Origin of the sequence: Neorhizobium alkalisoli, assembly GCF_002968635.1 — a bacterium.
Taxonomy (GTDB): Bacteria; Pseudomonadota; Alphaproteobacteria; order Rhizobiales; family Rhizobiaceae; genus Neorhizobium; species Neorhizobium alkalisoli.
Window position 1 is genome coordinate 55,164 of sequence record NZ_PVBN01000014.1, and the last position, 55,490, is coordinate 110,653.

At 62.0% G+C, this 55,490-nt stretch carries 57 protein-coding genes (2 of these 57 cut by a window edge); 21 read left to right on the plus strand and 36 right to left on the minus strand.

All coding sequences use genetic code 11. The features are described from left to right. Positions 1–868 carry the 5' portion of a hypothetical protein gene (locus tag C5L13_RS24555; RefSeq protein WP_105385901.1) on the minus strand. The gene continues 530 nt to the left of window position 1, outside the view, so only the first 868 of its 1,398 coding nucleotides appear in the window; the start codon lies at positions 866–868; the stop codon falls past the left edge of the window. Between the two features lie 257 nt (positions 869–1,125). On the opposite strand from C5L13_RS24555, the gene C5L13_RS24560 reads away from it, so the two are divergent. The 7 genes from C5L13_RS24560 (at position 1,126) to C5L13_RS24590 (ending at position 7,306) form a co-directional block, all read left to right on the plus strand. Next, the gene (locus tag C5L13_RS24560; RefSeq protein WP_105385902.1) at positions 1,126–2,013 is read left to right on the plus strand and encodes a metal ABC transporter substrate-binding protein; all 888 of its coding nucleotides are present in this window, start codon (positions 1,126–1,128) and stop codon (positions 2,011–2,013) included. Further along, on the plus strand, positions 2,010–2,903 hold the full coding sequence (locus C5L13_RS24565) for a manganese/iron ABC transporter ATP-binding protein (protein WP_407070466.1): 894 nt from the start codon (positions 2,010–2,012) through the stop codon (positions 2,901–2,903). Before C5L13_RS24560 ends, C5L13_RS24565 begins: the two co-directional genes overlap by 4 nt. After that, positions 2,884–3,744 carry a metal ABC transporter permease gene (locus C5L13_RS24570; RefSeq protein ID WP_105385903.1) on the plus strand — a complete coding sequence of 287 codons (861 nt, stop codon included), beginning with the start codon at positions 2,884–2,886 and terminating at the stop codon, positions 3,742–3,744. Before C5L13_RS24565 ends, C5L13_RS24570 begins: the two co-directional genes overlap by 20 nt. Further along, positions 3,741–4,574 (plus strand): metal ABC transporter permease, encoded by an 834-nt coding sequence (locus tag C5L13_RS24575; protein ID WP_105385904.1) that lies wholly within the window; start codon positions 3,741–3,743, stop codon positions 4,572–4,574. The genes C5L13_RS24570 and C5L13_RS24575 overlap by 4 nt, the downstream gene beginning before the upstream one ends. A gap of 45 nt (positions 4,575–4,619) precedes the next feature. Further along, entirely contained in the window at positions 4,620–5,021 is a 402-nt protein-coding gene (locus C5L13_RS24580) for a MarR family winged helix-turn-helix transcriptional regulator (protein ID WP_105385905.1), read from the plus strand. Positions 5,022–5,094: 73 nt separating this feature from the next. After that, a complete protein-coding gene (locus C5L13_RS24585) occupies positions 5,095–6,390 on the plus strand; it encodes an MFS transporter (RefSeq protein WP_105385906.1) in 1,296 nt (431 codons plus the stop codon). Positions 6,391–6,508: 118 nt separating this feature from the next. Beyond that, positions 6,509–7,306, plus strand: a complete 798-nt coding sequence (locus C5L13_RS24590) for a class I SAM-dependent methyltransferase (protein ID WP_105385907.1) — start codon at positions 6,509–6,511, stop codon at positions 7,304–7,306. 58 nt (positions 7,307–7,364) lie between these two features. On the opposite strand, the gene tal is transcribed toward C5L13_RS24590, so the two are convergent. After that, positions 7,365–8,330, minus strand: coding sequence for a transaldolase (tal, locus tag C5L13_RS24595; protein ID WP_105385908.1), 966 nt, complete (start codon positions 8,328–8,330; stop codon positions 7,365–7,367). A gap of 197 nt (positions 8,331–8,527) precedes the next feature. On the opposite strand from tal, the gene C5L13_RS24600 reads away from it, so the two are divergent. Together C5L13_RS24600 and C5L13_RS24605 are read left to right on the plus strand one after the other, a co-directional pair. Further along, positions 8,528–9,535 carry a sugar-binding transcriptional regulator gene (locus C5L13_RS24600; protein ID WP_105385909.1) on the plus strand — a complete coding sequence of 336 codons (1,008 nt, stop codon included), beginning with the start codon at positions 8,528–8,530 and terminating at the stop codon, positions 9,533–9,535. Between the two features lie 168 nt (positions 9,536–9,703). After that, a complete protein-coding gene (locus C5L13_RS24605; protein ID WP_105385910.1) occupies positions 9,704–10,075 on the plus strand; it encodes a tudor domain-containing protein in 372 nt (123 codons plus the stop codon). 392 nt (positions 10,076–10,467) lie between these two features. Here C5L13_RS24605 and C5L13_RS24615 read toward each other — a convergent pair whose 3' ends face one another. Beyond that, positions 10,468–11,349 carry a methylated-DNA--[protein]-cysteine S-methyltransferase gene (locus tag C5L13_RS24615; RefSeq protein ID WP_105385911.1) on the minus strand — a complete coding sequence of 294 codons (882 nt, stop codon included), beginning with the start codon at positions 11,347–11,349 and terminating at the stop codon, positions 10,468–10,470. A 122-nt stretch (positions 11,350–11,471) separates the two neighbouring features. After that, complete coding sequence (locus C5L13_RS24620) at positions 11,472–11,969, minus strand: DUF2244 domain-containing protein (RefSeq protein WP_170117319.1); 498 nt, start codon at positions 11,967–11,969, stop codon at positions 11,472–11,474. A gap of 21 nt (positions 11,970–11,990) precedes the next feature. On the opposite strand from C5L13_RS24620, the gene nth reads away from it, so the two are divergent. Continuing rightward, entirely contained in the window at positions 11,991–12,773 is a 783-nt protein-coding gene (gene nth / locus C5L13_RS24625; protein WP_105385912.1) for an endonuclease III, read from the plus strand. On the opposite strand, the gene C5L13_RS24630 is transcribed toward nth, so the two are convergent. After that, a complete protein-coding gene (locus C5L13_RS24630) occupies positions 12,735–13,298 on the minus strand; it encodes a TetR/AcrR family transcriptional regulator (RefSeq protein ID WP_105385913.1) in 564 nt (187 codons plus the stop codon). The two genes, nth and C5L13_RS24630, sit on opposite strands and share 39 nt — an antisense overlap. 92 nt (positions 13,299–13,390) lie before the next feature. Between C5L13_RS24630 and C5L13_RS24635 the strand changes: the two genes are divergently transcribed. After that, positions 13,391–13,819, plus strand: a complete 429-nt coding sequence (locus tag C5L13_RS24635) for a VOC family protein (protein ID WP_105385914.1) — start codon at positions 13,391–13,393, stop codon at positions 13,817–13,819. Here the strand turns inward: C5L13_RS24635 and C5L13_RS24640 are convergent. Then, entirely contained in the window at positions 13,809–14,522 is a 714-nt protein-coding gene (locus tag C5L13_RS24640) for a sulfate transporter family protein (protein ID WP_105386001.1), read from the minus strand. The genes C5L13_RS24635 and C5L13_RS24640 overlap by 11 nt on opposite strands. A 184-nt stretch (positions 14,523–14,706) precedes the next feature. Between C5L13_RS24640 and C5L13_RS24645 the strand changes: the two genes are divergently transcribed. The 4 genes from C5L13_RS24645 (at position 14,707) to C5L13_RS24660 (ending at position 17,110) form a co-directional block, all read left to right on the plus strand. After that, positions 14,707–15,039 (plus strand): ArsR/SmtB family transcription factor, encoded by a 333-nt coding sequence (locus C5L13_RS24645; RefSeq protein ID WP_407070467.1) that lies wholly within the window; start codon positions 14,707–14,709, stop codon positions 15,037–15,039. After that, positions 15,036–15,467 (plus strand): SRPBCC family protein, encoded by a 432-nt coding sequence (locus C5L13_RS24650; protein ID WP_105385915.1) that lies wholly within the window; start codon positions 15,036–15,038, stop codon positions 15,465–15,467. Before C5L13_RS24645 ends, C5L13_RS24650 begins: the two co-directional genes overlap by 4 nt. A gap of 84 nt (positions 15,468–15,551) precedes the next feature. Further along, positions 15,552–15,764, plus strand: coding sequence for a hypothetical protein (locus C5L13_RS24655; protein ID WP_105386003.1), 213 nt, complete (start codon positions 15,552–15,554; stop codon positions 15,762–15,764). A 197-nt stretch (positions 15,765–15,961) separates the two neighbouring features. Further along, positions 15,962–17,110 (plus strand): ankyrin repeat domain-containing protein, encoded by a 1,149-nt coding sequence (locus tag C5L13_RS24660; protein WP_105385916.1) that lies wholly within the window; start codon positions 15,962–15,964, stop codon positions 17,108–17,110. Positions 17,111–17,132: 22 nt separating this feature from the next. On the opposite strand, the gene C5L13_RS24665 is transcribed toward C5L13_RS24660, so the two are convergent. From C5L13_RS24665 to C5L13_RS24715, 11 genes are all read right to left on the minus strand, one after another. Further along, the gene (locus tag C5L13_RS24665; protein ID WP_105385917.1) at positions 17,133–18,713 is read right to left on the minus strand and encodes an FGGY-family carbohydrate kinase; all 1,581 of its coding nucleotides are present in this window, start codon (positions 18,711–18,713) and stop codon (positions 17,133–17,135) included. A gap of 46 nt (positions 18,714–18,759) precedes the next feature. Next, positions 18,760–19,467, minus strand: a complete 708-nt coding sequence (locus C5L13_RS24670; RefSeq protein ID WP_170117320.1) for an HAD family hydrolase — start codon at positions 19,465–19,467, stop codon at positions 18,760–18,762. 12 nt (positions 19,468–19,479) lie between these two features. Next, complete coding sequence (locus C5L13_RS24675; protein WP_105385919.1) at positions 19,480–20,961, minus strand: mannitol dehydrogenase family protein; 1,482 nt, start codon at positions 20,959–20,961, stop codon at positions 19,480–19,482. 22 nt (positions 20,962–20,983) lie between these two features. Beyond that, positions 20,984–21,988, minus strand: coding sequence for an ABC transporter ATP-binding protein (locus C5L13_RS24680; protein ID WP_105385920.1), 1,005 nt, complete (start codon positions 21,986–21,988; stop codon positions 20,984–20,986). A gap of 11 nt (positions 21,989–21,999) precedes the next feature. Continuing rightward, the gene (locus C5L13_RS24685) at positions 22,000–22,824 is read right to left on the minus strand and encodes a carbohydrate ABC transporter permease (RefSeq protein ID WP_105385921.1); all 825 of its coding nucleotides are present in this window, start codon (positions 22,822–22,824) and stop codon (positions 22,000–22,002) included. 9 nt (positions 22,825–22,833) lie between these two features. After that, positions 22,834–23,706 (minus strand): carbohydrate ABC transporter permease, encoded by an 873-nt coding sequence (locus C5L13_RS24690; protein WP_105385922.1) that lies wholly within the window; start codon positions 23,704–23,706, stop codon positions 22,834–22,836. 148 nt (positions 23,707–23,854) lie between these two features. Next, positions 23,855–25,180 carry an ABC transporter substrate-binding protein gene (locus C5L13_RS24695; RefSeq protein WP_105385923.1) on the minus strand — a complete coding sequence of 442 codons (1,326 nt, stop codon included), beginning with the start codon at positions 25,178–25,180 and terminating at the stop codon, positions 23,855–23,857. 145 nt (positions 25,181–25,325) lie between these two features. Further along, positions 25,326–26,279, minus strand: coding sequence for a sugar-binding transcriptional regulator (locus C5L13_RS24700; RefSeq protein WP_105385924.1), 954 nt, complete (start codon positions 26,277–26,279; stop codon positions 25,326–25,328). A gap of 74 nt (positions 26,280–26,353) precedes the next feature. Beyond that, on the minus strand, positions 26,354–27,082 hold the full coding sequence (locus tag C5L13_RS24705; protein ID WP_105385925.1) for a glyoxalase superfamily protein: 729 nt from the start codon (positions 27,080–27,082) through the stop codon (positions 26,354–26,356). A 184-nt stretch (positions 27,083–27,266) separates the two neighbouring features. Then, positions 27,267–29,114, minus strand: a complete 1,848-nt coding sequence (locus C5L13_RS24710; RefSeq protein WP_105385926.1) for an ABC transporter ATP-binding protein — start codon at positions 29,112–29,114, stop codon at positions 27,267–27,269. 26 nt (positions 29,115–29,140) lie between these two features. Continuing rightward, complete coding sequence (locus C5L13_RS24715) at positions 29,141–30,304, minus strand: M20 aminoacylase family protein (RefSeq protein WP_105386004.1); 1,164 nt, start codon at positions 30,302–30,304, stop codon at positions 29,141–29,143. Positions 30,305–30,630: 326 nt separating this feature from the next. Here C5L13_RS24715 and C5L13_RS24720 point away from each other — a divergent pair, with 326 nt between their 5' ends. From C5L13_RS24720 to C5L13_RS24735, 4 genes are all read left to right on the plus strand, one after another. Further along, the gene (locus tag C5L13_RS24720) at positions 30,631–32,340 is read left to right on the plus strand and encodes a peptide ABC transporter substrate-binding protein (protein WP_105385927.1); all 1,710 of its coding nucleotides are present in this window, start codon (positions 30,631–30,633) and stop codon (positions 32,338–32,340) included. A 77-nt stretch (positions 32,341–32,417) separates the two neighbouring features. Beyond that, complete coding sequence (locus tag C5L13_RS24725) at positions 32,418–33,428, plus strand: ABC transporter permease (protein ID WP_105385928.1); 1,011 nt, start codon at positions 32,418–32,420, stop codon at positions 33,426–33,428. Beyond that, the gene (locus tag C5L13_RS24730; protein WP_105385929.1) at positions 33,421–34,347 is read left to right on the plus strand and encodes an ABC transporter permease; all 927 of its coding nucleotides are present in this window, start codon (positions 33,421–33,423) and stop codon (positions 34,345–34,347) included. Before C5L13_RS24725 ends, C5L13_RS24730 begins: the two co-directional genes overlap by 8 nt. Positions 34,348–34,484: 137 nt before the next feature. Beyond that, positions 34,485–34,682, plus strand: coding sequence for a CsbD family protein (locus tag C5L13_RS24735; RefSeq protein WP_105385930.1), 198 nt, complete (start codon positions 34,485–34,487; stop codon positions 34,680–34,682). A gap of 257 nt (positions 34,683–34,939) precedes the next feature. Here the strand turns inward: C5L13_RS24735 and C5L13_RS24740 are convergent, their stop codons facing one another. Together C5L13_RS24740 and C5L13_RS24745 are read right to left on the minus strand one after the other, a co-directional pair. Further along, the gene (locus C5L13_RS24740) at positions 34,940–35,944 is read right to left on the minus strand and encodes a sensor histidine kinase (protein ID WP_245571459.1); all 1,005 of its coding nucleotides are present in this window, start codon (positions 35,942–35,944) and stop codon (positions 34,940–34,942) included. Between the two features lie 201 nt (positions 35,945–36,145). Then, positions 36,146–36,940 (minus strand): response regulator, encoded by a 795-nt coding sequence (locus tag C5L13_RS24745; protein ID WP_105385931.1) that lies wholly within the window; start codon positions 36,938–36,940, stop codon positions 36,146–36,148. Between the two features lie 170 nt (positions 36,941–37,110). Between C5L13_RS24745 and C5L13_RS24750 the strand changes: the two genes are divergently transcribed. Then, positions 37,111–37,293: a NepR family anti-sigma factor gene (locus tag C5L13_RS24750; RefSeq protein ID WP_105386006.1), complete on the plus strand. Its 183-nt coding sequence runs from the start codon at positions 37,111–37,113 to the stop codon at positions 37,291–37,293. Then, a complete protein-coding gene (locus C5L13_RS24755; protein WP_105385932.1) occupies positions 37,290–37,856 on the plus strand; it encodes an RNA polymerase sigma factor in 567 nt (188 codons plus the stop codon). Before C5L13_RS24750 ends, C5L13_RS24755 begins: the two co-directional genes overlap by 4 nt. 64 nt (positions 37,857–37,920) lie before the next feature. On the opposite strand, the gene C5L13_RS24760 is transcribed toward C5L13_RS24755, so the two are convergent. The 17 genes from C5L13_RS24760 to C5L13_RS24840 form a co-directional block, all read right to left on the minus strand. Further along, on the minus strand, positions 37,921–38,376 hold the full coding sequence (locus tag C5L13_RS24760) for a hypothetical protein (protein ID WP_105385933.1): 456 nt from the start codon (positions 38,374–38,376) through the stop codon (positions 37,921–37,923). Beyond that, positions 38,376–38,723 carry a DUF883 family protein gene (locus C5L13_RS24765; RefSeq protein ID WP_105385934.1) on the minus strand — a complete coding sequence of 116 codons (348 nt, stop codon included), beginning with the start codon at positions 38,721–38,723 and terminating at the stop codon, positions 38,376–38,378. The genes C5L13_RS24760 and C5L13_RS24765 overlap by 1 nt, the downstream gene beginning before the upstream one ends. Before the next feature lie 272 nt (positions 38,724–38,995). After that, positions 38,996–40,393: an amidase gene (locus C5L13_RS24770; protein WP_105385935.1), complete on the minus strand. Its 1,398-nt coding sequence runs from the start codon at positions 40,391–40,393 to the stop codon at positions 38,996–38,998. 22 nt (positions 40,394–40,415) lie between these two features. Further along, positions 40,416–41,234, minus strand: coding sequence for an ABC transporter permease (locus C5L13_RS24775; RefSeq protein ID WP_105385936.1), 819 nt, complete (start codon positions 41,232–41,234; stop codon positions 40,416–40,418). After that, positions 41,231–42,181: an ABC transporter permease gene (locus C5L13_RS24780; RefSeq protein ID WP_105385937.1), complete on the minus strand. Its 951-nt coding sequence runs from the start codon at positions 42,179–42,181 to the stop codon at positions 41,231–41,233. Before C5L13_RS24780 ends, C5L13_RS24775 begins: the two co-directional genes overlap by 4 nt. A gap of 354 nt (positions 42,182–42,535) precedes the next feature. After that, entirely contained in the window at positions 42,536–44,047 is a 1,512-nt protein-coding gene (locus C5L13_RS24790) for an ABC transporter substrate-binding protein (protein WP_407070468.1), read from the minus strand. 160 nt (positions 44,048–44,207) lie between these two features. Beyond that, positions 44,208–45,137: a LysR family transcriptional regulator gene (locus tag C5L13_RS24795; RefSeq protein WP_105385939.1), complete on the minus strand. Its 930-nt coding sequence runs from the start codon at positions 45,135–45,137 to the stop codon at positions 44,208–44,210. A gap of 29 nt (positions 45,138–45,166) precedes the next feature. Beyond that, the gene (locus tag C5L13_RS24800; protein WP_105385940.1) at positions 45,167–45,916 is read right to left on the minus strand and encodes an ABC transporter ATP-binding protein; all 750 of its coding nucleotides are present in this window, start codon (positions 45,914–45,916) and stop codon (positions 45,167–45,169) included. Then, entirely contained in the window at positions 45,913–46,758 is an 846-nt protein-coding gene (locus C5L13_RS24805; RefSeq protein WP_105385941.1) for an ABC transporter ATP-binding protein, read from the minus strand. Before C5L13_RS24805 ends, C5L13_RS24800 begins: the two co-directional genes overlap by 4 nt. Beyond that, on the minus strand, positions 46,755–47,687 hold the full coding sequence (locus C5L13_RS24810) for an ABC transporter permease (RefSeq protein WP_105385942.1): 933 nt from the start codon (positions 47,685–47,687) through the stop codon (positions 46,755–46,757). The genes C5L13_RS24805 and C5L13_RS24810 overlap by 4 nt, the downstream gene beginning before the upstream one ends. Further along, on the minus strand, positions 47,684–48,730 hold the full coding sequence (locus C5L13_RS24815; protein WP_407070470.1) for an ABC transporter permease: 1,047 nt from the start codon (positions 48,728–48,730) through the stop codon (positions 47,684–47,686). The genes C5L13_RS24810 and C5L13_RS24815 overlap by 4 nt, the downstream gene beginning before the upstream one ends. A gap of 39 nt (positions 48,731–48,769) precedes the next feature. Further along, entirely contained in the window at positions 48,770–50,377 is a 1,608-nt protein-coding gene (locus C5L13_RS24820) for an ABC transporter substrate-binding protein (protein WP_105385944.1), read from the minus strand. 48 nt (positions 50,378–50,425) lie between these two features. Beyond that, on the minus strand, positions 50,426–51,475 hold the full coding sequence (locus C5L13_RS24825; protein ID WP_105385945.1) for a dipeptidase: 1,050 nt from the start codon (positions 51,473–51,475) through the stop codon (positions 50,426–50,428). Positions 51,476–51,564: 89 nt separating this feature from the next. Then, on the minus strand, positions 51,565–52,242 hold the full coding sequence (locus C5L13_RS29070; RefSeq protein ID WP_170117321.1) for a phosphoribosyltransferase: 678 nt from the start codon (positions 52,240–52,242) through the stop codon (positions 51,565–51,567). A 9-nt stretch (positions 52,243–52,251) separates the two neighbouring features. Further along, positions 52,252–54,039 (minus strand): adenine deaminase, encoded by a 1,788-nt coding sequence (locus C5L13_RS29075; RefSeq protein WP_407070469.1) that lies wholly within the window; start codon positions 54,037–54,039, stop codon positions 52,252–52,254. Continuing rightward, positions 54,036–54,959 carry a nucleoside hydrolase gene (locus tag C5L13_RS24835; RefSeq protein WP_105385946.1) on the minus strand — a complete coding sequence of 308 codons (924 nt, stop codon included), beginning with the start codon at positions 54,957–54,959 and terminating at the stop codon, positions 54,036–54,038. Before C5L13_RS24835 ends, C5L13_RS29075 begins: the two co-directional genes overlap by 4 nt. 12 nt (positions 54,960–54,971) lie before the next feature. Beyond that, positions 54,972–55,490, minus strand: the 3' portion of a protein-coding gene (locus C5L13_RS24840) for an ABC transporter ATP-binding protein (RefSeq protein WP_105385947.1). The gene runs 507 nt beyond the window's last position; only the last 519 of its 1,026 coding nucleotides appear in the window; its start codon lies beyond the right edge, outside the window; it ends in the stop codon at positions 54,972–54,974.

A 55,490-nucleotide genomic window follows, 5' to 3' on the forward strand; every position in this document is an offset into this window, starting at 1 on the left:
CGCCATGACCATCGGCCGGAGCCGGCGCATGGTCAGCGGCTTCCTTAGCATGCCCTTCCGCCGGCGGCGCCTTCTCGCCGGAACCGAAGAGCATGCCGGTTACGGAACCCAGCAAACCACCGCTTTCCTTGGCTGCGATCTCGTCGCCGTGCCCTTCGGCGGGCGCGTCGTGACCTCCGGCGGCCGGCTCTTCACCATGTCCGCCACTGCTTTCACCATGTCCGCCCGACGGCTCGCCGTGCCCACCGGCAGGTGCGCCGTGCCCATCAGCCGATGCGCCATGTGCTCCCTCCGGAACTGCAGCCGCCGGTTCGACGCAATCGGCATGATCGGTCAGCCGCGCCGTGACGGCCTCGACATCCTCGACCGGCAGGTCGATGCGCATGCCGTAATATTCGCCGCTCGCATTGGCGGTACCATCAAGATAATAGGCGGAATAGACTGAAGCGGCAGTCCCCTTCGGCATCTTGCCGGGATCGGGAATATAGATGACCTGCGCGCCGATCATCCGGCCGCGCATCAAGGCCCGGTCCGTCGGGCCGGCCTTGTCGATCATCGCCACCTGGACGAGATCGGCCTTCTCCTTTTCCTGCACCGCGCGGGCGACCCTCAGAGCCGTGCGGATGCGCGCCATGCCGTCGCCGGGTTCTTCGCTGGTTACGTATTTGCGGACCCAATAGCGCTGGTCGCGCTTGATCTTGATCGTCTCCAGAGAGGTGCACTCGAACCCGTTCATCTCCAGATAGGAGGGGCCGAGAAGCTTGTCCGCACCAACGAAGACCGCTGCCGCGCCGCTGCCGCCGCCCAGCACGACAATGCCGCTCATGATCAGGATGAGCTTTTTCGAGAACCGGAACGTCAGACCCATTACTTACCGAGCTCCGGCATGATCGACCCCATTTTACGCAAAACACACACATGGAATATCGGCGGCATATTCCTCCATTCTCCTTGAGGAAGGTTTAAGCAGCAGCGTCTCTTTTCGCCCTTTGCGCCCACTCGCGCTCGCCGGGCGTCCCGTTCCGGCACCCATCTAGTTGCGAATGATTTGCAATAGCATTGACAGACGCAAAATCCTGACTAGGTTAGATTGCGAATGAATTGCAACAAGAGGTCCAACACCGCATGCTTCTCCGCAAATTCGCATTCATCGCAGCCGTTCTGGCGGGCCTGCCCGCTTTTGCCCAGGCGCAGGAAAAGCCCAAGGTGGTCACCACCTTCACCATCATCGCCGACATGGCGAAGAACGTCGCGGGCGATGCAGCCGACGTGGAAAGCATCACCAAGGCGGGCGCCGAGATCCATAATTACCAGCCGACCCCGCGCGACATCCTGCGCGCCCGCGATGCGGATCTGGTGCTGCGCAACGGGCTGAACCTCGAGCAATGGTTCGAGAAATTCCTGACGAACCTTGGCGATGTGCCGAACGTCACCATCTCCGACGGCGTCGAGCCGATGGCGATCGCCGGCGGCGCCTACCAGGGCAAGCCGAACCCGCATGCCTGGATGTCGCCGGAAAACGCGGTGATCTACGTCGAGAATATCCGCAAGGGCCTGACGAAGATCGATCCGGCCCATGCCGATACCTATGCCGCCAACGCCAAGGCCTATACGGACAAGATCCGCGCCGCGGTCCAGCCGATCCGCGATGCGCTCGGCAAACTTCCGGAAGACCACCGCTGGCTGGTGACGAGCGAAGGCGCCTTCTCCTATCTAGCCCGCGATTTCGGCCTCAAGGAACTCTATCTCTGGCCGGTGAATGCCGACAGCCAGGGCACGCCGCAGCAGGTGCGCGAAGTCATCGACGCGATGCGCAAGCATCAGATCAAGGTCATCTTCAGCGAGAGCACGGTTTCCGACAAACCGGCGAAGCAGGTCGCCTCCGAAACCGGCGCGGCATATGCGGGCGTTCTCTATGTCGACTCGCTCAGCGAGGAAGGCGGACCGGTGCCGACCTATCTCGACCTGCTTCGGGTGACCACCGAAACAATCGCGAAAGGTCTTTCGCAATGATGATGGGCAAGACGACGCCGACAAGCGCCGGACTGAAACTGGATAACGTCACGGTCGCTTATCGCAACGGGCTGACGGCGCTCAGGCATGCGAGCTTCGTCGTGCCGAAGGGAACCATCACCGCCCTCGTCGGCGTCAATGGTGCCGGCAAGTCCACCCTCTTCAAGGCGATCATGGGCTTCGTCACGCTCACCGAAGGTTCCGTCGAAATTCTCGGAATGTCTGCCCGGGAAGCACTCCGCAAAAACCTCGTCGCCTATGTGCCGCAGGCGGAAGAGGTCGACTGGAACTTCCCCGTTCTGGTGGAGGACGTGGTGATGATGGGCCGCTACGGCCACATGAATTTTCTCAGGATCCCCTCGCGCCACGACCACGACATGGTCACCCGGGCGCTGCAGCGCGTGAACATGGTAGACTACCGCAAGCGCCAGATCGGTGAACTCTCGGGCGGCCAGAGAAAGCGCGTCTTCCTCGCCCGGGCGCTCGCCCAGGAAGGACAGGTGATCCTGCTCGACGAACCCTTTACCGGCGTCGACGTGACGACCGAAGAACAGATCGTCGAACTTCTGCGGGCGCTGCGCGACGAAGGCCGTGTCATGCTGGTTTCCACCCACAATCTCGGCAGCGTGCCGGATTTCTGCGACCGTACCGTTTTCGTGAAGGGCACCGTGCTCGCCTATGGCAAGACGGAGGACACGTTCACGGAGGCCAATCTGGAACTGGCCTTCGGCGGCGTGCTGCGCCACTTCATCCTCGGCGGCTCCGATCTTCACGACGATGCCGACGAACGCCGGGTCAAGGTCATCAGCGACGACGAACGGCCCTTCGTGACCTACGGCAATGGCAAGCAAAAGGCTCCGGTGAAGACAGATGCTCCAGACGCTCCTTGAGCCGTTCACCTACGGCTATATGCTGAACGCCATCTGGGTCAGCGCACTGGTCGGAGGCGTCTGCGGCTTCCTCTCCGCCTATCTGATGCTGAAAGGCTGGTCGCTGATCGGCGACGCACTCTCCCATTCGATCGTTCCCGGTGTGGCTGGCGCCTACATGCTCGGCCTGCCCTTCTCGATCGGTGCCTTCTTGTCAGGCGGACTGGCGGCCGGCGCCATGCTGTTCCTCAACCAGCGCACGCGGTTGAAGGAAGACGCGATCATCGGCCTGATCTTCACCTCCTTCTTCGGCCTCGGCCTATTCATGGTGTCGCTCTCGCCGACGTCGGTGAACATCCAGACGATCGTGCTCGGCAACATTCTCGCCATCACGACTGCGGATACGATCCAGCTTGTCATCATCGGCGGCGTCAGCCTCGCGATCCTGGCGTTGAAGTGGAAGGACCTGATGGTGACCTTCTTCGACGAGAACCACGCCCGCACCATCGGCCTGAAACCCGATCTCCTGAAAATTCTGTTCTTCACCCTCCTGTCGGCTTCCACGGTCGCCGCGCTGCAAACCGTCGGCGCCTTCCTTGTGATCGCCATGGTGGTGACGCCGGGCGCCACCGCCTATCTTCTCACCGACCGTTTCGAGCGGCTGATCCTGATGGGGCTCGTCATCGGCGCCGCCACCAGTTTCGTCGGCGCCTATCTGAGCTACTTCCTCGATGGCGCGACGGGGGGCATCATCGTCGTGCTGCAGACGGCGCTGTTCCTCGCCGCCTTCCTGTTCGCCCCGAAGCACGGCATGCTTGCGGCCCGCCGGCGGCTGCGCAAGACGCTGGAGGAAACCGCATGAACGAGACCCTAGAACTGGCCCTCCTGCCTTTCCAGCTTCCGTTCATGCAATCGGCCTTCGTGGTGACGCTGATGATCGCAGTGCCGATGGCGATCCTTTCCTGCTTCCTGGTGCTGAAGGGCTGGTCGCTGATGGGCGATGCGGTATCCCACGCGGTGCTGCCGGGCGTCGTCGTCGCCTATATTCTCGCGATCCCGCTCTCCATCGGCGCTTTCGTGGCCGGGATGATCTGCGCGCTCGCAACCGGCTTCCTGAAGGAAAACAGCCGCATCAAGGAGGATACGGTGCTCGGCATCGTCTTTTCCGGCATGTTCGGGCTGGGCCTCGTGCTCTATGTGAAAGTGCAGTCCGACGTGCATCTCGATCACATCCTGTTCGGCGACATGCTCGGCCTCCTCCCCTCGGACCTGATCGAGACCGGTTTGATCTCGCTCGCCGCGACCTTGTTCCTTGTGATCCTGCGCAAGGATCTGCTGGTCCATTCCTTCGACGAGCAGCATGCCAAGGCGATCGGCCTGCCGACGCGATTGCTGCACTACGGATTGCTGGCGGTGCTTTCCCTGACCGTGGTAGGCGCGCTGAAAGCGGTAGGCATCATCCTCTCCGTCGCCATGCTGGTCGCGCCGGGCGCCATTGCCTTCCTGCTCACCCGCCGCTTCACGGCCATGCTGGTGACGGCGGTAGCGATTGCGGTCGGCGCCTCGGTTTGCGGCATCTACCTGAGCTTCCTCATCGACAGCGCCCCCGCCCCGACCATTGTGCTCCTGATGACCGCGCTGTTCATCCTGGCCTTCCTCAAGACCACACTGACGCCGCGCGCCGCTATCTGAACTTTGGCCTTGCGCAACCATAGCTGCGGGTATATACCCGCAGCTATGCCAAACGACACTTGCCATTGCATCGTACTGCGCCAAGCCTCCCGAAAGGTCTCGTCCTATTACGACGAGGCACTGGCGCCGCTCGGCGTCAATATCGGTCAGTTCAGCCTGCTGCGTAACATCAACCGGCTGGAACCGGTCTCGCTGACCGAGCTTGCCGGCAAGGTGGATCTCGACCGATCGACGGTCGGCCGCAATACCAAGGTCTTGGAGCGCATGGGCCTCGTTGCGATCGGTCACGGTGAAGACCAGCGCGAAGCGATGCTGGCACTGACGGAGAAGGGCCGCGAGCTGCTGAAGGAAGGCGCGCCCCTTTGGGATGGCGTTCAGGAGGATATCGAAGGCCGGCTCGGGCCTGAGAAGACGAAGCAGCTTCTGCAGCTGCTCGCGGAGCTGTGATTTTTTATTCAAAAGCGGGCATATACCCATAAAATTCGCTGCAGGTGCGGCAATCGAGGAAAGGGAACAAGTCATGATCTCCACGAGCGCCGCCCGATGGATGGCCGGCAGAAATCTTCATTACGGATGGGTGGTCGCCGCCACCACCTTCCTCACCATGCTGGCGACCGCCGGCGCCATGGGCTCGGCCGGCGTGATGATCCAGCCGCTGCACCAGGAATTCGGCTGGGACATCGCCGACATCTCCTCGGCCATGGCCGTCCGCCTCGTCCTCTTCGGCCTGCTCGGCCCCTTCGCCGCCGCCTTCATGAACCATTTCGGCGTCCGGCAGGTCGTGTCCTTCGCACTCGCCTTGATCATGGGCGGCCTCGTCGTCTCGCTGTTCATGACCGAGGTCTGGCAGCTCGTGGTGTTATGGGGCGTGGTGATCGGCGTCGGAACCGGCATGACGGCGCTGGTGCTCGGCGCCACCGTCGCGACCCGCTGGTTCTCGCAGCGCCGCGGCCTCGTCGTCGGCCTGATGACGGCGAGCAACGCCACCGGTCAGCTCGTCTTCCTGCCGCTCCTTGCCGCCATGACCGAAGCCTATGGCTGGCGCACCGCGCTCATGCTCACTGTTGCTGTCATTGCTGCGGCGATGTTGCTGGTGCTTCTCCTGATGCGTGACTATCCCGCCGATGTCGGCCTGCCGGCTTTCGGCGACACTGCCGTGTCGAAGCCGCCGAAGCAGGACCATAAGCTTCTGGCGACGCTCGTCTCGCCGCTCGTGGCGCTCCGCGAGGCCGCCGGCAGCGCCACGTTCTGGGTTCTGTTCGGTACGTTCTTTGTCTGCGGGCTCTCAACCAACGGCCTCATCCAGACGCACTGGATCTCGATCTGCGGCGATTTCGGCATGGCTGCGGTGACGGCCGCGAGCACGCTTGCCGTAATCGGCATCTTCGATTTCTTCGGCACGATCTTTGCCGGCTGGCTCTCCGACCGCTACGACAATCGCTGGCTTCTCTTCTGGTTCTACGGCCTGCGCGGCCTGTCCTTGATCTACCTGTCGCTTTCGGGCTTCAGCTTCGTGGAGCTGTCGGTTTTTGCGATCTTCTACGGCCTCGACTGGGTGGCGACCGTGCCCCCGACCGTCAAGATCGCTGCCGAAAAGTTCGGCCGCGAAAAGGCCGGCCTCGTCTTCGGCTGGGTATTCGCCGGCCACCAGATCGGTGCCGCAACCGCGGCCTTTGGCGCCGGTTTCTTCAAGAGCGACTTCAACACCTACATGCCCGCGCTGCAGATCGCCGGCGTCATGTGCATGATCGCCGCCGTCTCGGTTCTCCTGCTGCGGAAGCCGGGTTCGGCGATGCCTGTGCCGCAGGCGGCTTGATCCGCGAAAACAGCGTCCCGGTGGCCGCGCCTGCGGCCGTCGGGAAACCGCGCTCCACAGCGGAATATGACATGGTATAAGGTTCCAGCCCATAGCACGCGCCGCACCGGGAGGAACCATGTCTTCGATCACTTCGGGCAATGCCGAACAATATGCCGATAGCCGCAAGCTGGCGGCCCGCGGGCGGCTCAACAGGGAATACACGATCGCCGAAACCGGCTGGTTTCCCTGGGTCGCAAGGCAACTTCCACTGAAGCCGGACGACAAGGTGCTCGACATCGGCTGCGGCCCGGGCTGGTTCTGGGCTTCGGTCATGCAGGATGTGCCCGAGAACCTGCATCTGACGCTTGCCGATCAGTCTTCCGGCATGGTCGCGGAAGCGGTGGAGCGCTGCAGCGCCCTGCCCTTCGGATCGGTCACCGGTCGCCAGGCCGATGCCGCCGCCTTGCCCTTCGAAGATGCATCCTTCGATGCCGTCATCGCCATGCACATGCTCTATCACCTGGCTGATCAGCTGGCCGCGATTGTCGAAATGTTCCGTGTCCTCAAGCCCGGCGGCGTGCTTGCGGTGACAACCAACGGCGTCGGCAACATGCGCGAAATCTACGCCCTGACGACCGTGCTCGGCAGCCCACCGGTCGATCCGGGCGGAGCGGCCTTCGGATACGACAAGGCTCAGGCGATCATGCATGCGCAATTCGGCAACGTCACCTTCATGCAGCATCCCGCGCGCATGCGGATCACCGAGCCGGAAGACGTGTTCCTGGCGCTGACATCCTACCCGCCGGGCGACGGCGCGAGCGAGACCCAGCTTGCCGCCTTCCGCGAAGTGATCGAAGGCGCTTTCCAGTGCGGCAACGGCGTGCTCGAAGTCGGCAAGGAAACCGGCCTCTTCCTCAGCACAAAACCGGTCTGAAAAGCAAAGGGCCCGTCGCGAGACGAGCCCTTCTTCTTTAGGTCGATGAAAAGACAGATCAGGCGGCAGCGAGCGTCAGTTCCTTGCGGACCATGGTCCGCAGCGCGACGAGATCCTTCGCAAAGGCGCGGATGCCTTCGGAGAGCTTTTCGGTCGCCATGGCATCCTCGTTCAGCATCCAGCGGAACTGCTTCTCGTTCAGCGACTGCAGCGGTTCGGCCTTGAAGGTCTCCGGCAAAAGCTTGCGCTCCAGCTTGCCGGTATCCTTGTCGAGCTCGTCGAGCAGCGCCGGGCTGATCGTCAGGCGGTCGCAGCCGGCAAGGGCTTCGATTTCGCCGGCATTGCGGAAAGAGGCGCCCATGACGATCGTCGAGATGCCGTTCGCCTTGTAGTAGTTGTAGATCTGGCGGACGGAAAGCACGCCCGGATCGGTCTCGGCGGTGTAGTCCTGGCCGGTCGACTTCTTGAACCAGTCGAGGATGCGGCCGACGAAGGGCGAGATCAGAAATACCTTGGCTTCAGCGCATGCGATTGCCTGGGCCTGGCTGAAGAGAAGCGTCAGGTTGCAGTCGATGCCTTCCGTCTGCAGCACTTCGGCGGCACGGATGCCTTCCCAGGTGGAAGCGAGTTTGATCAGGATGCGGTCGCGCTCGATGCCGCGCTCCTTGTAGGCGGCAATGATCGAATGGGCCTTGGCGATCGACGCTTCCGTATCGAAGGAGAGGTCGGCATCGACTTCGGTCGAGACGCGGCCCGGAACGAGTTCGGCAAGCGCCGCACCGACATCGATCGCCAGACGGTCGGCGACCGCAGACACGACCGCGTCGTCCTGGCCGCCCTGCTTGCGGCCCCAGGCGATTGCGTCCTTCACCTTGTCGGCGAAGATCGGCGTGCCGAGCGCCTTCAAGACGATCGTCGGGTTGGTGGTGCAATCCACGGGTTTCAGGCGGGCAACCGCCTCGATATCGCCGGTATCGGCAACGACCGTGGTCATGGAACGAAGCTGCTCTAGTTTCGACGTCATCCGAATATTCCTCGTTGGAAACTTAGGTCATCCACTCATAACCTGAACGCCTGTCGCGGGAATTTGCTCCTCCGGCGCGTAGAGAGACTATCGACCTTCCGTGGTTAAGAAGTCAAGACATTTGTCATTCCGAATTGACATATGTTTCATCTGAGCCAATTATCAAAGCACCTGTTCCCGATCTTTTCGGAGGCCCGTTGACCAAGCTCAGACGCGAGACCCATACCGCCTTTTCTGAAGCCGCGTCGCTGAGACTGCGGGCTGCGTGGCTCTATTATAACCAGGGATTGACGCAAAAAGATGTCGCCGAGCGTCTCGGCATCAGCCGCTCGACCGTGATCCGTATGCTTGACGAGGCGATGAAGCGCTCGGAAGTGCAGATCTGGATCAGCGAGGGGATCGATACCTGCGTCGAACTCGCGACCCGGCTGGAAAAGCTTTACGAACTGGACGAGGCCGTCGTGGTGCCGGCGCCGCGTGACGGTAGCGCAACCGCGATGGCGAGTGCGGTCGGCCTGGCGCTCGGGCAATTCCTCTCCGAAGTGGTGCAGAACGACATGACGATCGGGGTCGGCTGGGGTCGTACCATGACCGCCTCGCTGTCTAGTTTTCGTCCGCCGCGACGGGAAAATTGCAAGGTCGTCTCGCTGCTCGGCGGCATCGTCGCCGTCCACCAGACGAATCCGATCGACTATACATGGCGGTTCGCGGGCCAGCTCGGCGCCGAATGTTACATGTTTCTGGCCCCGCTGCTGGTCGACTCGGTCAAGACGAAGCGGGCGCTGATCGAGCAGTGCGGGCTGAAGACGATCTACGATCTTGCCGAAAACCTCGATCTTGCGATCGTTAGCTGCGGCGACATCGGCCCGCATTCGACATCGCTTTCGGAAGGCTTCATCTCCAAGGCCGAGCTGGACCGGTTGATCGCCGCCGGCTGTGTCTGCGACACCATGTTCAATTTCCTCGATGAGGACGGCCGCTCGGTCGATCATGCGCTGAACGAGCGGGTGATGTCGATCGATCTCGATACGCTGAAGAAGGCCAGGCACATCGTGCTTTCCTCAGGCGGCGCCCATCGCGCCGTTGCGATCCGCGCCACGATCCGCCGCATCGGCTGCAACACGCTGATCACCGACGAAACGGCGGCAAGGGAGCTGTTGAGGCTGGAGCAGGTAGAAGACAGCACTGGAAAACAATCCGGTTGATCTATGGGATCGCGAAAGCCTCAAGCTGTTTTCCAGTGGTAATACTTTAACGCCAGATAAATTTCTCCGCTCATTCAGCAATAATTCATGCACCCCAAGCATATATAGCGCTGTCGTTGTAAACCACAGCGCGTGGGCAATCGGGAAGTGTTTCCCTGGGGGTATGAATTGAAAAGATATACTAAGGTTTTGGCCGCAGGTTTTCTGCTGGCAAGCGCTTTCACGGCCAGCGCACAGACCGTTGGCGATTGGGTTCTCGGCAACTATAAGGGAGCCGGCTACTGGTTCCCCGGGGTCATCGAGAAGCTGCAGGGCGGCAAGATCACCATTCGTTATGACGACGGCGACCGGGAAACCGTCGCGCTGGCCGATGTCCGTCCCTACAACTGGGCGATCGGCATGAAGGTCGAGTGCAATTTCCAGGGCCAGGGCAAATGGTATCCGGGGAAAATTGCGTCCCTGGCCGGCGAAAAGATCGGCATCGCCTACGATGACGGCGACAGGGAAACGACCAAGACCGGCCGTTGCCGTTCGCGATAATCAGGCACCGGGCAAGCACCCGTCACCCTGTCTTCGGTATCACATGCCCGCCCCGCGAAAGCGGGGCGCAGCCTTTTCAGGCATTCCCCTCTTCCCAGAATCTCCCGCTTGCGGGCCAGTCCTCTATATAACCCGGAGTATTCCACCCCCTCTGCCCTGCCGGGCATCTCCCCCACGGGTGGGGAGATCACACGTGGCACGGCCGTCGTTCCCAATAAACCTGAACAGTCAGGCGGGGCGCAGAGGGAGGCGTGGAATTTTGAAGTGGTGAGCAAGCGCCCAGCCGATCTCCCCACCCGTGGGGGAGATGCCCGGCAGGGCAGAGGGGGGCGGGACGAGCACAACGTTACACGGGAAGCCGCCGGCCACGAAGTCGGCAGTTCATCACAAGCCTAGGCATCCCCCGATTCCCAGCCGAGGATCGCCCGCTTGCGGGTCAGTCCCCAGTGATAGCCGGTCAGCGCGCCGCTTTTGCCGAGCGCCCGGTGGCAAGGCACCACGAAGGAGATGGGGTTGCGGCCGATCGCGGCACCCACGGCGCGGCTGGCGGTCGGTTGGCCGATGTCGTTTGCCACATCCGAATAGGTAACGGCCTTGCCGAACGGGATCTTCAAGAGGCTCTGCCAGACGCGCACCTGGAAGTCCGAGCCGATCAGCACGACCTTGAGCGGCTGGTCGGACGACCATTTCGAGCGGTCGAAGATGCGCTTGATGTAAGGCGCGGTCGTTTCGGGGTCCTCGACATACTCGGCGTTCGGCCACCGGCAGGTCATGTCTTCGAGGCAGGTTTGCTCGCCGTTCTGATCGGCAAAGGCAAGGCCCGCCAGTCCGCGGTCCGTCGCCATGACGAGTGCGACGCCGAAAGGCGACGGATGGAAGCCGTAACGGATCGTCAGCCCGCCGCCGCGCGCCTTCCATTCGCCCGGAGACATGGCCTCGTGGGTGACGAAAAGGTCGTGCAGGCGGCCGGGGCCGGACAGGCCGAGCTCGTAGGAAGCTTCGAGCAGCGGCATTTCCTCCTTGCCGAGCAGTCGCTTGGCATGGTCGAGCGTCACCGCCTGCAGAAAGGCTTTGGGCGAGAGCCCCGCCCATCGGGTGAAAACCTTCTGCAACTGGGTCGGCGACTGGCCGAGTTCGGCGGAAATGGTTTCCAGCGACGGCTGGTCGCGATAGTCGAGCGTAATCATCTCGATGACGCGGCGCACGGTTTCATAATCGGAGCCATCCGGCGTCACGTCGGTGACCGGTTGGGCGATCTGAGCGAAAGCGTTCATGACATCTCTCCTTTCACCCATAGATGCTCCTTCGGCTCCGCCGAAACCACCCGTTTCTTGCGAGCTTCTGTGAATTGCATGCCGTTATCCCAAAACCGGTTCCCACCTTTGGGCGGCATGTCCTAGATCTTTTGTTTCACCGTCGCGAGCGCGCGTTTGAAGGCTTTCGCGAAACTCTCCCGGTCATCCGGATTGAGGAAGGAACCGATATCGGTAAACCGGCCCTCGCCCGCCACGAACATGCCGGTAATGCCGAATTCCTCGTGCCGGCTGACCCGGAAGCGCGCCCAGAACGGGTTGAAGCGGTGCTCCACCATCCGCCCGGCCGGCGAGAATTTCCGGATTAACAGATTAGTGCGCGAGACGGTGACTTCCTCCCGCGCCCTGCCGGAACGATAGCTCATCTTCAGCGCGATATAGAGGGCGAGAAAATCCAATCCAAAGAAGAGGCCAATCGGATAGGCGCCGGTCGCCAGGAAGAAGCCGCCATAGATCAGGCAGACCGCCCCGGACAACGCCAATACGACGCGGAACCCGGTCTTGCCGAGCGAACGGTGGGGCGTGAGTTCGGCCGCAAAAACTGGCCGATCTTCTGGCATGTCCACGTTGCATTCCTTCATGCAGGCTGGCTATAGACGCATATGGCGACTCCCAAGACCAAATCCAGCACCAGCACTTTGCAAAAGTCAAATCACGGCTCTGCGCGAAAGCCCAGGCGTTACAAATCCGCCTATACCAAAGCGGAGATGGAGGAGATTTTTCGCCGCTTCTCGGTCCAGCGGCCGGAGCCGAAGGGCGAGCTGGAGCACGTGAACCCCTTCACGCTGGTCGTCGCGGTGGCGCTTTCGGCCCAGGCGACGGATGCGGGCGTCAACAAGGCGACACGCGCCCTCTTCAAAGTCGCTGATACGCCGGAAAAGATGCTGGCGCTCGGCGAGGAAGGCGTCACCCAATATATCAGGACGATCGGCCTCTACCGCAACAAGGCGAAGAACGTCATCGCGCTGTCGCGGATGCTGATCGAGGAATTCGGCTCCGAAGTGCCAAGGACCCGTGAAGAGCTGATCCGACTGCCGGGCGTCGGCCGCAAGACGGCGAATGTCGTCATGTCCATGGCTTTCGGCATCCCGACGCTCGCCGTCGACACCCATGTCTTCCGCATCGGCAACCGCCTGCTGATGGCGCAGGGCAAGACGCCGGACGAGGTCGAGGAGCATTTCCTCAAGGTCATCCCCGAGCAATATCTTTTCCACGCGCATCACTGGCTGATCCTGCATGGCCGCTATACCTGCAAGGCCCGCAAGCCGGAATGCGAGCGCTGCGTGATCGCCGATCTCTGTCGCTCGCCGGAAAAGACCTGCGACGTACCGGCGCCGCTGATCGAGCTACCGCCTCAATTCATCGGGGCTGAGGCCGTCGATTAAAGCCGCAATCGCCGCTTCGTAATCCTTGCGATTACCGCCACTGTCGATGGCGATCGCCGCCCGCTCGAAAGCCGCCGCCACCAGAACCGTCAGCGGATCGAGAAGCGGAAGAAGTTTCGATCCGGCAAGCAGGTCCATGAGTCCGACCTTGAGGCTCGATTCCGCCGGATCGTCCGGCAGCAGGGCCGGCGCCTCACGCAACAACAGCTTGCTGCGCCCCGGCACGGCCATGGCGTCGAAATAGGCGGAGCCCCCCTGCAGCAGCGCCTCCCGCGCGGATGAGGCATCGGCGGATCGCGCCTCTATTTCCGCTGCCACGTCCGCCGCCTCCCGCTCGATCACGGCGACCAGCAGCGCCTTCTTGTCCTCGAAATGATGGTAGAGCGCACCGCGCGTGACACGGGCCTCCGCGACAATGTCGGGAGTTGCGGTCTCGGCATATCCCTTTTCCACGAAAAGAGCTCTGGCCGCGTCCAGAAGAGCATTTCGGGTGGCCTCCGTACGTTCGCGATTGCTGCGCGGCATTTCGTTCTCCAAACCATTTACATACAAACAGAATGTATCTACTATGAAACATACAGACTGAATGTATCTGAGAAGCTGTAGGAGCGAAAGTCATGAAGGTCACGAGCTACTACCCGGTCATCATGACCGACGACGTTCCCGGAACGGCTGCGTTCTATGTCGAACACTTTGGTTTTGAGCCGCTTTTCTCGACCGGCTGGTATGTCCATCTGCAGTCGAAGGAGCATGAGCATGTGACGCTCGCGATCCTCGACGGCAATCACGAGACCATCCCGGAAAGCGGTCGGGGCAAGGCTTCAGGCCTGCTCTTGAACTTCGAGTTGGAGGATGTCGATACGGTCTATGAGCGTCTCGAGGCGGCTGGCCTGCCGATCCATCTGAGTCTCCGCGACGAGGATTTCGGCCAGCGGCATTTTATCACTTCGGACCCCAACGGCGTGCTGATCGACGTGATCAAGCCGATCCCGCCGAGCGCCGAGTTCGCGGCCATCTACGAAGCGTCCGCCCGGTCTAACCCTTGAACGCCGGATCGCGCTTCGAGATCGCCTTGTGGAGATGCACCATCAGGCCGGCTGCGAAGAGCGGCGTCAGAAGGTTGACGATCGGGACCGCCAGGAAGCAGGCGATCAGGAGGCCCGCCATGAACACGGTCGAGGAATGTTTCGACCGGAAGGCGCGGGCTTCCGTCGGCGTGCGAAACCGCATCGCGGCGAACTCGAAGAATTCCCGTCCGAGCAGATAACCATTCACCAGAAAGAAGGCGATCAGGTTGATGCCGGGAATGAACAGCAGAAACAACGCGATGATGTTGCCGACGATAACGACGCCGAGGAACTTGATCGAGCCGATGATCGCCTGACCGAGCGGCAGGGCCTTGCCGGGCGGGTCGTTCGGATAATCGCGCTTCTCGACCACTTCGGCGACGTCGTCCAGAAACAGGCCGGCGATCAGCGCCGTGATCGGCGCGATCAGCAGCGCAAGTCCCAACGCCAGCCCAATGCTTGCGGCAATGGCGGCAATGAAGGTGAGCCAGCCGGTCCAATCCGGCAGATCCGGAAAAAATGCCGCCATCCACGGCCAGGCATAATAGGCGAACAGTTCCCGCAGCGAAAACCAGAGACCGACCAGAACCAGGATCGTGAGCCCCAGCGTCTTCCAGAAGACGTTGCGCGTTTCCGGCGCAAAGAGATTGGTGAGCGAAAGGCGTGCGGCGTCGAGGATCATCGGCGTCTCCAGTTGTGCCGAAGAGATGTAGGTTTGAGCGGTCGCCGTAGCAAGCATGAACACCTCTCTTCTCCCACTGAGGAGAAAGAGAAAATCAGCGCAGTCATGCGATGTCGATTTTGCCTTTCCTCGCTTGACTCATTCATAGCTCACCAGCTATACGCCAATTCATAGCCGACGAGGTATGAATGACGTGACGAACGCTCATGACGAAATCTTCAGAACGCTTGCCGATCCCACCCGGCGGGCGATCTTCGAACGCCTGTGCCGGGAAGGCGAAAAGACGGTGGCGGCCCTGACGGCAAAGGCCGGAGTTTCGCAGCCGGTCGTTTCGAAGCATCTTGCGGCCCTGAAGCGGGCCGGACTGGTGCGCGACCGCCACCAGGGGCGCCAGACCCACTACAGCGCAGAATTCGGAGCGCTCGCTCCCCTGGTCGACTGGGCCAACGAGATGACCAGCTTCTGGGAAAAGAAGTTCGATGCCCTCGAAGACCTGCTTAAAAGGATGGACCAATGAACGAAGTATCGACTGGGACCCGCACCGTCGTGGTCGAGCGGGAGATCCCCCACCCGCCGGAAAAGATCTGGCGCGCACTCACCCAGCCGCATTTGATCCAGGAATGGCTGATGAAGAGCGACTTTCAGCCGGTCGTCGGTCATCGTTTCAATCTTCGCGGAGAATGGGGCGGCGTGCTGGACTGTGAAGTCCTGATCGTCGAGCCGCACGAAAGGCTCTCCTACACTTGGAACTACCCCCATGAGGATGCGGCCTACAATCTGAAAAGCGTGGTGACCCTGACCCTCACCCCGACGAGCAAGGGCACTCATCTGCGCATGGAGCAGACGGGCTTCCGGCCGGAGCAGAACCAGGCATTCCACGGCGCCCGCCACGGCTGGCAGGGTTTCCTGGAGAAGCTCGACGCGATTCTGGCCGCGGAGGCCTGAAATCCACCGGTCAGGAAAACGGCATCCGACCGTTCGGTGGACGAGCGGCAATCGTCAACAGGATCGATTTCGAAAGAAAAGAACATGGCCTGGAACAAGTCTATCCGGCAGCTGCACCGCTGGCTGTCGATCATCTTCACGCTGACCGTGATCGCCAACTTCGCCGCCATGGCAATGGGCGAACCTCCCGCCTGGGTCGTCTACGCGCCACTGCCTCCGCTATTTCTGCTCCTGCTCAGCGGGCTCTATATGTTTGCGCTGCCTTATGCGAGACGCGGTGGGCGAAGCGCTGGCTAGAACAAAATGATCTTTGCCGCAGAACGAACTTCAGCCGCGAAAATCCGTCGCGCGGCAATCTTGCCGCGCCACCGAAGGCTCCTAATTTCGCCATAGGTAGATAGGGCGGGAAGCGCAAAGTCTCTGGGTCTCGCGCGAATCTTCCTCGCGTGCAGTTTCAAAGAATTCGATTTTATTGGCCGAAAGAGCAGATTTTCATGACGAGATGGATTTGGAGTGTCGTCTCTCCCGCTACGGCGGCGGGCTTTTTTCTCGTAGCCTCTTTGGCATGGGCGCCGGCAGCTTCGGCGGATATTTTCGAAGCTGCTGCGGAATGCGATCCGCAGGCGCTTCGCGCCGCGATCGCAGCCGGCGAAGATCCGAATGCTGCCGACGACGACGGAAAAACAGTTCTGCACTGGGCGGCGCAGAATTCCGGCGATGCCTGCGTGAAGATCCTGCTGGAACAGAAACCGGACCTGAATGCCCGGAATCACGACGGCGAGACACCCTTCATGAAAGCAGTCATCAGCAGCACCGATGAAGAAGGGGCGTTGCGCTCGGCGCAATTGCTGATCGATGCCGGCGCCGACATCTCCATTCCGAACCGGTTCGGCTATTCCCCGCTCTTCGCCCTCATCGTCTATGGCAACGGCATGACGCTGGTGCTGGACCCCGCCTTGATGACGCCTGCTCCAGACACCGGCATTCCGCCTTACAGGGGCAGCGAATACGAGATGGCAAAGCTGCTTCTGGAAAAGGGCGCCGACCCGAACGCGCTGGATGAAAGAGGCCAATCCGCCATGCAGTTCGCGGTTGAAATGAGGAGCCCGGCGCTGATCGACCTGCTTGTCGCCCATGGCGGCAACCTGCAATTCAGGGAGCCGAAGCGGAACCGATCACTGCTGCATATCGCGGCACAGGCCGACCGCGCCGTGAACATCCCATACCTTTTGAAGCACGGGCTGGATGTCAACGTGCAAGATCAACTGGGCGCGACCCCGCTGATGCTTGCCGTCGCCTACGAAAAGCCTGGGACCGTGAAGGCTCTTCTGAAGGCCGGCGCAAACGCCGAAATTCCAGATAGCGACGGCTTCCCTCCGCTCCTCCATGCGGTCAACAATCGCATGCTCGCCATGACCGAACTACTTTTGAATGGCGGCGCCAAGGCTGATGTACAGACCTCGAAAAGCCGCAATACGGGCCTGCAGATTGCCTCCCATCTCGGCTGGCTCGATGGAGTGAAACTGCTGCTCGACAAAGGCGCCGACCCGAAGATTACCGCGATCAACGGCATGACCGCGCTGGACTTCGCCAAACAGCAAGGCCACATGGACATTGTGGCTCTCCTGGAAAAGCGGCGGTAGCCGGATTCCGGCCCCTGGTCATTCAGCTTAGTTCCCGCAGCTCCTCCCGATGCCGGACCATCGCCAGGAACCGCCGGTAATCCCGGTCGTACTGGGCGGCGCGGGCGGGATCCGGCAGCCGTTCGGTGCCGCCGCTGTCCATCGCCTGTCCTGCTTCGCTAAGGCTGGCGAACAGGCCGCCGGCCACCGCCGCGGTCATGGCCGTGCCGAGCAGCACGGCGTCGCGGTTTTCGGGGATCACAACCCGGCAAGCGGTGACGTCGGCATAAAGCTCGACCAGCAGCGGGTTGTTCACATGGCCGCCGGTGACATGCAGCGTCTCGAAACGGTAACCGTAACCGGCGAGTGCTTCGAGGATATGGCGGATGCCGAGCGCGATCGCGACCGAAGCGCGCCAGTAGAGCCTGCAAAGCCCGTCAAAGGAGGTGTCGAGGGTGAGCCCGCTGATGACACCGGTCGCATGCGGATCGGCAAGCGGCGAGCGGTTGCCGTGGAAGTCCGGCAGGACATGCAGGTCGGGAGCCAGATCAGGCCCCTCCGTCCCGCGCAGTTCCCCGATGCGGGCGATGATGCGTCCGTGCAGGTCGGCCGTCGGCTCGCCTCCGGCCGCGTGCATGCGCACCACATGGTCGAGTAGCGCGCCGGCTGCCGACTGCCCGCCCTCGACCAGCCAGTAGTCCGGCAGGATCGCTTCGTAGTAAGGGCCCCAGAGGCTTCGGCCGGGCTTTGCGTGGCGCGAGAAGGCGACGATGCAGCTCGACGTGCCGCCGATCAGCGCCACGCTTGTCTCGAGCTTCGGACTGCCCGACGCGCCGCCGAGCACGCCGAAAGCGCCCGCGTAGGCATCGATCATGCCGGGCGCCACCTGGACGCCGGTATCGAGGCCGAGCTCTTCCGCCGCCTTCGCGCTAAGGCTGCCCATCGTGGCTCCGGCCGCGAATGTTTCGTCCGGCAGGCCGCCCTTTTCCTTGAGGTCCTCCAGCCCCGCGAGTGCCCAGAAGTCCGCACTCCAGCCGGGATTTTCATGGGCGAGGTAATTCCACTTGGCCGTCAGCGTGGAGCGGGAGCGGTGGGCCGAACCGGTCGCCTTCCAGGTGAGAAAGTCGGCAAGGTCGAAGAAGTAACCCGCCCTCGCCCAGCTTTCGGGCAGATGTTTCTTCAGCCACATCAGCTTCGGCATTTCCATCTCGGGCGACAGCGAGCCGCCGGAAAATTCCAGCACCTTGTGGCCGGTGGCCGAGAGCAGATCGGCTTCCCGGATTGCCCGGTGATCGAGCCAGACGATGGTGTCCTGTGCATCGCTGCCGGTGGTGGAGACGCTGAGCTGATTGCCGTCGCGATCACGGGCGACGAGCGAGCAGGTGGCGTCGAAGCCGATCGCCACGATGCGGTCCGCCGTTATGCCGGCTTCGGCCAGGGCTTCCTTCACGGCGCGGCAGGTGGCGGCCCAGATATCTTCGGAATCGTGTTCGGCGTGTTTTTCCTTCGGCCGGAACATCAAGATCGGATGCTTCGCCTTGGCGATCAGACGCCCGCTGCGGTCAAAGACGCCGGCACGGGCGCTACCCGTGCCGATATCGACCGCAACGAGGTGATCACGCATCCGGATTTGTTTCCTGTCCCTGTGCCTGTCCCATATGCCGCAAAGCCTAGGCCTGCTGCGAAACGGAGCCGTTGCGGCCCTCGACATATTTTCGGACAAGGTGGATCAAATCCGGCATCGCGTCAAACACGACTTCCGGGGAAAGTTCGTCGATCCTTTCCCGGTAGCCGGGAACCGAGGCATGCGAACCGCCGACGAAGGCAAAGACCGCCATCCCGGCACGGTGGCCCGCCTCGATGCCGGCGGGGCTGTCCTCGATGACGATGCAATTCTCCGGGTCCGCCCCCATCTGGCTCGCCGCATGCAGGAAGAGGTCCGGAGCCGGCTTGCCCCTGGCCACCATGGCGGCGGAGAAGATGTTCGGTTCCAGCTTGTCGATAAGGCCCGTCAGGGTCAGGGACAGACGGATGCGCTCCGGTTGGCTGGACGAGGCGACGCAACGGCGCAGGTCGAGGCCGTCGAGAGCATCGGCAATGCCGGCCATAGGCTGCAACTCCTTGCGGAAGCGGGTGTAGAGGTCGTGGCGCATGTCTTCGAGAAAGCTCTCGTCCGCCTCGATGGCGAATTCCTCGCGCATGGTCTTGGTGATGGTGGCGAGGCTGCGGCCGAGGAAGCGGCGGTAGGCTTCCGCCTCCTCCATATTCAGCCCCTTGCGGCGCAGCGCATCCACCAGCACGCGGACCGAAACGGGTTCGCTGTCGACGAGAACCCCGTCGCAATCGAAGATCACCAGTGGTCCCGCCGTTTGAAGCACTTTTCCCACCCGTTATTTGACAAGTTCGTCCCGAAGGTAAAGTTCGAGCGTTCTGGCCGTCCCCTCCGTCCAGAGCGTCGAAAGCGCATGCGCGAAGCGCTTCCGGAACAGCTCGGATTTCGAAACCTCGCCGAAGATCTCGTCGAACACAAGAAAGGCGTCCGGGTTATCCCTAGCTTTCAGTGCGGCCTCATGCAGGCGGTCGGCGCTGGCGTCGTTGAAGACGATTTCCCTGCCGCTGTCCGACGTACCGGCGAAATAGCGGCACCAGAGCGCCGAGACCAGCGAGAGGCCGATAATGTCCTTGCCCTGCGCAAGCCGGTCGCGGGTGGACGGCAGGATGAATTTCGGCTGACGGTTGGAACCGTCCTGCGCCAGGCGCGGAATGGTGTCGCCGATCTTCGGATTGAGGAAGCGCCGCTCGATCAGGCCGTAATAGTCGTTGAGGTCGGTATTGGGTACCGGCGGCACGATGGGGATGATCTCGTCCTTTTCCAGCTTGGCGAGGAAGGCGCGGATCAGCGGATGTTCCATCGCCTCGTGCACGAAATGGATGTCGAGAAGGGCTGCCGGATAGGCGATCGCCGCATGGCCGCCGTTGAGGATACGGATCTTCATCAGTTCGTAGGGCGCGACGTCAGGCACGAACTGCACGCCGACCTCTTCCAGCCGCGGGCGGCCGGAGGGGAAATTGTCCTCCATCACCCATTGCTTGAACTCTTCGCAGAAGACCGGCCAGTTGTCGTCGATATCGAAGTCGTTTCTCAGAATGTCGATCTCCCGTTGACCCGTCGCCGGCGTGATGCGGTCGACCATCGAGCTGGGGAACGCGACATTCTCGTGGATCCAGTGGGCGAAATCCGGATCGGTTAGTTTTGCGAGACCTATGACCGTGTTCTCCGTCACCTCGCCGTTTCCGGGAATGTTGTCGCAGGACATGATGGTGAAGGGGGGAATATCCCTCGTCTTCCGCTCCCTGAGGCCGGCAAGAATGAGACCGAAGACGGTTTTCGGGCTATCCGGGTTCTTGCTGTCCTCGACCATCGCCGGATGGGCCGGATTGAAGTGACCGGCGGCATCGATGAAATAGCCGCCTTCGGTAATCGTCATCGAGACGATGCGGATCGTCGGATCGGAGAGCTTTTCGATGAGCGCCGCGGTTTCGCCGGGCGCGATGATATCGATCATCGGCGCGGTGACCCGGGCGGCTGTCTTGTTGTTGTCCTGCTCGACCACGGTCGTCAGGAAATCCTGGGCGGCGAGCTTGTCGCGCATCGCCGCATCGGAAGGCATGACGCCCGCGCCGACGATCGCCCAGTCATGCGCCTTGCCGGTGTTGAACAGGTCGTCGAGATAGATCGCCTGGTGGGCACGGTGAAAATTGCCCACCCCGAAATGCAGGATGCCGGCAGTCAGGGCTTTCGGATCGTAAGCCGGCACGGCGGCGGTGGCCGCGGCGTCTTTCAAGCTCGCCAGCGAAAGCTTCACAGTCATTTCTTTTACTCCGGTTTGGCTGTCAGGCTCTCAGGGCGATGCCCTTGTCGTCGAAACGATGCAGCTTCGCCTCGTCCGGCGTCAGAAAAACCTTGTCGCCATGATGCGCGCCGAACTCGCCGTCGCAGCGCGCGGTGATCTGCCCGATGCCGTCGACATCGAGATGCAGGAAGGTATCGGCGCCGAGATGCTCGGCGACCTTCACGGTGCCGGTCCAAAGCCCGCTGTCCTTCGAAAGGTTCAAGTGTTCCGGACGGATGCCGGCGGTCTTGGCATTCTTCGACTGCGCATAGGCGCCGTCGACGAAGTTCATATGCGGCGAACCGATGAAGCCTGCGACGAAGAGGTTGCGCGGGCTCTTGTAAAGGTCGAGCGGCGAGCCGACCTGCTCGATATTGCCGCGGTTCAGGACGACGATCTTGTCGGCCATGGTCATGGCTTCCACCTGGTCGTGGGTGACGTAGACCATCGTCGTCTTGAGCTGATGATGCAGATCGCTGATCTCGAGCCGCATCGTGCCGCGCAGGGCCGCGTCGAGGTTCGACAAAGGCTCGTCGAACAGGAAGGCGGAGGGCTCGCGAACGATCGCTCGGCCGATCGCCACGCGCTGCCGCTGACCGCCGGAAAGCTGCGATGGACGGCGCTCGAGATAGTCGGTGAGGTTGAGCACCCGGGCGGCGTCCGTCACCTTCTTGTCGATCACCGCCTTGTCGAGCTTTGCCATCTTCAGCGGAAAGGCGATGTTGTTCCGCACACTCATATGCGGATAGAGCGCGTAGGACTGGAAGACCATGGCAAGGCCGCGCTCAGCCGGGGCCGACTGGGTAACATCCTTGCCGTCGATCAGGATCTGGCCGCCCGAAACGTCTTCGAGACCGGCGATCAGCCGTAAGAGCGTGGACTTGCCGCAGCCCGAGGGGCCGACGAAGACGACGAATTCGCCGTCGTTGATTTCGAGATCGATCGAAGGGATGACCTTCGCCTCGCCGAAGACCTTCGACACATTTTTGAGCGTGATGCTGCCCATGTCTTTCTTCCTTACTTAACCGCGCCAAAGGTCAGGCCGCGAACGAGTTGTTTCTGTGAGAACCAGCCGAGGATGAGGATCGGCGCGATCGCCATGGTCGAAGCGGCCGAAAGCTTCGCCCAGAACAGCCCTTGCGGACTGGAGAACGAGGCGATGAAGGCCGTCAGCGGCGCCGCATTGGTGGTGGTCAGCCGGATCGTCCAGAAGGCTTCGTTCCAGGCGAGAATGATGTTCAGGAGCAGTGTAGAGGCAATGCCGGGAACCGCCATCGGCGTCAGCACGTAGACGATCTCCTGCCAGAGGCCGGCGCCGTCCATGCGCGCTGCTTCCAGGATTTCGCCGGGGATTTCGCGGAAATAGGTGTAGAGCATCCAGACGACGATCGGCAGGTTGATCAGCGTCAGCATGACGGTCAGTCCGATGCGGGTGTCGAGCAGTCCGAAATCGCGGAACATCAGGTAGATCGGCACCAGCACCGCCACCGCCGGCATCATCTTGGTGGAAAGCATCCACATCAGGATGTCCTTCGTCCGCTTGGTCGGCGAGAACGCCATGGCCCAGGCCGATGGGATGGCGATGATCAGCGCCAGGATGGTGGAACCGACCGCCAGCACGACCGAATTCATGAACGGCTTGAAATAGTCGCGCTGCGTCTGCACCGTGACGTAGTTCTCGAACGTTCCGGAGGGAATGAGGCTGAAACCCGCGATCGCTTCCGGCTCCGTCTTTACGCTGGTGATCAGCGTATAGAGGATCGGGAAGAAGATGATGAGGGCGACGATCCAGGCCGCGACCGTGGCGGTGATCTTGTGTCTTGTCGTGACATTGCGAGCCATATTCGTCTCCTATCGGTCCAGGTTCTTGCCGACCGCGCGCATCAGGAAGAAGGCGACGATATTGGCGAGCACGACCGCGATGATGCCGCCTGCCGAGGCGCCGCCGACGTCGTAGCCGAGTAGCGCCGTGCGGTAGATCAGGAAGGCAAGGTTGGTGGAGGCATAACCGGGGCCGCCATTGGTGGTGACGAGGATTTCCGCATAGACGCCGAGCAGGAAGATCGTCTGGATCAGGATGACGACCGTGATCGCCCGGGCCAGATGCGGCAGCACCAGATAGATGAAGCGGTTGAAGAAATTGGCGCCGTCCATTTCCGCCGCTTCCTTCTGTTCGCCGTCGAGCGACTGCAGGGCGGTGAGCAGGATGAGGGTCGCGAACGGCAGCCACTGCCAGGCGACGATGATGACGATCGAGAAAAGCGGATATTGCGCGAACCAGTCGACGGGGCGGAGGCCGAAGAACTTGGCGATATCAGCCAGCACGCCGTAGCCCGGATGCATGATCATGTTCTTCCAGATCAGTGCCGCGACCGGCGGCATGACGAAGAAGGGCGAGATCACCAGAATGCGCACGACGCCCTGGCCGAAGATCGGCTGGTCGAGCAGCAGCGCGATCGCAATGCCGCCCACGACGGTGATCAACAGCACCCCGCCGACGATGACGAGCGTATTCCAGATCGACTGGAAGAAGGCCGGATCGGTGTAGAAATACTGGTAGTTGAAGAAACCGGCAAAGCTCACATTGCCGGGATTGAGCAGGTTGTAGTTCTGGAACGAGAACCACAACGTCATCGCCAGAGGAACGATCATCCAGACGAGAAGAAGCAAGACGGAGGGCGCCATCATCAGGCGCGCCAACGTTTTCGTGTTTTGCGTGGCCATATCGACGCCCTCCCTGAGTTGCCCCGCGCCTTTTTTCTTTGGGAAGGAGACCGGCGCAGGAACATCGCTGCTTTTTGTTATGTCAGTGATGGATTGGAGACTTGGCCGCCCGGTGTAGAAGAAGACCGGGCGGCCGGTGCTCGGGAGGTTACTTGATGTAGCCGGCGCGGGTCATTTCCCGCTTGGTGGCCGACTGGGCCTGCGCGAGCGCATCATCGACCGAGGACTGCCCGGCGATCACCGCCGAGAAGAGCTGGCCGACATTCGTGCCGATCGCCTGGAATTCAGGGATCGCGACGAACTGGCCGCCCGTATAGGGCACCGGCTTGACGGTCGGCTTGGTGATGTCGGCCGCGTCCATGGCCGCGAGCGTCGGAGCCGAGAAGGCTGCGGCCTTCTTGTATTCCGCGTTGTTGTAGAGCGAGGTGCGCGTGCCCGGAGGAACGTTCGCCCAGCCTTCCTTGGAGGCGACGAGCTGGGTATATTCCTTGCTGGTTGCCCAGGAGATGAACTTCTGCGCCGCATCGCCCTTCTTGGAGGAAGTCGGTACGGCAAGGTTCCAGGACCACAGCCAGTTGCCGTGATTGTTCACGCCTTCCTTGGAGGGGAAGATCGCATAACCGACCTTGTCGGCAACTGTCGATTCTTTCGGGTTGGAGACCATGGATGCTGCCACAGTGGCATCCATCCACATGCCGCACTTGCCCTGCTGGAAGAGCGTCAGGTTTTCGTTGAAGCCGTTCGAGGAAGCGCCGGATGGACCTGCATCCTTCATCAGGTCGACGTAGAACTGCAGCGCGCCCTTCCATTCCGGCTGATCGAACTGCGGGTTCCACTTCTCGTCAAACCAGCGACCGCCGAAGGAGTTGGCGAGCGCCGTGACGAAGGCCATGTTCTCGCCCCAGCCGGCCTTGCCGCGCAGGCAGATGCCGTTGATGTCGTTGGCGCGATCGGTGATCTTGCGGGCGGCATCGCCAATGAATTCCCAGGTCGGGCTTTCCGGCATCTTGAGCCCGGCCTTGTCGAACAGGTCCTTGCGATACATGATCATCGCGGACTCGCCGTAGAACGGCGCGGCATAGAGCTTGCCTTCGACCGTCAGGCCGCCTTTGATCGCCGGAAGAATGTCGTTGGCGTCGTATTTGTCGCCGAGCTTGTTGAGCTCCAGCAGCCAGCCCTGTTTCGCCCAGATCGGAACTTCGTAGTTGCCGATCGTCAGAATGTCGTACTGACCGCCCTTGGTGGCGATGTCGGTGGTGACGCGCTCGCGCAGCACGTTTTCTTCCAGCGTAACCCAGTTGATCTGGATATCCGGATTGGCCTTGGTGAACTCCGAGGTCAGGCCCTGCATGCGGACCATGTCGCTGTTATTGACCGTTGCGATGGTGAGGGTTTCGGCCGAGGCCGCGGTGGAAAAAATGCCGGCAAACGCCAGCGCCGAGCAGGCGCCCAGCAAAACCGTCTTCAATGTCATATCTTCCTCCCAGAAGATGAGTAACGAGCATTCGCTTTGCTCATGGGCAATTACTCACCAGAGGATGCGAAAAGTCAATCGCCTTTCGTCGCTGCACTGCAGCGGAGACAGGACATGCTATTGATTCAACAATGGATAATTTTGCTCAGCCGGAGAGCAATTGCTCCGCAGTGGCTTCATCCGTGATGATGCCGTTGATGATTTTGCCCTTCAGGGCGCCGGATATCGCGGCCAGCTTCTTCTTGCCCAGGGCGATTCCGATGACGGAAGACTTCTCGCGGGACGGGATCGGCACGCTGGCAACGCGATCGTTGATGGAATTGCCGAGCAGCTGTCCCTGGCGGTCGTAGACCCAGCCGCAGATCTCTCCGGCAGCGCCATTCTTGACCAAGGTCAGCATCTCTTCCCTGCCGAGAAACCCGTCGACGCAGAGAGGTCCGTCGACGCCGAGTTCGCCGATGCCGACGAATGTCACGTCCGCCTGGGCGCCGAGCTGAAGTGTCGAGCGGACCAGCGCCTGGTCATGTAGCGTTTCGCGCTCTTCGGCCGACGAACAGAGGACCGGCAGCGGCATGGGGAAATGCCTGGCCTTGATGGCATCCGCCATGGAGAAGATGACGTTGTAGAAAGCCGCCGAGCCGTCCGGGCCGATATTGCCGGTGAGCGAAACGATCCGGTGCTGCAGACATTCCATCGGCGGCAACTGGTCGACGGCGGCTTTCAGCGTACGGCCCGTGCCGATCGCGATGATGATCGGGTCCGGACGTTTTAGCCAACGCTCGATCTCGGCAGCGGCCGCCTCGGCGATGCCGACGGTGCTGGACGAACCGGCGGGATCGCTCGGCACGACCTCGGCGTGGCGCAGGCCGTATTTCTTCCGCAGTGCTTCAGCGAGTTCCAGGCAGGCCGCGATCGGATGATCGAGACGCACCTTGATGAGACGCTCGGCAACGGCGAGCGACACCAGCCGCTGCGCCGATTGCCTGGAAATGCTCATGGCCGCAGCGATCTCGTCCTGGGTGCGCCCCGCGACATAATAGAGCCACCCGGCCCGCGCCGCATCATCGAGCCGTCCTTGCGTATCAGACCGTTTTGCCATGGCAGAAAATCTCCTCCACGTGTTGCTGCCACGTTTTGCGAGTTTCTGTCAAATGGCCGAAAACAAAACCATGATCAGGTGGACAAGCCCATGAAATCGAGATTGGACGGCTCTTTTAGGAAAATTCGCCGCTCCGGCGTTTTCGGAGTCATGTTCGTTGTTTCTGTACCGTCTGGAGCGATTTTCAGCCGGAAGTTCCGCGCCCAGACTTTACCATATCCTTTCATGAAGAAGCCGTAGTGTATGCTTTGAGCTTCATCAGGAACGTCCAGAACAATCATTCGCTCGATCCATCCGGAAGTACCGTAGATAGCGCCATCGATTTCCCGCTGGAGCATATTGTCAAAACGAAGAACCGATCCTGGCTGCCCATCCACGCGCAGCCAGATTGTGCCGACATTGGCGTTCTCGGCACGCAGGTTTGCGGTGAGTCTGAGTTTTCGGCCTCGATATTCCTCAGCGTCTATACTTTGCCCGAGACCTGCAAAACGCTCGTTGCCCAGTTCCACATCGCGACCAACGGTACACTCGACCATAGCCGTGCCGGGTGAGGATGGGTCCAGCCCGCTCCTATACCTCTGGGTATCGACAAAACCGATGTGAAGCCACCCCGGCGGCAGAGGCAGAGGCTCCACTTTCGCTTTGGCCGATTCAATCTGTGCCGACAGCACGTTCCAGTCGGCAAACCCGAATTGCTTTGCCACCAGTTCCAGGCACTCGCCGTGGGAAATTTCGATATTTCGTTCCGCCAGCGATTGGCGCAACGCCTTCGCCATGGCTTTCGATTCGAGAAAGCTCTTCATCGGTCAATCCTCACCCGGGCGACTCGCAAAGAGGTCAGTGCTCGCATTGCTGATGAATCGCCGGGGCGGATCAGACCTTGAATTCGATTATGCGTTCACCATTCCACGAGGGAGCGAGCGGCAGGCCGCACAAGCCTGATTCGAAGATTATCAGGCCAGCGCGACCGGTCAAGCGACGGCTACATCACCCCACCTGCACCAGATGCCCCTCGCTCACCTCGCGATATTCCCGTCTTGGCGGCACGTAGCCGACGGGGCGGATCGGGCTCTTGATCTCGTCCGTCGACATGTTCCGCTTGACCCGGCGGCGCGACGGATCGGGTATCGGCACGGCCGACATCAGCTTGCGAGTATAGGGATGCTGGGGATTTTCGAACACCGCCGCCCGCGGACCGATCTCGACGATTTCGCCGAGATACATGACCGCGACGCGGTGGCTGACCCGCTCCACCACCGCCATGTCGTGGGAAATGAACAGGAAAGCGAGGTTCAGGCTCTGCTGCAGGTCTAGAAGCAGGTTGCAGACCTGCGCCTTGATCGACACGTCGAGTGCGGAGACCGCCTCGTCCGCCACGATCACCTTCGGGTCCAGCATGAGTGCGCGGGCGATCGCGATGCGCTGGCGTTGCCCGCCGGAAAATTCGTGCGGAAAACGTTTCATCATGTCGGCTGAAAGGCCGACCTTGTCCATCAGGCTCGCCGCCTTGTCGCGCGCCTGGTTCTTGGTTCCGAGATTGTGCTCGATGAAAGGCTCCATCACCGCCGAGCCGATGCTCATGCGCGGGTTGAGCGAAGCGAAGGGATCCTGGAAGACCATCTGGATCGAGCGCCGCATCTTGCGCAGTGTCGGCTGGTCGAGCTTCATCACCTCGTAGCCGTCGAGCATCACTTCACCGCTGGTGGGCGTAATGAGGCGCGTGACAGAACGGCCGGTCGTCGACTTGCCGCAGCCCGATTCGCCGACCAGCGACAGCGTTTCGCCCTCGAAAAGGTTGAAGGAAACCTTCTCGACCGCGTGTACGGCACCGCTCTTGCGGCCGAACAGCCCGGAATGGATATCAAAGCGGGTGGTCAGGTCCTTAACGTCGAGAATCGGCGTCTTTCCCTTGGCGACGGTGTCCGAGACATCCGCAAGCGGCTGCTGTTCGCCGGTTTTCACGTCGATGATCGGGAAACGCAAGGGAAGCGCCCGCTCACCCATTGAGCCGAGACGCGGCACGGCGGACAGCAGTGCCCTGGTATAGGGGTGATTGCCGCGGTGGAAGATGTCGTCGGTTGCCCCCGTCTCGACCGCGTCGCCGCGATACATGACGATGGTGCGGTCGGCGACTTCAGCGACGACCCCCATGTCGTGGGTGATGAAGAGAACGGACATGCCCTCCTCTTCCTGCAGCACCTTGATGAGGTCGAGGATCTGCCCCTGGATCGTCACGTCGAGTGCCGTCGTCGGCTCGTCGGCGATCAGAAGCTTCGGCCTGGAGGCGAGCGCCATGGCGATCATCACGCGCTGGCGCATGCCGCCCGAGAACTGGTGCGGATATTCGTCGAAACGGCTTTTGGCGTTCGGAATCCGCACCTTTTCGAGCAGGCGCACGACCTCCGCCTTGGCTTCCGCCTTGGAAATCTCCTTGTGGACGGTGAGAGCTTCGGCGATCTGCTTGCCGATCGGGAAGATCGGGTTGAGCGAGGTCATCGGCTCCTGGAATATCATCGAGATGTCATTGCCGCGCACCTGGCGCATCTGTTCTTCCTGCAGGGTCAGAAGCTCCCGCCCGTTGAGGAAGACCTGGCCCTCGATCCGGCTCGAATTCTTCGGCAGGAGCCGCATGATCGAAAGCGACGTGACGCTTTTTCCCGAGCCGGATTCGCCGACGATCGCCACCGTTTCGCGCGGCGCCACGTCGAACGAGATGTTGCGGACCACCGTCCGCCACTCGTCGTTCACCCGAAACGATGTCGAAAGATTGCGCACCGAAAGGACCGGGGTCACCGAACCGCCGCCCTGTTCCATCGCAGTTCCCGAAAGCAGCATGGAAAATCCTCCTTAGGGTTCGGAAATCAGGCGGCGAGCGCGGTTTCGGCGAGCGTCACCCAATAGCTGACGCCGTAGGGGATGGCCTCGTCGTTGAAGTCGTATGCGGCGTTGTGGAGACTTGCGGTTTCGCCGTTGCCGATGAAGATGAAGGCGCCGGGACGGCTTTCCAGCATGTAGGAAAAGTCTTCCGCCCCCATATGCGGGGGAACATTGGTATGCACGGCCCTGGAGCCTGCCACCTTGCTGGCAATCTCCACCGCGAAATCTGTTTCCTCGTCATGGTTGAAGGTGACCGGGTAGCCGCGGCGGTAGACGATTTCCGCCGAGGCGCCATGGGCGATGGCGGTAGACTGGGCCACTTCCGTCAGACGTTTTTCGGCAAAATCGCGGGTTTCCGGCAAAAGCGTGCGCACCGTGCCGCCCAGTTTGACATAAGCCGGGATGACGTTGTTCGCCTCGCCGCCGTGGATCGACGCGACCGTCACCACGAGAGATTTCAACGGATCGGTTTCGCGCGAGACGATCGACTGCAGCGCAACGACGATATGCGAGGCCGCGAGAACCGGATCGATGGAAAGATGCGGCTGCGCGGCATGGCTGCCGCGCCCGTGAACGGTGATCTCGAAGGTGTCGGCAGCGGCCATCGTCGAACCCTTGCGGATCGCGAAACTGCCGACCGGCAGGCGTGGTTCGTTGTGCATGCCGAAGACTTGCGCGATGCCGAACCTTTCCATCAGGCCATCGTTGATCATCGCCAGCGCACCGGCTCCGCCCTCCTCCGCCGGCTGGAAGATTACCGCCACGGAGCCCTTGAAATTGCGGGTTTCGGCGAGATATTGGGCAGCACCGAGCAGCATCGCCGTATGGCCGTCATGACCGCAGGAATGTGCCTTGCCGGGTGTCTTCGAGGCCCAGGGTTTGCCGCTCGTTTCCAGGATCGGCAGCGCGTCCATGTCGGCGCGAAAGCCGACGACAGGCCCTTCGCCCTGGTTGCCCTTGATGACCGCGACGACGCCAGTCTGGCCGATGCCCGTCTCGACGATGTCGCAGCCGAAGGATCTCAGCTTCTCGGCGACGAATTTGGAGGTCTCGTGAACGTCGTAGAGCAGCTCCGGATTCTGGTGCAAATGGCGCCTCCACTCGGCGACCTGATCCTGCATTTCCGCGACGCGATTGATGACTGGCATGATCGAGACCTCGTTGTCTTTCTCTGTTTCCCACTCTGGCCGGGGCGGATATTGCGACGCATAAAGCAGGTTTTGCAAGCTTCAATTTTCCCGCTTGAACGCAAAATAGGCCTATGCTTAGATGGCTCAAAATTTGATCATGCTCGCTTTTGGCGACACGGTTTAACTTGTTCTGAACCCGGTTTTCGAGGAGGACGCAGAGAGAAATCATTCTGCGAAGTCAACAAGTTATAAAACGCGCTTCGCAGACCCTTCGGCCCTGAAATCCGGCATGACCGGAAGGCCCTAAACACAACTCATAAGAGAACGACAAGGGGAATAGCAGCATGAAAAACCTCAAACTTCTTCTGGCTGGCACCGTCGCCGCGCTTGCCGCCACCGGTACCGCCGCCTATGCCGAACGAGGCACCGACGGCGACCTGAAGATCCTCTTCTGGCAGGCCGTCTCGACGCTCAATCCGTACCTGTCCGGCGGCACCAAGGAAGTCTATTCGTCCTCCATGGTGATCGAGCCGCTCGCCCGTTACGACGAGAAGGGCGAACTGGTGCCGATGCTGGTCACCGAAATTCCGACGATCGAGAACGGTGGCGTCGCCAAGGACCTGCTCAGCATGACCTGGAAGCTGAAGCCCGGCGTCAAGTGGTCGGACGGCACGCCTTTCACGGCCGATGATGTCATCTTTACCTGGAAATATTGCGTCGCGCCGGATGGCGGCTGCGCGCAAAAGGCCCAGTATGAAGGTGTCACGAGCGTCGAAGCTCCGGACCCGATGACCGTCAAGATCACTTTTTCCGAACCGAAGCCCTATCCTTACAGCGCCTTCGTCGGCGCCCAGTCTCCGGTCATCCAGAAGAAGCAGTTCGAAAACTGCGTCGGCGCCAAGGCTCCGGGCTGCACCTCCGCCAACTTCGGCCCGATCGGCACAGGCCCGTTCACCGTCAAGGAATTCAAGCCGAACGACGTCATCACCTTCGAAGCCAACAAGAACTACCGCGATCCGGCGAAGCCCGCCTTCGCAACCGCGACCCTCAAGGGCGGCGGCGATGCCGCTTCGGCTGCCCGCGCCGTTCTGGAGACCGGCGAGTTCGACTATGCCTGGAACATGCAGGTCGAGCCGGAAGTGCTGGCCACCATGCTGAAAGCCGGCAAGGGTCAGCTCGTGACCTCCTTCGGTACCCAGGTCGAACGTATCAACCTCAATTGGTATAACCCCGATCCGAAGCTCGGCGACAAGCGCTCCACCAAGGAAGCCGGCCCGCATCCGGCGCTTTCCGATCCGGCAGTCCGCCGCGCGCTTTCGCTTGCGATCGACCGCAGCATCATCGACGAAGCCGGTTACGGCGAAGCCGGCAAGCCGACCTGCAACATCGTTCCCGCTCCGGAAGCCTATGCATCGACCAAGAACGATAGCTGGTGCCTGAAGCAGGACGTCGATGCGGCCAACAAGCTGCTCGACGATGCCGGTTGGAAAAAGGGTGGCGACGGCATTCGCGCCAAGAACGGCGCGCGCCTTTCCTTCCTCTACCAGACCTCGACCAACTCCGTCCGTCAGGCCACCCAGGAGCTGGTGAAGGACATGTGGTCGCAGATCGGCGTCGATGCTGAACTCCGCAACGTCAGCGCCTCGGTCTTCTTCGGCGGCGACCCGGCAAGCCCGGACACCTTCCAGAAGTTCTATGCCGACGTCGAAATGTACACCAACAACTTCGATGGTACCGACCCGGAAAAATACCTGGCGGAATGGCTGTGCGACAAGGTTCCGAACCCGGAAAACGGCTGGCAGGGCCAGAATATCCCGCGCTACTGCAACCCGGCCTTCGACAAGCTGGTCGGCGAACTTTCCAAGACCGCCGATATTTCCAAGCGTGAAGAGCTTGCCAAGCAGCTCAACGACATGCTGACCGAAGAGGGTGCGCATATCCCGCTCATCCACCGCGGTAGCGTCTCCTCGCATTCCGTGAAGCTCGATGGCGTTCGCATGAACGCCTGGGACTCCGAACTTTGGAACGTCGCCGACTGGTCGCGCAAGAAGTAACGACGATCGCCGGGCCTCGCTTTTGAGCGCAGGCCCGGCGGACGCCCATTCTTCCGCGCCCGTTCGGAGAGTTCTCGATGTTCACATACACTTTGCGGCGATTGCTTTTTGCAATCCCGACGCTGCTGGTCATCAGCTTCGTCATCTTCGCGCTGCTGGATCTTGCGCCCAGCGATCCGACCGGCGACCTGCCGTTGACGATCCCCCCGGAGGTCCGCGAACAGATCCGCGCTTCTCTCGGCCTCGATCAGCCTTTCCTCATCCGCTATCTGAAATGGCTGCAGCAATTCTTCATCAATGAACCGCTCAACATTTTCGAAAGCCTCACCGGCTGGCAGATCGGCGATGGGGACCGCATGCGGGTGCTCTCATGGGCCACCCGAAGCCCGGTGGTCGACCTGATCGTCCAGCGCCTGCCACAGACCCTCTGGGTGGTCGGCCTCGCCTACCTCTTCGGCGTCATGATCGCCATTCCGATCGGAGTGATTTCGGCCTACAAGCAGTATTCGATCTTCGACCAGATCGGCACCTTCCTGGCGATGGTCGGCTATTCGGTTCCGACCTTCTTCACCGGTGTCCTGCTGATCGTCATCTTCTCCTCCTATCTGCAATGGTTCCCGTCCGTCTACGACACCAATCTGAGGGTCACGGATTTCCAGAGCTTCGTCTTGCAGGTGAAGCAGATGGCTTTGCCGGTCACGGTGCTGGCGCTCTTCAACGCGTCCCAGATTACCCGTTTCGTGCGGGCATCGATGCTGGACAACCTGCATCAGGACTATGTGCGCACCGCCCGCGCCAAGGGGGTCAAGGAAAAATCCGTCCTGCTCATTCACGTGCTGCGCAACAGCCTGATTCCGGTCGTGACGGTCATTGCCCTCGGCGTTCCCACGATCTTCTCGGGAGCCATCATCACGGAGCAGATCTTTCGCGTAAATGGCCTCGGCCAATTGCTGATCACCGCCGTGCAAGGTGCCGACATCCCGCTCGTGCAGACGCTCACCTTCATCTTCGCGGTCCTGATCGTGCTCTTCAACCTCATCGCCGACGTACTCTACGGCATTCTTGACCCGAGGATCCGTTATGACTGATGCGACCATTGTAACCGCGCCGCCCGCCAAGGCCTCCTCGCCCACTCGTTCCGCGCTTGCCGACATATGGCGCCAGTTCCGTGCCCATCGGGGCGGTGTCGTCGGGCTCATCGTCTTCACGTTCATCGTGACGGCGGTTTTCGTCGGCCCGTATATCCACCGGGTGGCCCCCAATGCCATCAACATCCGCGACAAGAACCAATGGCCGTCGATGGCCCATCCGTTCGGCACCGACAATCTCGGCAAGGACATGCTTGCCCAGGTGCTCGCCGGCGGACGCATCTCGCTCGCCGTCGGCATCACCGCCATGCTGCTGGCGCTCTTCCTTGGAACGCTGGTCGGAGTGGTCTCCGGCTATATCCGAAGGCTCGACGGGCCGCTGATGCGCATCACCGACCTGTTCCTGGCGCTGCCGCTCCTGCCGTTGCTGCTCGTCATCATCATGCTGTTCCGCGACACGCTCCGGGCGGCCTTCGGACCGGAAACCGGCATCTTCATCCTGATCGTCTTCGTGATCGGGATCACCAGCTGGATGCATACCGCCCGCATCGTCCGCGGCGACGTGCTGGCGGTGAAAAGCCAGGAATTTATCCTGGCGGCGAAATCGAGCGGCATGCGGGAGCATCGGATCATCCTCCGGCATATCCTGCCGAACGTGCTGAGTTCGATCATGGTCTCGGCCACGCTCGGCATCGCTTCGGCAATCATCACCGAGTCCGCCCTGAGCTTCCTGGGACTCGGTTTCCCTTCGGACTTCCCGACATGGGGACGCCTCCTGTTCGACGGTGCCAACTTCCTGCAGCTCACGCCATCGCGCGTGCTCTGGCCGGGACTGGCGATCTCGCTCACGGTGCTCAGCGTCAACTACATGGGCGATGCAATCCGCGACGCGCTCGATCCGAGAGCGCTGAAACACTGACCGGCCCGCAGCTCGAAAAAAAATGGCGGCCTCGGCCGCCATTTTTGTTTGGCACCCTCCAGGAACCGCCGCCCCGCCCAACTCGTTTTATTCTCAGAGCGGAATGCACCGCTTCGAATCCGGGAAGGAGAAAAACAATGAATTGGAATCAAGTCGAGGGTAACTGGGAACAGTTCAAGGGCAAGGTCCAGACCCAGTGGGGCAAGCTCACCGGCGACGATCTGGACGTGATTGCCGGCGACCGCAAGCAGCTCGCCGGGAAGATCCAGGAACGCTACGGCAAGGCTGAGGACGAGGCCGATCGCGAAGTCGACGACTGGCTCAGCAGGCACTGAATTTTTTTTAAAAACTCTCGGAACCTAATTCAGGGCCACTCGTTATAGCAGTGTTCGAAGGCGACCCCCCGTCCCCCGCCCTACAAAAGCCTTCGGACATACTCTTCAATCCCCCTCGAAGAGACGAACTGGCTCGGCTCCGTCAATCGGAACCGAGCCAGCTCAGTTTTGTGGGCTATGAAACTAGCCGGTAGCTTCCAGCGCGATGATGCGGGTTCCGTCAAACGCCTTCCTCGTGACGAGGCTTCGCCAACTTCTCAGTCGTTGGCGCCTTCCAGAGGGAAAACCAGCCTGTAGCTGATACGGTCATAGGAAATGACGTATTGCGCCTTGCCGTTGACGGCGGCTGGCACGACGCGCTCCAGCACCGTGCTGCCGAAATGCGCCTTCAGCGCCTCTTCATGCTCTTCCGAATTGGGGGTTGTTTCCAGAGTTTCATCCCAGACGATCTCCAGCACATCGTGGCCGTTGAGCTGCATGCGCCCGCAGGTGACGTCGATGGCGCGGCCGCTGCGCAGAAGCGAACCGTGGCTGACCGCATTGACGATCAGTTCGTGCAACGCGAGCCCCAGATGCAGCGAGGCGTTCGGCGTCAAGAGCACGTTGTCGCCCTGGACACGCACCAGGTGCTTGTTCTCCGGCAGGTATTTTTCCGTCTGCTGCTGCACCAGTTCGAAAAAATAGGCGCCGCGCCAGCTTGAATCGGTGATCAGGTCCTGGGATTGCGAAAGCGAATAGAGACGTCCCCGGAACTTGTGCAGGAAAAGTTCGAGCGAGCCGGAATAACGGGCGGTCTGCAGCGCAATGCTCTGGATAATCGCCAGCAGGTTCTTCGAACGGTGGCTGACCTCTCTCAATAGCGCCCTCAGGAGCCGCTCGCGATGGCGCTCCTCCGACCGGTCGACGATGGTGGTGACGAGATGGATGCCGCGCTTTGAAAACTCCACCGCCTGCACGCGAAATTCGTAGACCTGTTCCGTGCCGACCGTGATTTCGATATGGCCCTTGTTGCCCGGTTCGGTGATGGCGCCCTTGAGAGCCTGGAGCTTGGCCGCGACCTCTTCCCCGAAGAGGCTGAGATCGCTCGGCGTCGCCACATGCTCGATCGCCCAGACCTCCGGAAGATTTGTAACGAAGAGATAGTTGAGCCGGGCATCCTGGATGATGATGCTCGCACCGAGATCGACGAGCGCCGGCATAAAGAATTCGCGCAACTTGTCATCACTCTGACCAGCCTGCTGCCATGTCAGGGGATGCGACAAATTCCTCACTCCGTTTGCGGACTTTCCGGGGAAACCGGGGTGCCCGCTGGAGAGACCCCGGATTTACAAGCTTGTCATTTATAGGACGTCACACGTACGGGAACAAGCCGACAACGCGCAATATCGGCCGTCGCGAAAGGAGTGGGCAGGGCCAAGCCGAACCGGCATTTGCCACTGCACCTGCTCCCTGCGCTCCGTGGATCACGCCGCCGCCTTTACCGCCTCATTGAAGAAGAGCGCCTGGCTGATCAGAGCCTTCACCATGTCTGGATTGAACGGCTTGGTGACGAGGAAGGCAGGCTCGGGGCGTTCGCCGGTCAACAGCCGCTCCGGAAAAGCGGTGATGAAGATTACCGGGACGCTGGACGACTTCAGGATTTCGTTGACGGCGTCGATGCCAGAACTGCCGTCGGCAAGCTGGATATCGGCAAGTACCATCTTCGGATGGGTCGTATTGAAGAGCGAGATCGCTTCCTTGTGGGTGCGCGCGATGCCCGTGACGCGATGTCCGAGATCCTGCACCATCTGCTCGATGTCGAGCGCGATCAGCGGTTCGTCTTCGATGATCATGATCTCCGTTGCAACCTGGCGCGAGATTTCGCGGGTCGCTTCGTCGAGCAGGCGGGTGACTTCGCTTATGCTGACATCCAGCACCTCAGCAGTCTCCTCGACGGTGAAACCTTCGACCGATATCAGCAGAAAAGCATGCCGAGCCTGGGAAGGCAGCGTCGACAGGTTGGATGCCGCGCGTTGCTCCCATGCGAAGGGCGACTCGATCGGCCGGATTTCGATGTTGGTGGAACCAAAAATCGTGACGAATAGTTTATAAAGTGAAACACGGTCCTTGGACGTTTCCGGGAATATCGAAACGTCTGCGATCAGAGCTTCCAGGACCGCAGCGACATAGGCGTCTCCCGAGGTCTGAGATCCGGTGACTGCCCGAGCATATCGACGCAGATAAGGAAGGTGAGACGCAACGCGTGTGGTAAGTGACATACAAAATCTCCCCTGGTGCCCAGACGGGCAATTGACCCATTATGAACGTGGGCGCGCAAAAAAAGTTCCGGAAAGCGGAACTTATTTTCCTCCCACGAATTCTCATGCCCGAGATATCGCAACAGGCTGCCTGCGTGATGAGTGACGACGAAAATAGAAAAAAAGATGACATGACGACAGTTCAATCCCACGAAGTCAGACCTGGAGCGGTACAGCCGAACGCCTCCATTTCTCGTAAATTGCGCGAATTCTACGACGCCGTGCAAGAGGAAGGAATTCCGGATCGTTTTCTTGACCTTCTTGAGCGTCTGGAACAGGCCGAGAAGAACGCAAAGCCGGTGAAAGTAAAATGAGCAAAGAAGACGAGATCGACGATCGCGGCTTCAAGCGCGACCTTCTTGCGTCGCTGCCCAATCTGCGCGCTTTTGCTGTATCCCTGACCGGCCGGCACGACAAGGCCGACGACCTGGTGCAGGACACGATCATGAAGGCCTGGGCCAACCAGTCCAGCTTCACCGCCGGGACCAATATGAGAGCCTGGCTCTTTACGATCCTTCGCAACGAATTCTACAGCCAGATGCGCAAACGCGGCCGCGAGGTGCAGGACAGCGATGGTCTGTTCAGCGAGCGTTTTTCGGTGCATCCGGAGCAGTATGGCCGGCTGGACCTTCAGGACTTCCGCAAGGCTCTCGACAAGCTGCCGGACGACCAGCGTGAAGCGATCATTCTGGTGGGGGCTGCCGGTTTTGCCTATGAAGAAGCCGCCACGATCTGCGGCTGCGCCGTCGGCACGATCAAGAGCCGTGTCAGCCGGGCCCGCACCCGCCTTCAGGAACTGCTCGGCGTCTCCGGCGAGGGCGATTTCGGCCCCGACCCCGACCACGCGGCAATCACCGCCCGCGCCTTCGGCGGCTAGAACTCCAGCTGAAATCGATTAGGAAAAGCGGCCTCCCGGAAAACCCGGGAGGCCGCTGATCAGGTTATTCGGCCGGTTCGTCCGTATGGCGTCTGGCCGAACCCGCTCTTCTCGTCAGCAGAAAGCCGAGGCCGGCTGCCACCGAGACAAACAGGAGCGGTCGCGACTTGATCACCAACGGCAGTGCCGACAGGGCCGCCGTCGCCATCAGCGCCTTGCTGCTGTTGGCCGCCGCGACTTCGCGTTTGCGCCGCGCCTCTGCGCGATTTGCCGTCACGACCGCGACATACATGAAGAGGGCGAGGACGAGCGCGCCGCCTGCGACGACCAGCAGGGCCGTCGGCAGGCCCCACAGGCCGCCGAGATAGACGGCAAGCGCCGCGATTGCGAGGGCATAGGCCGTCAGCAGGAATAGGAGCGCGAAACCGTACAGAATTGCGTTTCGCCTGAACCGGCTCATGAACGCCGCGATATCGATCGCGGCGAGCGAAGCCAGGAGAGGCCCGAGTCCCGTCAGCATCAGCGGCGCGTCAACAGTGCGAACAGGAAACCAACGCCCGCGGCGATGGCGACGGACTGGATAGGGTTCGTGCGGATCTGACGTTCCAGATCACGCTCCAGACTCATCGCCTGTTCGCGAGCGGCTTCCACCATGTGCAGCGAGGCATCTGCAGCCTCGTTGGCGGCGCGGCGCGCCTTTCCGCGCACTTCGCTTGCCTTCTCGTTGCCGACGGCGGCAACAGAACGGGCGAGCGAAGCAATGTCCTCACGGAGCTGCTGCAGCTGCACCTCGATGTCCTTCGAGGTGGCAGAGTTCTGGCCGTTGCCACTGCGGGCGAATTCGCTGGTCGGATTGGCTGTGGGCATATTCGATCTCCTCGGTTTATCGGTTCTTTTGAAGCATTCAGGCCGCTGGCCGGCTTTGCGAAAAATCAAATGACGCGGAAGACGGTGAGGAGGACCGGAATTGGGACATGCAAGGCCACAGGAATATGCCTTTCATCGTCAACCTCCTCGATAAGCGCCTGGCGAGCGCGCGGCTTTGCAATCCCGTTTCGGACTGCCGGCGTTGAACGCAGCAGAAACGCGATTGTTCCCGACGGGACGGGGAGCAGAAGACTGGCCGATGGAATTGGGAATCAGTCCGCTGTCGGCGGCTCCGGCCACCGGGTGATCCCGCCGGTCCATTCTTCGAAAGCCCGGGAAAGCTTGAGGACGAGCATGTCGTCGAAACGCGGGCCGACGATCTGCAGTCCGATCGGCATGCCGGATCTGGAGAAGCCGCAGTTGATGGACGAAGCCGGTTGCTCCGACATGTTCCAGGGCACGGTAAAGCCGATATGTTCGAATGGCAGCGCCGGGTTGTTGGTCGGCGACGCCCATTCGGCCGGATAGGAAACGATCGGATTGGTGGGCGATATAACCGCATCGACTGTGGAAAACAGCTTGCCGGCCGACTTGCGCATCTCGATCGTCTGGTTGAAGCCGCGCACCGCCTCGACGCCGGAAATATAGGTGCCGCCTTCCGCCCACTGATAGATATAGGGCAGGATCAAGGCCCGGCGCTCCTCCGGCATCTTTTCGATATCGCTCCAGAAGCGGGCCCGCCAGAAGTTGTCGAGCCCATCGAGCATCGCCCGTGTGATGACCGGTTCGACCGGCATGACGATGGCACCCGCTTCCTCGAAGCGTTTGGCCGCAGCGACGACCGCATCGCGGACCTCTCCGTCGAGCGGCAAACCGACACCCGCGTCGAGCATCAGGCCGATCTTCATGCCCTTCACATCGATGTGGAGGTCGAGCCAGTCGAACGCGTTGGGCGGCAGGCTCGTGCCGTCACGCCAGTCCGGCCGCGAAAGCGTCGCCATCGACATGGCGGCGTCTTCGACCGTCCTGGTCATCGGGCCGGCGCAGCGGCCTACATAATAGGGATCGACCGGGATGCGCCCCTGGCTCGGCTTGAAACCGAAAAGGCCGGTCCAGCCGGCCGGCAGACGCACCGAGCCGCCGATATCCGTGCCGATATGCAGCGGCCCGAAGCCGGCCGCACCGGCAGCCGCCGCCCCGGCGCTCGACCCGCCCGGATTCTGCGTCAGATCCCAGGGATTGCGGCTCAGGTGATGGAAGCTCGAAAGGCCGGAGGAGAGCATGCCGTAGTCAGGACAGGTGGTCTTGGCAAAGATCACCGCGCCGTCCTCCCGGCACCGTGCGGCGATCGGCGCATCCTCGCCCGCCGGCACGAGCTCGACCGCCGCCGTACCGAGCGGCACGGGCTGCCCCTTGGTGGCGATCAGCTCCTTGAGCGTGACGGGCACGCCGTCGAGGGGACCGAGCGTCTCGCCTTTCATCCAGCGTTCGCCGGAGGCGGCGGCCTGCGTCCGTGCGCTGTCCGGATCGAAGAGATAAAGCGCCTGCACATGCGGCTCGAAGGCGGCGATGCGATCTTCGACGGCCAGCCAATATTCGGAAGGAGAGAGTTTCCTCGCCGCATAGAGGCCCTTCAGCTCACGGATGGTCAGTTTCAGGAGATCGTTCATCACAATATCTTCGTTCCGGAAATCAGGAATCGTCGCGTGGATCGAGAAGGTCCCGCAGGCCGTCGCCCAGCATGTTGAGACCAAGGACGGCGAGCGCGATGGCAAGGCCCGGCATCAGGGCGAGCCACGGCGCCTGGCCGAGAAAGGTCTGTGAGTCGGCAAGCATCCGCCCCCAGGTCGGTGCCGGCGGCGGCATGCCGAGCCCGAGAAACGAAAGCCCCGCTTCGGTCAGGATTGCAAGCCCGAGCTGGATCGTCACCTGCACGATGATCTGGTTGGAGATATTCGGCAGCACATGGACGCGCGTGATCGTGGCTTTTGATCTTCCCATACCCACAGCCGCGGCCACGTAGTCCCTCGTCCAGATCTGCAGCGCCGCGCTGAGCGTCAGCCGCGCGAAGACCGGCACCATGAAGACGGCTATCGCCACGATGGCGGTGAACCGGCCGGAGCCGATGAAGGCGCCGAGCATCATGGCCGACAGGATCGGCGGCACCGCAAAGATGATGTCGCAGCCGCGCATGACGATCAGCTCGAGCCAGCCGCGCCGCATGGCCACGACGACGCCGGCCATCGTGCCGATGCTGGCGCCGAGCGCCACCGCAAGAATGGAGGTGGACAGCGAGTTCCAGGCGCCGACCATCAGCGCGGACGCCACGTCGCGGCCGAACTGGTCGGTGCCGAGCAGGCCGAATTCGAGCGGCGCCTTGAGCTTCTGGACGATGTTCATCTTGGTGGGCGGGAACGGCGTCCAGACGAGCGAGAGGAGCGCGACGGAAAACAGCGCAAGCGAGATGAAAAGTCCGATGAGAAAGACGGGACGGCGAAACGCTTTCCTCATTGGGCACCGGCCCTCAGGCGCGGGTCGATCGCGAGATAGGCGAGATCGACCACGAAATTCATGAGGATCACCAGGCCTGAGAAGAACAGCACGACATCCTGCATCACCACGATATCGCGCTGGGAAAGCGCCTGGTAGGCAAGCCGCCCGAGCCCCGGCAGATTGAAGACGTTCTCCACCAGCACCGCACCGGCAATCAGGAAGGTGAACTGCAGGCCGAGCATGGTGACGACGGGCACCAGCGCGTTCGGAACCGCATGCCGCCAGATGGCGGTGCCGTCGCTCAGACCCTTGGCGCGGGCAGTGCGGACGAAATCCTCGTTCATCACTTCGAGCACCGCCGCCCGCGCCACCCGCGTCAGCACGCCGGCCTGCGGCAAGGCAAGCGCCACCGCCGGCAGGACGAGAGCCTCGAGGCCGGCGAACAACCCTGCATCCCAGCCCGGAAAGCCGCCCGCCGGCATCCAGCCGAGCATGCTGGAAAAGAGAATGATCAGGAGCAGCCCGACCCAGAAAGCTGGTACGGCGATGCCGATATAGGAAAACAGCCCGGCGACGAAATCGAAGGCGCCGTTGTGACTGCGCGCCGCCTGCACGCCGAGCGGCACGGCGACCAGCACGGAAATGACGATTGCGATCAGCGCAAGCGGGATGGTGACGGCGAGCCGCTCGGCAATCAGGCCTGCGACCGGCACCCCATAGGTGTAGGACTGGCCGAGATCGCCTCGGAAGACGCCGGCGAGCCAGGCGAGGTACCGTACCGGCAGCGGCTGGTCGAGACCGAGCTGCTTCTGGAGCGCGGCCAGCGTTTCCGGGCTTGCCGACGTCCCCAGCATGATCGCCGCCGGATCCCCAGGCAAAAGCCCCATCACGGTGAAGATCAGCAGAGAAACCACGAAAAGCGTGACGACGAGGCTAAGGATGCGCCGGACGAGGATGGAGATCATGAACGGCGCACTCCCTGCCGGTTCCCCCCTTGTGGGGGGTGGCGCAGCAGGTTCAATACCCGATAAGCGTGGGGAACCACCCCCCTCTGCCCTGCCGGGCATCTCCCCCTCAAGGGGGGAGATCGGTATGCCGTGCCGGTTTCCGCCCCATCCCAGCTTCCGCTGGATAAGTTCCCTCCCCCCGCCAGCGGCAGGGCGATCATACATGGGGACGAGAGGCGTCGCTTCTTGCCGATCTCCCCCCTTGAGGGGGAGATGCCCGGCAGGGCAGAGGGGGGTATCGCCACTGCGATTTCAGCCATCGCACGGAAAGAGGTTGCCGCTGCCACCCTACTCCAACTCATGATCCAGGCTTCACTCTTCCCAATGAACATCCGTGAGCACGTTCGACGGGATCGGCTCGTTTTCCCAGAGTCCCTTCACCTTGGCGTTCCAGACGCCGAGTTTGGGCATGACGAAGAGGTAGAGCGCCGGCACGTCATCGGCGAGAATGGTCTGCGCGTCGCCGTATAGCTTCTCCTGTTCGGCGGGATCCGAGGTCGCCTCCACCTTCTTCAGCACCTCATTGAAGGCCGGGTTCTTGTAGTTGAAGTAATAGGGATCGCGGGCATAGATATCGATGTCCATCGGCTCGGCATGGGCAACGATGGTCATGTCGTAGTCCGCGGCCTTCAACACGTCCGCCACCCATTTGGCCGGAAATTCGGTCGTCTCGATATTCATCGTCACGCCGATTTCCGCAAACATCGCCTGCAATATCTGCGAGGAGCGCTGCGCATAGGCCATCTGTGGCGCCTTGATTGTGAAGGTGAAGCCATCGGGATATCCGGCCTCGGCAAGCAAAGCCTTCGCCTTCTCGGCGTCATAGGGATAGACGCCGGTCAGGTCCTTGTAGCCGCGGTCGTTCGGCGTGTAGTGGCTGCCGATCGGCGTGCCGTAACCGGACCAGGCGCCTTCCACCACGGTCGCGCGGTCGACCGCCATCATCAGCGCCTGCCGAACCTTCTTGTCGCTGAACGGCTTGCGCGTATTGTTCATGCCGGCGACCACCTTGAGCTCGGTATTGCCGATCACGGTCGCAAGCTTCTTGTCGCCTTCGAAAGACTTGATGAGTTCCGGCGCGCCGAATTCCGGGAAGGCGTCGACATCCCCGGCTTTGAGCGCCGCCGCCTGAGCCTGCGGGTCGCTGATGAAGCGGAATGCGGCCGTGTCGAGCTTCAGCGACACGGCCTTGTTCCAGTAGTCGGGGTTCTTGGCGAGATCGACCTTCGATCCCTTGGCCCAGCTCACGAATTTGAGCGGTCCGGTACCGATCGGCGTCGTCTTGTTCTCTGCCGCCGATCTCGGTTCGACAATGCTGGAGGACGGCCAGCCGAGCCAGTAGAGCAGGCTGCCGGCGGGTTGCTTGAGCTTCAGGACGAGCGTCGACGCATCCGGCGCTTCGACTGTGTCGATCGACGCGAAATAGCGCTTCTGCGGATTGACGGAATCGGCGCCTCGAGCCCGGTCGATCGAAAATTTCGCCACGGAGGAATCGAAGGCGACGTCGTTGTGGAATTTGACGCCTTGGCGCAGCTTGAACGTATAGGTGAGACCGTCCGGGGAGATCTGCCAGCTTTCGGCGAGCTGCGGCTGAACCTTGCCGGCCTTGTCGATCGTCGTCAGGCCTTCGAAGATGTTCTGCCAGGTCACCTGGCCGATGGCGACCGGTGCGGCGATCGTCGGGTCGAGACCGGCAGGCTCGATCGCCATGCCGACGGTGATTGCCGTCCTCGGCGCGGCTTCGGCACCCGCACCCGTGAGAAAAAGGCCAGCCGCCAAGGCAAGCCCCAAGGTTGCCCCCTTCAGAATCGTCGCAGAGTTCAAGAACGTCATCCTGCCCATCAGTGGTCCCCTTGTGATCGGCGATCCAGCCCCGACGGCACCTGCAGGATCACCATTTAACCGGAGTGTGTCATTTCGCAGGTGCACACACAATGCAGATTTTTGTGTTCTCTGTGTAGCCGAAATCGATACACGAGTGCGTTTAGCTCGCCGCTTTCCGGGCCGCCGACTTGCGGTTGTCGGTCCCGCGCATGAAACCTTCGATGAAGTCGACGAGCTTGCCCGCAGCGAAGGAAAGCTGCCGGTCCGGCGCGACGCAGAGATCGATCGGGGTTCGCACGCCTTTGCTGGCTGCGATCGGCACGGCAACGAGCTGGCCGGCGTCGATCTCCCGCTGCACGGCAAGCGCCGGCAAGAGCGTTACCGCGGCGCGCCGCAGCACCAGTTCCTTGAGCATTTCCAGTGCGCCGGTGACGAAGACCGGATCGAGCTCCAGCCCCTCTTTGGAGAATATCTCCTCGAAGGCCTGCCTCGCGCCGAAACTCTTGTCCGGCAGCGCAAGCGGCATCTGCACGAGATCGCGCAACGTCAATTCCTTGGCACCAGCCGCGGGATGATCGGCCGCCATGATGACGTCATAGGTGATTTCGGAGCGCAGCCTCACCTTCACGCCGGATATCTTTGGGGCAAAAAGCGTCACGACCAGGTCGGCTTCGGCGGCAGCCAGTGCCTCCACCGCCTCCCGAGCGCTGGTGATCGCGACCTCGAACCTCAGCTTCGGATATTTCAGGCTGAATTCCGCCAGAACCGGCGCCAGGAGATTGGCGACCGTCGCTCCGTTGGCATAGATCACCACCCGTCCGCGCTGAAGGCCCTGCAGGTCGTCGATGAGCCGATGCACATGCTCCAGCTCCCGCAGCGTCCGCCCTGCCCTTGCAGCCAGGAGCTCGCCGGCGGCCGTCAGCTTGATGCCGCGATTGCTGCGCTCGACGAGCGGCGTCCCGAAATAGTGCTCCAGGTTCTCGATCTGCCGCGAAACTGCGGTGGCTGCGACGTTGAGGTTCTCCGCCGCCGCCCGCATGGAGTTCGTCCGCACCAGTTCATCGAAATACATAAGCGCGCGAAGCTGCATGCGATCCTTGTCCTACGAAACCTGCCTCTTCAGCCTCGGCGGAAACCTTCGCTGGCGACGAGCAGCTGGCGCGTATAATCGGCGGAAAACTCGCGCTTTTCCAGAGCCTCCGCCGGCATGGTCTCGACCACCTTGCCGGTCTTCATCACCGCCAGCCGTTCGCACATATGGCTGATGACGCCGAGATCGTGGCTGACCATGACGAAGGTCAGGTTGCGGTCGCGCCGCGCCTGTTCGAGAAGGTTCAGGATTTCCGCCTGGATCGAGGCGTCGAGCGCCGAGGTCGGCTCGTCGAGGAGCAGGATCTTCGGCTCCAGGATGAGCGCCCGGGCGATCGCGATGCGCTGCCGCTGGCCGCCGGAAAGCTGGTGCGAATAGCGGAACCGGAAACCCGATCCCAATCCGACCTCGTCGAGCGCGCGGGTAATCCTCGCCTCGATATTGTCGAAACCATGGATGACGAGCGGTTCCAGCAGCAGGCGGTCCACCGTCTGGCGCGGATGCAGCGAGCCGTAGGGATCCTGGAAGACCATCTGGACGGTCTGGTAGAATTCCTTGTCGCGCCGCCGCCCGGAATAGGACCGGCCGTTGACGGTCAGCGTGCCCTGAGAAAACGACGTCAGGCCGGAAACGGCGCGCAGCAGCGTCGATTTGCCGGAGCCGGATTCGCCGACGATCCCGAAGGACTCGCCCACACCGACATCGAGGCTGACACCGTCGAGCGCCGGAAAGCCCTCATAGCTGACGAGCATGTCGCGGATGGAAATCGCCGAGGTCATAGCGCCCACTCCCGCTTGCGGTCGAGCACCGGCAGCGGATGCCGGTCGGTGCCGATGGTCGGCAGGCAGTTCAAAAGCCCGCGCGTATAGGGATGCTGCGCCCCAGCAAGATCGGCCGAGGGCAGTTCCTCCACGATCTTGCCCGCATACATGACGATGACCCGGTCGCAGAAGGAGGAAACCAGCCTCAGATCGTGGGAGATGAAGATCAGCCCCATGCCGCGCTCGGCCACCAGCTTGTCGAGGATCGACAGGACTTCGAGCTGCACGGTAACGTCCAGCGCCGATGTCGGCTCGTCGGCGATCAGCAGCTCCGGGCCGCAGACCAGCATCATGGCGATCATCGCACGCTGACCCATGCCGCCGGAAACCTCGTGCGGATAAAGGTCGAACACCCGTTCCGGATCGCGGATCTGCACCGCCTCCAGCATGGCGAGCGCCCTGCTCTTGGCTTCCGCCGTGCTTATCTTCTCGTGGGTCTTCAGAGTTTCGACGATCTGCCGGCCGATCGTGGACACCGGGTTGAGCGAATATTTCGGATCCTGCAGGATCATCGCGATCCGCTTGCCCCGGAGCGCCCGGCGTTCGGACTTCGGCATGGCCAGAAGATCCCGATCCCCGAACGCGAGCTTCTTTGCGGTGATCTTTGCGTGGCCCGGCGTCAGCCCCATGATGGCGCGCCCGGTCTGCGATTTTCCGGAGCCGGATTCGCCGACGATGCCGAGCCTTTCCTTGCCGAGCGCGAAGGAAACCCCGCGCACCGCGTTCACTTCGCCGGTGCGGGTCGGGAAGGTGACGCGCAGATCCTCGACAGTCAGGAGCGGGCTGGTTGATACGGTCATTGGCCGGCCTCCTTCGGGTCGAGCGCGTCGCGCAAGCCGTCGCCCAAAAGGTTGAACCCGAGGCTGACGATCAGGATCGCGAAGCCCGGCATGGCCGCAACCCACCACTGGTCGAGGATGAAGCGGCGGCCGGAGGCGATCATCGCGCCCCATTCGGGAAGCGGCGGCTGCGCGCCGAGCCCGAGGAAGCCGAGGCCCGCGGCGATCAGGATGATGCCCGCCATGTCGAGCGTCACGCGCACGATCAACGACGAGACGCAGAGCGGCATGACGTGACGCAGAACGATGCGGAAAGGCGACGCACCCATCAGCTTCACCGCCGCGATGAACTCGGAATGGCGGAAGGTCAGCGTTTCGGCGCGGGCGATGCGGGCATAGGGCGGCCAGGAGGTGACGGCGATTGCGAGGATCGCGTTTTCGATGCCGGGGCCGAGGGCCGCCACCAGCGCAAGCGCCAGCACGAGTTTCGGGAATGCGAGGAAGATATCGGTGATGCGCATCAGCACCGCGTCGATCCAGCCGCCGGCGTAACCGGAAACCGTTCCGACGATCAGCCCGATCGGCGCCGCGATGACCGCCACCAGCACGACGACGAGCAATGTCAGCCGGGAGCCATAGATGAGACGCGAGAGGATGTCGCGGCCCTGGTCGTCCGTCCCGAGCAGATAACCTGCCGTTCCCGGCGGCAGCAGGCGTGCATTGCGCAGGTCCCCCTGAACCGGATTGTGGGGCGCCAGGACGTCGGCAAAGGCGGCGACTACCAGAAGCAGGATGAGGATGGCGAGACCGACGAGCGCCAGGCGGTTTTCCGCAAACCGACGCCAGACGATATAGGCACGCCCGAGCCGCGCCTGCCTGCGAGACGTCGGACGGTCGGACAGCAGCCATTCGCGGCTATAGGGTCTTGTTTCAGGTTCCGCGATGCTCATCGGTTGCGCGTCCTCGGGTCAAGCGTGCGATAGAGGAGATCGGAGAAGATGTTGATGCCGACGAAGACCGAACCGATGATCAGCGTGCCGCCGAGCACCGCGTTCATGTCTGCGTTCTGCAGCGAATTGGTGATGTAGAGCCCGAGCCCCGGCCAGGAGAAGATGGTCTCGGTCAGCACGGAGCCCTCCAGCAGGTTGGCGTAGGAAAGGGCGATCACCGTCACCAGCGGCACGGCCGCGTTTCGCAGCGCGTGGAACCAGATGATGCGGGCCTCCGAAAGCCCCTTCGCCCTCGCCGCCACGATATACTCCTGCGAAAGCTCGTTCAGCATGAAGGAACGGGTCATGCGGCTGATATAGGCGAGCGAGAAATAACCGAGCAGCGAACCGGGCAGCGCGATGTGGCGGAAGAGATCCCAGACCACGTCCCATTGGCCCTGCATCGCGGCGTCGAGCAGATAGAAATTGGTGACCGGCGTGAAGCTGTATTCATAGACGATGTCGACGCGGCCGGGATAGGCGGCCCAGCGCAACTGTGCGTAAAAGAGCACGAGCGACAGCAGCCCCAGCCAGAAGATCGGCACCGAGTATCCGATCAACCCGATCACCCGCACGACTTGGTCGGCAATGCTGCCGCGCTTGACGGCCGCGAGCACGCCGAGCGGAACCCCGATGAAGGCTCCGAGCAGCGTTCCGATCGTCGCAAGCTCAATCGTCGCGGGAAAGACGCGCTTGATATCCTCCAGCACCGGATTGGTGGTCAGGACGGAGGTGCCGAAATCGCCGGAGAGAGCCTGCTTCACATAGATGTAGAACTGCTCGTAGAGTGGCAGGTGAAGCCCGAGCTCCAGCCGCACGCGCTCGACCACATGGGCGGGCGCGCGATCACCGACGATCGCCAGCACCGGATCGATGGGCACGACGCGGCCGATGAAGAACGTAACCAAGAGGAGTCCGAAGACGGTGGTAACCACCGTCACCGCAAAACGCAGCACGGAGGCCAAGGCGGACGAAGCACGGCGCCGATTGCGCCGTGTCGCCACGCTTGTTTCTGGAAGGGTCAATGAACTGGCCTTCCGGGCTTAATCCTTGGACACCGTGAAGACGTAGTTCGTATCGAAGGTCGGGCCGAGCTTGAAGTCCTTCACGCCCTTGCCGACGCCCGCGACTTCCGTCTGCTGGTAGACCAGCACGAACGGACCACTGGCCAGCACCTTCTTCTGCAGGCTTTCATAGATCGCCGCGCGCTTGGCCGGATCCCGCTCCACGAAACCGCTCTTGGTTTCCTTGGTGAGCTCCGGAATATCCCAGGCATTGCGCCAGGCGAGCGTCTTCGTGGTGCCGTCGTCGGCATTGTTGGGGTTGGAGGTGAAGGTCTCCGCGTTCGAGTTCGGATCCCAGTAGTCGACGCCCCACAGGCCGATATAGATGTCGTGGGTGCGGGCCCGGTACTTGGTCAGCGTCTGCTTGCCGTCGCCGGGGATGAGTTCCATCTTGATGCCGGCCTGCGCAAAAGTCTGCTGCAGGGATTCCGCGATGCCGGTGGTCGGCTGGGTGTTGCGCACGTCCATGGTGACCGTAAAGCCATCCTTCAGGCCGGCCTTGGCGAGCAGTTCCTTCGCCTTCGCGACGTCGAACTTGTAGGGCTTTTCGTCGAGCGAACCGAGAATGCCCTTCGGCAGGAAGGTCTGGTGGATTTCGCCGACGCCCTTGATGAGGGTGGCGCCGATCGCGTCATAGTCGACGAGATATTTCATCGCCTCTACGACTTCCGGCTTCTTCAGGTTGGGGTTCTTCTGGTTGAGGCTGAAATAGAAGACCGAGCCTTTCGGCGTGCTGGTAACCGTCGTCCCCTTCTTGGCAACCGCGTCGATATCGTTCGGCTCGAGGTTGCGGGCAACGTCGATATCGCCGTTGTCGAGCGCCAGGCGCTGGCCGGCGCTTTCCTTCATGTGCCGGTAGATGACGCGGTTGAGCTTCGGCTTTTCGCCCCAGTAATTGTCGTTCCGTTCCAGGACGACCACTTCGTTGGCGCGCCATTCGCGGACCTTGTAAGGGCCGGAACCGGCGAAATTGGTCTTCAGCCAGGCATTGCCGTAGTCGTCATTTGTAACGTGCTGGGAAACGAGCTTCTTGTCGACGACAGCGGCGACGGTCGCCGTCAGGCAGTTCAGCACGAAGGATGGCGCATAGGACTGGTCGAGGGTCAGCACGAAGGTGTTGGCATCCTTGGCGACCGCCTTCTGGGTGATGTTGTCCTTCTTCAGGCCGAACTGGTTGAGGATGAATGCCGGCGGGCCATCGATCTTGACGGAGCGCTCGAAGGAATAGGCGACGTCGTCCGCCGTGATCGGATTGCCGGATGCGAATTTCAGGCCCTGCTTCAGCTTGAACGTATAGGTCAGGCCGTCGTCGGAAACGGTCCAGCTTTCTGCAAGGTCCGGCGTGACCTTCGATGTGTCGTTGATGTCGAGGCGCACGAGGCGGTCATAGCTGTTGCCGCCGATCTCGCCGGCGGAGAACTCGAAGGCCTGGCCCGGATCGAGCGTGATGATGTCGTCGAAGGCAAGCCCGATAACGAGCGTATCCTTCGGCGTTACCGCGAATGCCTGCGGCACGGCCAGCAGCATGAGCGACAGCGCCGCGCTGGTGGACAGCATGCGGAAACGCTTGTTGAGTTTGTGGATCATGGTCTTGGTTCCCCTGTTTTTTCCTTTTTGGACCTCTGGGGAAGCGGGCTATTCCTGCCAAGCCTTCCCCAAAACTCTCAGCCAGTTTTCCCGGCATAGCTTTATGAGTTCGTCGTCAGCGTATCCCTCAGTTTTGAGGGCCGCAACCAGATTCTGATTGCCTGCAGCATCCTGAATCTCTTCGGGAATCGACGCCCCGTCGAAGTCCGAGCCAAGTGCCACGTGATCGATCCCCATGCGGTCGACCAGGTGGTTCACATGGCGCACCATGTCGGAGAGCGGCGTCGACACGTTGTCGCGCCCGTCGGGGCGTAACATGGTGACCGCATAGTTGAGGCCGACGAGACCGCCGCTTTCCTTGATCGCGTCGAGTTGCTTGTCCGTCAGGTTGCGGGCGACCGGCGTCAGCGCATGAGCGTTGGAGTGGCTGGCGATCAGCGGCTGGTCGGTGGTCTTTGCCACATCCCAGAAGCCCTTTTCGGTGATATGCGCAAGATCGATGAGGATGCCGAGCCTGTTGCAGGCCCTGACGAGTTCGAAGCCGAGGTCGGTGAGCCCCGGGCCGGTGTCCGGCGACATCGGATAGGCAAAGGGTACGCCGTAGCCGAAGATGTTGTGCCGGCTCCAGACCGGTCCGAGCGAGCGCAGGCCCGCAGCGTGGAAGACTTCGAGATTGTCGAAATCTGGATCGATCGCCTCGCAGCCCTCCATGTGCATGACGGCGGCGAAGATGCCGTCCTGCATTGCCTGGCGGATCTCGGCCGTCGAACGGCAGAGACGCCAGGCGCCGGCCCTGTCGAGACGCAGGGCGATAGAGGCTTTCTCCAGCGCGATCGCCAGCGAGGGAAGATGATCGAGCGGTGCGGAAAGCGGCGTTTCATAGTGGCCGTTCGTGTCCGGCTCCTTGAGTACGAGGTCGCCGGACGGAATATAGATGGCGCAGAGCCCGCCTGCGAGGCCGCCGGCCTTGGCGCGCGGGCCGTCGATATGGCCGCTCGCAGTGCCGTTCATGAATTCGGAGATCGGGTCGCCGCCAGCCTTCATGGTCCGCCAGAGGCGTAGAAGCACGTCGTTATGGCCATCGAACACCAAGTCCATGAAGCTATTCCCGATTTTTGTGAGAGTCCCGCGGTGAGTGATCTTCCGATCCTAATGAGCCATCAGCCTTTCGCAAGGCACAAATCGCCTCAGGCGGTCCAGATCCCCTCGCCCGCCTTTTTCAGGATCGGCGTCCTGAACACCCCGACGACCCGCGTGCGCCATTGGCGGCCGAAGCCATCGAGCCTGTCGTGCCAGCGCTCCGATTGTAGCATGGCGGCGCCGATCACCACGGGTTCGATGCCGAGCGATGCCATCAGGGAAAGGCCGGAGACGATCGACGTGCCGCTGGAGATCACGTCGTCCACCAGGGCAACGCGCTTTCCCTCGATGAGCGGCAGCATGCGAGGATCGACGTAAAGCCGCTTCTGCTGTTCGGGTGTCGTGATCGAGGACAGCGGCACCGACAGGTTTTCGTCATACCAGAATTTCTTCGATGTCCCGAGCGGCACGTAGCGGGCAAAACCCAGCGACCGGGCGACGGCGGCGGCAAGCGTCAGCCCGAGCGTCGGCAGGCCGACGATCACTTCCGGCCGGTGCGCCGCGAGCTTCGGCGCGAGATCGGCTGCAAGCGCATCCTGCACGTCGAAGCCTGCCTGGTTGATGATCAGCGAGGCGAGCGCATGTTCTCCATCGGCCAGCGGACGGATCGGCAGCCTGATCTGGCGGCCGTCGTCGAGCGTCGCCGGGAAGAAGCCGGAAAACGGCCCGTCCGGCTCGAATGTGCCCGCCGGATGGACGTCCTGCCAGAAATCATGCGGCTGCATGCGCTTTTCCTATTCGAGCACTTCGAGGATCGGCGATTCCATGAGTGTGCCGGTGGCGACGTCGGCAATGCCGCGATCGGTCTGGTGCGGTCCGGCGTTGCAGGCAAGCGTCGCACCGAAGCAGGCCTTGAAGATCAGGTAAGGCGGCTGCCAGTCCACCACGCGATCCATGGCCGCACGGATTTTTTCAAAACCGCCGGAAACCTCGTCCATCGATGCCTGCGAGACGAGACCCGATAGCGGCAAGGGCAGCAGCGCGGCGATCTTTCCGCCGATCGCCACCCCCATCCCCCCGCCTGCGGCAATCACCGCATTGGCGGCCGCGGCCATGTCGGCGGGATCGGAACCGAAGACGGTGAGGTTGTGGCTGTCATGCGCAAGCGTGGTGGCGAAAGCGCCTTTCCACTTGCCCCAACCGGTAAGGAACCCAAGACGGGTGCGGCTGTCGGCACGGCCGTGGCGGTGGGTCACGGCGATCAGCGTCGCGCCCTCCGGGGGTACCACATAACCGTCGACGACATCCGCATCCGTCTGCCCCCAGTTCGTGAAACGCGGGCGATCGATGGTCGCGAGCCGGACCTTCCTGCCCGTCGCGGGCAGCTTGAAATCTTCCGCCTGCAGCGGCGTCAGCTTCACCGAGTCGCGAAGCAGCGTCGGATCGGCCGAGAACAGGTCGATCATCATCTCGCCGGCCCGTGCGGCCAGAGTACCGCTTGCAAAGACCTGACGCACGCGGAAATCCTTGAGATCCTCGAACAGCACGATGTCTGCCCGGCGGCCGGCGGCGATAAGGCCGAGATCGGCGCGGCCGATCCTGACGGAGCCGTTCAAGGTGGCCGCCTGCAAAGCCCATTCCGGTTTCATTCCATAGCGGACGAGCCGACGCACCACGTCGTCCAAGCCGCCGTTCTTGGCGAGATCGTCCGGAAAGACATCGTCCGTCGCGAGCGTCACGGTCTGCGGCAGCTGGCCGAGCCCATTGAGCGCCTTGACGAATTCCGGCAGCAGGTGATCATGCGAACCGCGCAGCTCGATGGTAAGGCCGGCGCGCAGTTTGGCGATCAGATCCTCGCCCGAGACGAGTTCGTGGTCGGAGGTCACGCCCGCCGTCATGAACGCCTGGAGATCCGGTCCCACGAGACCACGCGCATGGCCGCAGACGAGTTTTTCCGAGGTCAGCGCCGTTTGCACGATGGCGCTGATACGCGGTTCGCGGTCGATGACGCCGCGCATGTTCATCACTTCGGCGAGCCCGGCGATCTTCGGCCAGAAGAGCATCTCTTCGATGGCCGTGACGTCGAAATCGGCCCCTGCAACCTCGAAACCGGGAGCGGAAGGGACCGAAGACGGTGCCAGCACGACAGCCCGCAACGGCAGGAGCTTGACCGAATCCAGCGCCCAGCCGACCCCGTCGATGCCATGGACATTGCCGAATTCGTGCGGATCCCAGACGACCGTCGTCACCCCGCGCGGCAGAACGGTGCCGGCATAGGTCGCAGGCGTCACCATCGAGCTTTCGATGTGCATATGGGTATCGATAAGACCCGGCGAAATGAAGGTGCCGGACGCATCGACGATCTCGGCAGCATCGGACCGGCTGCCGGCCTCGTGGACGCTGGCAATCAGCGGGCCGATAATGCCGATGTCGGCAGGACGCAGCTCGCCGGTCACCACATCCACCAGAGTGCCGCCGGTAATCAGGATGTCGAACGGGCCGTCGCCTCGCGCAGCCGCCACCGCGCGGTCGCGCAACCCGGGCTCTGTAAACTCCTGTACGGTCGCTATGATGCTCTTCACCAGCTTGCCTCCGCGCGCAATGTTTCGAGGATAACGGTTTTCGCCTTGTCGACGTCGATCCGGACGCCGAAGGCTGCATTGAATTCTCCACGGCCGGGCCGCGTCTCTACGACGGTGCGTCCGCGCGTGAATGTTCCCGCAAGTTCCACGTCGAGGCGCGCCTCGCGCCAGGTGACGTGTTCGGGATAGGCAAAGGCCACCGCCGCCACCGCATCGTAAAGCGCCATGGCCGGACGGCCGCGGCTGGTGGCGATGGCGACGAAACCGGCCAGCAGATCGGCGACCAGCGCGGCATTGCGCCCGCCGGCGGCCCGGATCGGGGCGACATCGTCGGGGGCGCAGAGAACCTGACGGCAGAGATCGAGATCGACCATCCGGAGCGGGATCCTGTGCGCCAGGACGATCGCCAGTGCCTCGGGATCCGCAAAAGCGTTGAACTCGGCCGATGCCGTGTGGTTGCCGGCCGTCACACCGCCGCCCATCCAGGTCAGATCGGTGATCCTGGCTGCCAGATCTGGCCGGGCCAGCACGACGGCGGCGATATTGGTGAGCGGGCCAAGCGCCAGGATGCGCCGCTCTCCCTCCCCCTTCTCCAGCCAGCCGCAGAGCGCTTCAAAGGCGTCGTTGTGGAAGGTATCGGCAACCGCGGGAAGATTGAGACCGGTTGTCGGCATGCCGGCATCGCCCAGCACGTTGGTCGCCGTTTCCAGCCGGCCGAGTGCCGGGGTAGCGCGCCCGGCATGCACGGGGAACGGCCAGACGAATGCCGACGCCGCGCCGGCCGCATTCAGGCGGACGCGCTCGAGCGGCGCATTGCCGAAGACGAGCGAAACGCCGTCGATCGTAAGCCCCGCATGCGCCGCGACCATGATCGCTGCTATGTCGTCGAAGCCCATATCGGTATCGATCCAGATGCCCATGTCAGCGACGCCTTACGAAAACTTGGAAAGAAGCGCGGCCTTTTCGGCCGGCAGGTCGAAGAGGAGATCGGCGCCGAGCGCGTGAGCCGGCAAACCCGCCTCGACCTCCGCCTTGATCGCGCCGAACGAGGTATCCAGCAGATATTCCCGGCTATCGCCGGCAAAGGATGTGCCGCGCACGGTGCCCCGGAAAGGACCAGTTCCCAGGGTCACCATACGCGGCCGCCAGGCCAGACCCGCCGCTGAAGGGGCCTCGCCTGAGAGCTCGATGAGGCCGCCGCTCGTCCTGAGCTGGCCGCCTTCGAGAGGAAAGATGTTTTCGAAGCCGACGAAATCGGCGACGAAGGAAGAAACGGGGCGGTTGTAGATGTCTTCCGGCGTGCCGATCTGCTCGATCGCGCCGCCCTTCATCACCACGATCCGGTCTGCGAGCGCCAGCGCCTCCGCCTGGTCGTGGGTCACGAAGATCATCGTCACCCCGGTTTCCTTCTGGACGCGCTGCAGCTCGGTGCGCATTTCCAACCGCAGGCG

What these genes read in the sequence shown, in the direction of transcription:
- C5L13_RS24560 (WP_105385902.1), top strand. Translation starts at nt 1,126, where the DNA reads ATGCTTCTCCGCAAATTCGCATTCATCGCAGCCGTTCTGGCGGGCCTG.
- C5L13_RS24565 (WP_407070466.1), top strand. Translation starts at nt 2,010, where the DNA reads ATGATGATGGGCAAGACGACGCCGACAAGCGCCGGACTGAAACTGGAT.
- C5L13_RS24570 (WP_105385903.1), top strand. Translation starts at nt 2,884, where the DNA reads ATGCTCCAGACGCTCCTTGAGCCGTTCACCTACGGCTATATGCTGAAC.
- C5L13_RS24575 (WP_105385904.1), top strand. Translation starts at nt 3,741, where the DNA reads ATGAACGAGACCCTAGAACTGGCCCTCCTGCCTTTCCAGCTTCCGTTC.
- C5L13_RS24580 (WP_105385905.1), top strand. Translation starts at nt 4,620, where the DNA reads ATGCCAAACGACACTTGCCATTGCATCGTACTGCGCCAAGCCTCCCGA.
- C5L13_RS24585 (WP_105385906.1), top strand. Translation starts at nt 5,095, where the DNA reads ATGATCTCCACGAGCGCCGCCCGATGGATGGCCGGCAGAAATCTTCAT.
- C5L13_RS24590 (WP_105385907.1), top strand. Translation starts at nt 6,509, where the DNA reads ATGTCTTCGATCACTTCGGGCAATGCCGAACAATATGCCGATAGCCGC.
- tal (WP_105385908.1), bottom strand. Translation starts at nt 8,330, where the DNA reads ATGACGTCGAAACTAGAGCAGCTTCGTTCCATGACCACGGTCGTTGCC.
- C5L13_RS24615 (WP_105385911.1), bottom strand. Translation starts at nt 11,349, where the DNA reads ATGAACGCTTTCGCTCAGATCGCCCAACCGGTCACCGACGTGACGCCG.
- C5L13_RS24620 (WP_170117319.1), bottom strand. Translation starts at nt 11,969, where the DNA reads ATGAAGGAATGCAACGTGGACATGCCAGAAGATCGGCCAGTTTTTGCG.
- nth (WP_105385912.1), top strand. Translation starts at nt 11,991, where the DNA reads ATGGCGACTCCCAAGACCAAATCCAGCACCAGCACTTTGCAAAAGTCA.
- C5L13_RS24630 (WP_105385913.1), bottom strand. Translation starts at nt 13,298, where the DNA reads ATGCCGCGCAGCAATCGCGAACGTACGGAGGCCACCCGAAATGCTCTT.
- C5L13_RS24635 (WP_105385914.1), top strand. Translation starts at nt 13,391, where the DNA reads ATGAAGGTCACGAGCTACTACCCGGTCATCATGACCGACGACGTTCCC.
- C5L13_RS24640 (WP_105386001.1), bottom strand. Translation starts at nt 14,522, where the DNA reads ATGATCCTCGACGCCGCACGCCTTTCGCTCACCAATCTCTTTGCGCCG.
- C5L13_RS24645 (WP_407070467.1), top strand. Translation starts at nt 14,707, where the DNA reads ATGAATGACGTGACGAACGCTCATGACGAAATCTTCAGAACGCTTGCC.
- C5L13_RS24650 (WP_105385915.1), top strand. Translation starts at nt 15,036, where the DNA reads ATGAACGAAGTATCGACTGGGACCCGCACCGTCGTGGTCGAGCGGGAG.
- C5L13_RS24655 (WP_105386003.1), top strand. Translation starts at nt 15,552, where the DNA reads ATGGCCTGGAACAAGTCTATCCGGCAGCTGCACCGCTGGCTGTCGATC.
- C5L13_RS24660 (WP_105385916.1), top strand. Translation starts at nt 15,962, where the DNA reads ATGACGAGATGGATTTGGAGTGTCGTCTCTCCCGCTACGGCGGCGGGC.
- C5L13_RS24665 (WP_105385917.1), bottom strand. Translation starts at nt 18,713, where the DNA reads ATGCGTGATCACCTCGTTGCGGTCGATATCGGCACGGGTAGCGCCCGT.
- C5L13_RS24675 (WP_105385919.1), bottom strand. Translation starts at nt 20,961, where the DNA reads ATGACTGTGAAGCTTTCGCTGGCGAGCTTGAAAGACGCCGCGGCCACC.
- C5L13_RS24680 (WP_105385920.1), bottom strand. Translation starts at nt 21,988, where the DNA reads ATGGGCAGCATCACGCTCAAAAATGTGTCGAAGGTCTTCGGCGAGGCG.
- C5L13_RS24685 (WP_105385921.1), bottom strand. Translation starts at nt 22,824, where the DNA reads ATGGCTCGCAATGTCACGACAAGACACAAGATCACCGCCACGGTCGCG.
- C5L13_RS24690 (WP_105385922.1), bottom strand. Translation starts at nt 23,706, where the DNA reads ATGGCCACGCAAAACACGAAAACGTTGGCGCGCCTGATGATGGCGCCC.
- C5L13_RS24695 (WP_105385923.1), bottom strand. Translation starts at nt 25,180, where the DNA reads ATGACATTGAAGACGGTTTTGCTGGGCGCCTGCTCGGCGCTGGCGTTT.
- C5L13_RS24700 (WP_105385924.1), bottom strand. Translation starts at nt 26,279, where the DNA reads ATGGCAAAACGGTCTGATACGCAAGGACGGCTCGATGATGCGGCGCGG.
- C5L13_RS24705 (WP_105385925.1), bottom strand. Translation starts at nt 27,082, where the DNA reads ATGAAGAGCTTTCTCGAATCGAAAGCCATGGCGAAGGCGTTGCGCCAA.
- C5L13_RS24710 (WP_105385926.1), bottom strand. Translation starts at nt 29,114, where the DNA reads ATGCTGCTTTCGGGAACTGCGATGGAACAGGGCGGCGGTTCGGTGACC.
- C5L13_RS24715 (WP_105386004.1), bottom strand. Translation starts at nt 30,304, where the DNA reads ATGCCAGTCATCAATCGCGTCGCGGAAATGCAGGATCAGGTCGCCGAG.
- C5L13_RS24720 (WP_105385927.1), top strand. Translation starts at nt 30,631, where the DNA reads ATGAAAAACCTCAAACTTCTTCTGGCTGGCACCGTCGCCGCGCTTGCC.
- C5L13_RS24725 (WP_105385928.1), top strand. Translation starts at nt 32,418, where the DNA reads ATGTTCACATACACTTTGCGGCGATTGCTTTTTGCAATCCCGACGCTG.
- C5L13_RS24730 (WP_105385929.1), top strand. Translation starts at nt 33,421, where the DNA reads ATGACTGATGCGACCATTGTAACCGCGCCGCCCGCCAAGGCCTCCTCG.
- C5L13_RS24735 (WP_105385930.1), top strand. Translation starts at nt 34,485, where the DNA reads ATGAATTGGAATCAAGTCGAGGGTAACTGGGAACAGTTCAAGGGCAAG.
- C5L13_RS24745 (WP_105385931.1), bottom strand. Translation starts at nt 36,940, where the DNA reads ATGTCACTTACCACACGCGTTGCGTCTCACCTTCCTTATCTGCGTCGA.
- C5L13_RS24750 (WP_105386006.1), top strand. Translation starts at nt 37,111, where the DNA reads ATGACGACAGTTCAATCCCACGAAGTCAGACCTGGAGCGGTACAGCCG.
- C5L13_RS24755 (WP_105385932.1), top strand. Translation starts at nt 37,290, where the DNA reads ATGAGCAAAGAAGACGAGATCGACGATCGCGGCTTCAAGCGCGACCTT.
- C5L13_RS24760 (WP_105385933.1), bottom strand. Translation starts at nt 38,376, where the DNA reads ATGCTGACGGGACTCGGGCCTCTCCTGGCTTCGCTCGCCGCGATCGAT.
- C5L13_RS24765 (WP_105385934.1), bottom strand. Translation starts at nt 38,723, where the DNA reads ATGCCCACAGCCAATCCGACCAGCGAATTCGCCCGCAGTGGCAACGGC.
- C5L13_RS24770 (WP_105385935.1), bottom strand. Translation starts at nt 40,393, where the DNA reads ATGAACGATCTCCTGAAACTGACCATCCGTGAGCTGAAGGGCCTCTAT.
- C5L13_RS24775 (WP_105385936.1), bottom strand. Translation starts at nt 41,234, where the DNA reads ATGAGGAAAGCGTTTCGCCGTCCCGTCTTTCTCATCGGACTTTTCATC.
- C5L13_RS24780 (WP_105385937.1), bottom strand. Translation starts at nt 42,181, where the DNA reads ATGATCTCCATCCTCGTCCGGCGCATCCTTAGCCTCGTCGTCACGCTT.
- C5L13_RS24795 (WP_105385939.1), bottom strand. Translation starts at nt 45,137, where the DNA reads ATGCAGCTTCGCGCGCTTATGTATTTCGATGAACTGGTGCGGACGAAC.
- C5L13_RS24800 (WP_105385940.1), bottom strand. Translation starts at nt 45,916, where the DNA reads ATGACCTCGGCGATTTCCATCCGCGACATGCTCGTCAGCTATGAGGGC.
- C5L13_RS24805 (WP_105385941.1), bottom strand. Translation starts at nt 46,758, where the DNA reads ATGACCGTATCAACCAGCCCGCTCCTGACTGTCGAGGATCTGCGCGTC.
- C5L13_RS24810 (WP_105385942.1), bottom strand. Translation starts at nt 47,687, where the DNA reads ATGAGCATCGCGGAACCTGAAACAAGACCCTATAGCCGCGAATGGCTG.
- C5L13_RS24820 (WP_105385944.1), bottom strand. Translation starts at nt 50,377, where the DNA reads ATGATCCACAAACTCAACAAGCGTTTCCGCATGCTGTCCACCAGCGCG.
- C5L13_RS24825 (WP_105385945.1), bottom strand. Translation starts at nt 51,475, where the DNA reads ATGGACTTGGTGTTCGATGGCCATAACGACGTGCTTCTACGCCTCTGG.
- C5L13_RS29070 (WP_170117321.1), bottom strand. Translation starts at nt 52,242, where the DNA reads ATGCAGCCGCATGATTTCTGGCAGGACGTCCATCCGGCGGGCACATTC.
- C5L13_RS24835 (WP_105385946.1), bottom strand. Translation starts at nt 54,959, where the DNA reads ATGGGCATCTGGATCGATACCGATATGGGCTTCGACGACATAGCAGCG.